Genomic DNA, 57,671 nt, shown 5'->3' on the forward strand with positions numbered 1-57,671 from the left:
CGGCTGGACGAACTCCCACTCTGTATCGGTCAGTTCATGACGACGTATCACTCGACCATGATCCACCACCCAAGATCAATTGAAGACACTGCCTAGCCCGCTACGCGTGCGGCGAGCGCGTCGCCGATCTCGTCGGTGCTGCGCGCGTCCCCGTCGCGGGCCTCCAGGTCGGCGGCGACGGCCTCCTCGATGCGGGCGGCCTGCGCGTCGAAGCCGAGGTGGCGCAGCAGCAGGGAGACGGAGAGGATCGTCGCCGTCGGGTCGGCCTTGCCGGTGCCCGCGATGTCCGGTGCGGAGCCGTGCACCGGCTCGAACATCGAGGGGAACTCGCCGGTCGGGTTGATGTTCCCGGAGGCGGCGAGGCCGATGCCGCCGGTGACGGCCGCGGCGAGGTCGGTGAGGATGTCGCCGAAGAGGTTGTCGGTGACGATGACGTCGAACCGCTCGGGCTGCGTGACGAAGAAGATCGTCGCGGCGTCGACGTGCAGGTAGTCGGTGGTGACCTCGGGGTACTCCTGGCCGACCTTGTCGAAGATGTTCTTCCACATGTGCCCTGCGTAGACCAGGACGTTGTTCTTGTGGACCAGCGTCAGCTTCTTGCGGGGGCGGGAGTTGGCCCGCTCGTACGCGTCCCGCACCACCCGCTCCACGCCGTAGGCGGTGTTGAGGCTGACCTCGGTGGCGACCTCGGCCGGGGTGCCGGTGCGCAGGCTGCCGCCGTTGCCGGTGTACGGGCCTTCGGTGCCCTCGCGGACCACGACGAAGTCGATGTCGGGGCGGCCGGCCAGCGGCGTCGCGGTGTTGGGGAAGAGCTTCGACGGACGCAGGTTCACGAAGTGGTCGAAGGCGAAGCGGAGCTTGAGCAGCAGTCCGCGCTCCAGCACACCGGAGGGTACGGACGGGTCGCCGATCGCGCCGAGGAGGATCGCGTCGTGCTGCTTGAGCGCGTCCAGTTCCTCGTCCGGGAGGGTGTCGCCGGTCGCGTGCCATCGCTTGGCACCAAGGTCGTACTCCTTGGTTTCCAGCTTGACGTCCTGCGGGAGGACCGCGGTCAGGACCTTGAGGCCCTGGGCCACGACTTCCTGGCCGATACCGTCACCGGGGATCACTGCGAGGCGAATGCTGCGAGACATGCCTGGACCCTACTCTCTGTCCCATCCGTTGACATGTGGCGTCCGGCATGCGGACACATGGGAATCCGGTTAACCGCCGTTCACCCCCAGGACCCGCTCCGGACGGCCGGCGCTGGGACCTTTTCGCCATGACTGGAGACCACCGGGCAGCCCCCCTGCCCTCGCACACCCCCCGCGTCGGCATACCGGAGCAGCTCGCGGCCCGGATGAGCATGCCGGAACAGCACGCATACCTCCGTACCAAGCTCACCCGCCGCGGGCTGCTGCGCAGTTCGGCGGCGACCGCGGGGGTCGTCGCCGGTTCCGGGCTGCTGGCCGGATCCGCCCAGGCCGCGCCCTCCCCCACCCTGCTGACCTCGCACGCCGCGAGCCACGTCGACGGTTCGCTGGTCGCGCCGTTCGGCCGGCACCTGGCGTTCGGGGCCGACCCCACGACGCAGATGCGGGTGGGCTGGCAGGTGCCGTTCGCGGTCCGCCGCCCGTACCTGCGGGTCGGCCACAAGCCCTGGGACCTGGGGCGCAAGATCCAGGCCGAGGTGCGCGACCTGCACACCCCGTCGCTGTCGGCGAAGCTGCCCGCCGTCCAGCAGTACTACCTGCACGCGGCGCTCGACGGCCTGCGCCCGGGGACGACGTACTACTACGGCGTCGGCCACGACGGCTTCGACCCGGCCGACCCGCGGCACTTCTCCACCGTCGGCACCTTCCGCACCGCCCCGGCCCGCGCCGAGACCTTCGTCTTCACCGCCTTCGGCGACCAGGGCGTCAGCTACCACGCGCTCGCCAACGACCAGTTGATCCTGGGCCAGAACCCGGCGTTCCACCTGCACGCGGGCGACATCTGCTACGCCGACCCGGACGGCCAGGGCTCCGAGCACGACACCTACGACGCGCGGGTGTGGGACCAGTTCCTGGCGCAGACCGAGTCGGTGGCCAAGTCCGTGCCGTGGATGGTGACGACCGGCAACCACGACATGGAAGCCTGGTACTCCCCCCACGGCTACGGCGGCCAGAACGCCCGCTGGACCCTGCCGGGCAACGGCCCCGACGCCCAACACGCGCCCGGCGTCTACTCGTTCACCTACGGCAACACCGCGGTCGTCGCGCTGGACGCCAACGACGTCTCGTACGAGATCCCCGCCAACCAGGGCTACACCGACGGCAAGCAGACCCGCTGGCTGGACCGCCGCCTCGGCGAACTGCGCGCCGCCGACGGCATCGACTTCATCGTCGTCTTCTTCCACTACTGCGCCTTCTCCACCACCAACTCGCACGCGTCGGACGGCGGGGTGCGCGACGCCTGGCTGCCGCTCTTCGAGAAGCACCAGGTGGACCTCGTCGTCAACGGCCACAACCACGTCTACGAGCGGACCGACGCACTCAAGGGCGGCCGGGTGTCCAAGCGGGTACCGGTCGGCGAGCGGGTCGACGCCACCCGCGACGGCATCGTCTACGTCACCGCGGGCGGCGCGGGCCGTGCCCTCTACGACTTCCCGGTGCCCGACAGCTACGAGGGCCACGTGAAGGATCTCGACTCGGTGGACACCTACCACTGGACGAAGGACCGGACGAAGGCCAAGGACACCGTGGAGTGGTCGCGGGTGCGCTACACCGGCTTCTCCTTCATCGCCGTCGAGGTCTCGCCCGGCCACCGTCCGACGATGAAGGTCACCGCGCTCGCCGAAACCGGCGAGCGCATCGACCACTTCGAGGTGACCCGGTAGCGCGCTGGCCTCAGCTCCAGGGGAGGATCACGGCCCGGCCGTTGATCCTCCCCGCGTGCAGCCGCTCGTAGGCCAGCGGCGCTTCGTCGATGCCGTACGTCTCGACGTGCACATCGACCGCACCGGCCCGCGCCAGGGCCAGCACCTCGCCCAGCTCGGTGCGGCTGCCCCAGTACGGCGAGCAGACCGCGACCTCGTGCGCCAGGGCGCCGAAGCCCACCGGCAGGGCGCCGCCGCCGAGCCCGACGATGGTCACGTCCGCCTCGGCGGCGGCCATCGCCCCGGCGGTGGCGACCGTCGGCGGGGCACCCACGAAGTCCAGGACCAGCTGCGCGCCGAGGCCGCCGGTCAGCTCGCGGACCGCCGCCGCGGCACCCGCGTCGGAGAGCACCGCGTCGTGCGCGCCCACCTCGCGGGCCAGCGCCAGCTTCTCCTCGGTGACGTCCAGCGCGATGACCCGGACCGCGGTCATGGCGCGCAGCAGCTGGATCGCGACGTGGCCGAGCCCGCCGGTGCCGATGACGACGGCCGTGGCGCCCGGCACCAGCTTGGGCAGCGAGCGCTTGATGGCGTGATACGGCGTCAGACCCGCGTCGGTCAGCGGCACCGCGGCCACCGGGTCGAGCCCGCCGAGCGGCACCAGATGCCGCGGGTCGTCGACGACCATGTACTGGGCCATCGCGCCGGGCGCGCCCAGTCCTGGCGGGAAGATGCCCAGGTCGGCGGCGCGCCGGCAGTAGTTCTCCTTGCCCTCGGCGCAGGCCGGGCAGGTGCCGCAGCCCCACGGCCCGTAGACCGCGACCGCGTCGCCGACGGTCAGTCCCGTGACCCCCGCGCCGAGCGCCGCGACGGTTCCGACGCCTTCGTGGCCGAGGGTGAGCGGCAGCGGGAAGCGCAGCGCGTCGGCCGGCATGCTCATCACGGCGATGTCGGAGTGGCACACCCCGGCCGCCGTCATCCGGAGCAGCACCTGTCCAGGACCGGCTTCGGGCTCGGGGACGGTGACGACCTGCGGGGCGGCGCCGATCTCGCGGTACTGGACTGCCTTCATGGGTGTGCTCTTTTCTCGATGCCCCGAGTGGTGGTGTGGTGACGGGTCAGCGGGCGGCGTAGCCACCATCGACGAGGTGGTAACTGCCGTTGATGAACGACGCGCGGTCGGACAGCAGGAACGCGGTCAGCTCGGCGACCTCGTCGGCGGTGCCGAGCCGGCCCGCCGGGTGCAGCGCGACGAGCTGCGCGCGGTGCTCAGGGTCGGCGTCGCGCAGCAGCGGGGTGTCGATGAAGCCCGGCCCCGCCGCGTTGATCCGGATGCCCTGGTCCGCGTATTCGAGTGCGGCCGTCTTGGTCAGGCCGACCACACCGTGCTTCGCGGCGACGTACGCGGGCGATCCGGCGAAGCCGTTGGTGCCCAGGATCGACGCCATGTTGACGATGGCGCCGCCGCCCGCGGCGGCCATCACCGGCAGTTCGTGGCGCAGCGAGTGGAAGACGCCGTTGAGGTTGGTGTCGATGACGCGGCGGAAGGCGTCCGGGTCGTACGCACCGGTGGCTGCCACCGGACCGCTGATCCCCGCGTTGTTGACGGCCAGATCGAGGCTGCCGTAGGTGTCGGTGGTGAAGCGGACGGCGCGGGCGACGGATTCCGCGTCGGTGACGTCCACCGCGACGGCCGCGGCGCGGGCACCGTCGGCGGCCAGTTCACCGGCGGCGGCGCGGGCGCCCGCTTCGTTGAAGTCCGCCAGGACGACGGCGGCGCCGCCGCGCACCAGCCGGCGGGCGACGGCCAGGCCGATACCGGAGGCACCGCCGGTGACCAGTGCGACCCGTCCGGCGAACTCGTCCGCGACGACGGCGGGGGCGGGGGTGGAGCTGTGGTCGTGCGACATACGTACTCAGATCCCTCGAGGCGATACGGGAGCCTGATCGGGCGGCTCCCCGGGGTGCGCCGCGGGTGCGGCGGACGGTGACGCGTCGGCCAGCGCGGCGAAGGCGCGCTCGACGAGGCCGGGCAGGGCGGCGAGTTGACCGCCCCTGACCCAGGCGTGCTGCGCGGCGACGAGGGCACCGGCCCCGGCTCCGACGAGCACGGCGGGGCGCAGGTCCACCGTGGGATCCACGCCCAGCCGGCCGGCCAGGATGCGGACCGATTCCTCCTGCGCGGCGACGCGGGTGTGCTGGAGCGCGGCGTACAGCGTCGGCTCGCGCTCGGCGAGCGTCAGCAGGTCGAAGACGTGCGGCCGGCGGTGCCAGGCGGGCTCGTCCTCGTCGGTGAGCCAGTCCAGTACGGCGGCGCGGTAGGCGACCAGCGGTGGCTCGGCGGCCGGGCGGGCGCGCAGCGCGTCGTTGATCCGCTCGGCGTCGGCGCGGATGCAGTCGGCGACGGCCTCTTCCTTGCCGGTGAAATACCGGCTGAAGGTCCGCCGCGCGACATCGGCGCGCTCGGCGATGTCCTCGACGCTCACCTCGCGCAGTCCGCGGTCGAGCACCAGCTCAAGGGCGGCCCGCGCGAGGGTGTCGCGGGTACGGCGTGACCTGCGGGCCCGACGGTCGGGCCGCGCTTCGGTTCCGGTGCGTTCCGCGCTCATATCTGCACGGTACACCCACCGTGTCCCAATAGGACACATGTCCCGATGGGACACCCCTCACACAGGGCCACCGCCGGAACGCCCCGCCCCACGGACCCCGCCGCCGCTGCGCGCACGCGGCAGCGGCGGCGGCGGCGGTACGGGCGACAACGGCCCGTTCGGATCAGGGATCAGGGATCAGGGTCAGGGATCAGTGCCCGGTGGACCCGCCGTTGTCCCGGCGGTCAAGGGCCCGCTGGAGCGCGGCAGCGGCGTTCTTGCGGTCGGCTTCATTGGTCCTGCGAGCGGAGTGACGGGTCCTGCGGACGGCAGTCTCGGCCATGATTCACGTCTCCAATGCCAAAGCCCCGAGAAGGAGGATTGCGTCGATCCAGGAACGGCCGGAAGGGGCGGGGGCCTTGTGCCACAGGGGTCACCTGCGCGCGTGCACGGGCCGCATCCACCGTCGCTCGATAGAGCGATACGTTCGGCTCCTACAACGCTAGGACAGTGCAGCCGTGATGTCTGCACAATTACTTGGGCTTCCTACTATCTGAGACGGGTGAACCCTCCACGGCTGCGCGGTGACCGGAGTCCGAGCCTTTAGCGTGGCGGCGTCGCTTGCACACTCCCCGAGGGCTTCCACGCCGAGATCATCGAGGGGTTCATCGAGGTGTCGCCCACCGGTCGCTACGCACATGGCCGGGCCGCCAACCGAGTGCGCTGCGCCTTGGGTGCGTTCCTGGCCGAGCGGGAGCACACCGCCTACCAGGTTGGTCTCCCCCGGGCACGACGCCATCACCCGGGACCGGGTGCGCAAGCGCAGCGCGTATGCCAGGGCCGGTGTCCCCGTATACGTGATCATCGACGACTTCGACGAGCGGGGCACCGTCAGCGTGCTCACCTCCCCCTGCCGGGAGAAGGGCACCGGCGACGGCCCGGCACTCCCCGTCGAGGGGTGCCGGGCCGTCGTACGTCCCGTAACGCCCGACCGCCCCCGGCCGGTCGGGCCAGGGGCGGTCGGTGCGGTGGATACCGCGGGCGCCGGTGCGCGGGGGGAGGTCACGGCCGGCGCCCGCCGGGGCGTGCGGATGGGCACGTCCCGGCGTCGGGGGTGGGTCAGCCCATGTGCGGGTAGCGGTAGTCCGTCGGGGCGACCATCGTCTCCTTGATGGCGCGCGGGGACATCCAGCGCAGCAGGTTGAACTTCGAGCCCGCCTTGTCGTTGGTGCCCGAGGCCCGGCCGCCGCCGAAGGGCTGCTGGCCGACGATGGAGCCGGTCGGCCGGTCGTTGACGTAGAAGTTGCCGGCCGCGAAGCGGAGCTTCTCGGAGACCTCGGCGACGACCTGCCGGTCCTTGGCGAGGACGGCGCCGGTCAGCGCGTAGGCCGACGCGGACTCCATCTGCTCGACGGTCTTGTCGAAGTCGGCGTCCTCGTAGACGTGGACGGCGATGATCGGGCCGAAGTACTCGGTCTTGAAGACCTCGTTCTCCGGGTCCGAGCAGGCGATGACGGTCGGGCGGACGAAGTAGCCCACCGAGTCGTCGTAGGTGCCGCCGGCCACGATCTCGCAGGTCGGGTCGGCCTTGGCGCGGTCGATGGCGGCCTTGTTCTTGGCGAACGAGCGGTCGTCGATGACGGCGCCGATGAAGTGCGACAGGTCGGTGACGTCACCCATCGTCAGGCCGTCGACCTCGGCGGCCAGCTCGTCCTTGAAGCCGTTCTCCCAGGTGGAGCGGGCGACGTAGGCGCGGGACGCGGCGGAGCACTTCTGGCCCTGGTACTCGAAGGCGCCACGGGTGATGGCGGTCTTCAGGATCGCCGGGTCGGCGGTCGGGTGGGCGACGATGAAGTCCTTGCCGCCGGTCTCGCCGACCAGCCGCGGGTAGGAGCGGTAGCCGGTGATGTTCTCGCCGACGGCCTTCCACAGGTGCTGGAAGGTGGCGGTCGAGCCGGTGAAGTGGATGCCGGCCAGCTCCGGGTGCGGCAGCGCGACCTCGGAGACCGCCTTGCCGTCACCGGTGACGAGGTTGATGACGCCCTTGGGCAGGCCGGCCTCCTCCAGCAGCTCCATCAGCAGGATCGCCGAGTGGGTCTGGGTCGGGGAGGGCTTCCAGACGACCACGTTGCCCATCAGGGCCGGGGCGGTCGGCAGGTTGCCGGCGATGGCGGTGAAGTTGAAGGGCGTGATCGCGTAGACGAAGCCCTCCAGCGGGCGGTGGTCCAGGCGGTTCCAGACACCGTTCGGCTGCATGGGGGGCTGCTCCTGGAGCAGCTCACGCGCGAAGTGCACGTTGAAGCGCCAGAAGTCCACCAGCTCGCAGGGCGCGTCGATCTCGGCCTGCTGGGCGGTCTTGGACTGGCCGAGCATCGTGGAGGCGGCGATGGTCTCGCGCCAGGGGCCCGACAGCAGGTCCGCGGCCTTGAGCAGGATCGCGGCGCGGTCGTCGAAGGACATCGCGCGCCAGGCCGGGGCGGCGGCCAGGGCGGCGTCGACGGCCTCCTGGGCGTCGGCCTTGGTGGCGTTGGCGTAGGTGCCGATCACGGCCTTGTGGTTGTGCGGCTGCACGACGTCGAAGCGCTCGCCGCCGCCCATCCGCTTGACGCCGTTGATGGTCATCGGCAGCTCGACGGGGTTGCCGGCGAGCTCCTTGAGCTTGGTCTCAAGGCGGGCGCGCTCCGGGGAGCCGGGGGCGTAGCCGTGCACCGGCTCGTTGTACGGGGCGGGGACGTGGGTCACAGCGTCCATAGCGGCCGTGTCTCCTTCGATTTCGACGTCGGTTTCACAATGTTCCAGCGGCGCGCCGCTGAGGGTGGGCGGCGCGGGCGCTGCTTTCGGGGAGCTACCCCCCGCCTCAAGCATCCACCCGCGCGGCCCGATCGGGCCATCAGCCCTTGGAGGCGAGCGACCTGAGGAAGAACGCCATGTTCGCGGGGCGCTCGGCGAGGCGCCGCATGAAGTATCCGTACCAGTCGGTGCCGTACGGGATGTAGACGCGCATGCGGTGGCCCTCGGCGACGAGCCGCTGCTGCTCGGCCTCCCGGATGCCGTAGAGCATCTGGAACTCGAAGTCGCCGGGCTTGCGGCCGTTGCGGCGGGCCAGGTCCTGGCCGATGGCGACCATCCGCGGGTCGTGCGAGCCGATCATGGGGTAACCCTCGCCCGCCATGAGGATCTTCAGGCAGCGCACGTAGGCCTTGTCGACCTCGCGCTTGTCCTGGAAGGCGACGGTCGCGGGCTCCTTGTAGGCGCCCTTGACGAGCCGGACGCGGGAGCCTTCACCGGCCAGCGCGTGGCAGTCGTCCTCCGTACGGAAGAGGTAGGACTGGACGACCGCTCCCGTCTGGGGGAACCGCTCGCGCAGGTCGGCGAGGATCGCGAGGGTGGAGTCGACGGTGGTGTGGTCCTCCATGTCGAGGGTCACGGTCGTACCGGCCGCGGCTGCGGCCTCCACCACGGGTGTGACGTTCTTGAGCGCCAGCTCATGGCCGCCGGACAGCGCCTGCCCGAAGGCGGAGAGCTTGACGGACATCTCGGCGCGCTCGCCGAGCCCCTGCGCACCGAGTGCCTCGGTGAGCTGGAGGTAGGCGTCGCGGTTGCGCAGCGCCTCGGCCGGGTCGGTGATGTCCTCGCCGAGGTGGTCGAGGGTGACCTCCATTCCCCGCTCGGCCAGGGACCGTACGACGGCCATCGACTGGTCGAGCCGTTCACCGGCGACGAATCGATCGACCACCGGGCGGGTGATCGGAGCGGCCGCAACGATGCGGCGGATGCTGTCGCTGCGCGCGGCGGCGAGGAGCACAGGACCCAGCATGGGGCACCTCCACGATTCAGGATGACAAATGCCGGGCGGGCGCCGGTGGGGCGGGCGCAACGGCAAGATGAGCCACCTGAAACTTAAGGATCTCGTCACCTTTCAGCCATCGACAGCTGTCACGCCTTGGTGGCCCGTATCTCAGACACTTGTATGAGAATGAAGGGTGACGACAACACCACTGTGGCTGCGGATGATGAAGTGCCGCCAGGGACAGTGGTGGCGTACACAACAGGAAAGGGGACGACCGGCGGATGCGGGGCGACTACCAGCAGCTTGTGGACGAGATCTCAGCGGCGCTCGGAGCGCCTGCGACCTTGGAGGATCGCGACTTCGGGCTGATCGCGTTCGGCGCTCATGAGGGCGACGACGACCTCGTCATGGATCCCGTGCGTACCCGGTCGATCCTCCAACGCCGCTCGTCGTCCGCGGTGAGAGCCTGGTTCGAGGCGTTCGGGATCGCCCGCGCCAAGAGCGCCCTGCGCATCCCTCCGGACCCCGCGGCGGGCGTGTTCAAAGGCCGGATCTGTTTGCCGGTGCGCCACCGCGGCATCGTGCACGGCTATGTGTGGCTGCTGGACGACGGCCACCTCACCCACCTCGAACTCGGCGGTCATGACACGCCCCCCGACCCGCGCATCGAGCAGGCCATGGAGACCGCGGCCCGGATCGGCGCCCTGCTCGCCGACGAGGCGCGGGCCGGCTCCGAACTGGGCGATCTGCTGCGCGAGGTGCTGCTCGCCGGGCCCGCGGGCCGGCCGGCCGCCGCGGTCCTGCTCCGCGACGCGCTGCGCGACACCCTGCGGTTCAGCACGGGCATGCCGCTGACGCTGGTCGCCGTGCTGCCGTGGGACACCCCCGAAACCGACGCGGCGCCGCCGCCGAGCCTGCCGGGACTGCTGGCGGCCTGCGCGCTCCAGCCCGGCGGGGCGACGGGCGGCTCCGGCGAGACCGCCACCGTCCCCGCGCAGGCCGGGGCGTCCGGCACCGGCCCGCCGCGCGCCGCGCCACCGGTCCCCGCGCTGGCCGCCCTGGTACGACTGCGGTCCCCCGGTGCGCTCGGGCCCGCCCACACGGTGGCCGAACATCTGCTGCGGTCCCCGCGCGCGGGCGCCGCCGCCCCGGCCGCCGCAGGCCGCAGGCCGGTCCGCACCTCCCCCGCCGACGGCTCCCAGCTACGGCCCGGCGCGGCCGGAATCGCCTCCGGCACCCAGGAGTTGACCGGGCTTCCGGCGATCTGGCGGGAGGCCCTGGACGCCGCCCGCGCGGCCCGCGCCGAGCCGCGCTTCGGGCCGGTCGCCGAGTGGACGGCGCTGGGCTCGTACCGTCTGCTGACCGCGCTGCCCGCCGGTGTGACCGACGCCGCGGTCCGGCCGCTGCTGGCGCCCGCGCACACCGAACTCGCCCGCACCGTCGAGGCGTTCCTCGACTGCGCGGGCCAGGCGGGCCGCACCGCGCAGGCCCTGGGCATCCACCGCCAGACGCTCTACTACCGCCTGGGCCGGGTGGAGAAACTCACCGGCCTCGACCTCGACGAGGGCGAGGACCGCCTGCTGCTGCACATGTCCCTGAAGGCCGCCCGGCTGTGACGTCCCTCCAGGAAGGCCCCGCCTCAAGCCCCTGGACAGCCGAGGGTCACAAGCGGTCGTGCGTTCCCGGGGAGTTCGGGCCGGGAAGCGTGCGGGTTTTCTCCTTCTGCCCGGCAGGCGCTCGGCAGGTCAGGTCCTTGGCCGGGAGCCTGCCCGTGGTCAGGTAGACCGTGGCGCTCCTGTCCGCGCAGGAGTTGGTGCCGTTGACGATGTGCCCCTCTCCGCCGGCGACGGTGACCATCCGGGATCCGCGCAGGGCCCGGTGCATGGCCCGGCCGCCGGCCGGGGGCGTGGCAGGATCCCACTCGTTCTGCAGGATGAGTGCACGGACCCTGTTGGTCACTGTTGTCCTGGGTTCGCTGCCCGGCTTCCAGAAGGCACACGGCTTGATGTGGGACTCGAAGTCGCCGGACAGCGGATACCGGGCCTTGTCGCGGATCGCGTCGCGGCGGTACTGCTCGGGGTCGCGCGGCCACGACGTGCGGGTGTCGGCGCAGAGGACGGCCCAGGCGCTCGCGGCTTCATTGTCCGGGGGAATGTCACGGGCGGACGCCGGCCGGAGGGGGCTCGGGACCTGCTCGGGCGTGCCGGACGGAGCCGGTTTCCTGCCCTCGGCCGCCTTCTTCAGCTCGGCGACCCATGTGGCGGCCCTCTGAACGCGGGAGAACGTGGCGCGCTGAGCGCGGATGGTGTCACCGGTGAAAAGCGTCCCACCGTGGTCGACGGGTGTGCGGTCGGCCTGGGCGATGAGGTCCCAGAACGTCTTGCGGACCTCGGCCGGGGTACGGCCCAGTGCGTACGTCACGTGTCGCCGGGCCGTCCATTGGGTCCATCGTGTGAAGGCGGGCTCGGCGCTCTCCGCCATCGCCCGGAACATGCCCCGCCCGTACCGCGCGGGGTCGGCCGCACTGTCAAGGACGAACCGGTCGGTTCGCCGGGGGAACATCTGCGTGTAGACGGCGCCGAGGTAGGTGCCGTAGGAGAACCCCAGGTAGGAGATCTTCTTCTCGCCCAGCACGGCACGGATGACGTCCATGTCGCGAGCGGTGTTGCGGGTGGTGAGGTGGCGCAGCCTGTCACCTTCCTCGGCCTGGCACTTGGCGGCCACCGTACGGGCCCACTTCACATCCTTCGCGAAGGTCTCGGCCTTGTACGGGCGCTCCACGTCCTGTTCGCCGGCGGTCAGACCGCAGCTGACGGGCGAGCTCTGCCCGACGCCCCTCGGGTCGAACCCGATGAGGTCGTACTGCCTCTTCACTTCCTCGGGGAACTCCGCTGCCCCACTGACGGGCACATCCAGGCCAGGACCGCCGGGGCCGCCGGGGTTGAGCAGCAGAACGCCGCGACGTTCCTTTGCCCTGCTTGCCTTGAGCCGGGATATCGCGAGGTCCGTCTTCTTGCCTCCGGGATTGCCGTAGTTCAGCGGCACCTTGAGTGTCGCGCACTGATAGGTGGCGGGATTCTTCGCATCGCAGCGCTGCCACCGCGGCGTCTGTTGCGTGTACTGCCGCAGAGGGTCCTTGGCCGCGGAGGCATCGGATCCAGAAAGGGGCATTGCAGGGGTAAGCGTCGAAAGGAAAGTCGCCACGGCGCCGACGACCAGGAGAGAGGCAATTCTTGTGTTCCGCACTGTGTTGCTCGTCCTTGCTGGGAAGAAGTCGCCCCGTCGCCGGTCAATTCCCGGTGAACTGCTGGTGGACGCACTGCTTGTACTGCTGGAAACTGTCGGGCCGATAGCACTCCTGCGTCTTGTTCGCGTACCAGACGAAGAAGACGGCGACCAGGACGGACACCACGATCGCGAGGGCCGACGTCACCACGCCGGTGAGGGCCTTGCCCCGGCCGATACCGGTCCGCCTGGCCGTTGTCAGGGCGACGCTGCCCAGGATCAGTCCGATGCCGCCGAACAGGCCGCCGATGAAGAGGACCGACGTGCTCAAGCCGATGACGCCGAGCACCATGGCGGCCCCGGCCAGACCGTTGGCCGATGCCGTGCGATGCGGCGGCATCTCCATTCCTCGCGTGATTCCTCGCGTGATTCCTTGCGTATTCATCGAACGTCCTCCGGTCAACTGTTCAGGGCACGATCCTGGCTTCCGGCGTCGCGGATGCGCATCGCGGTAAGGCGGGAGAAGGTGCTCCCTCGATCGGGGGAGGCCACCGGTGAACTGCCCGGTCATACTGGGGCGACAATGATCAGGGGACTCCGGCCGCTGCTGCGCGGCTCCACATATTCGGGCATGCTGTTCGCCTATTGCGGCGCGTTGGCGAGCCTTCCACTACTGCCTTTCGCCCTGCTGCCGACACGGGCGTGGCCATCCGCTCCCTATGGAGTGCAGGCCGTCCTGGTCCTCCTGGTCTGGGCCGCACTGATCGGCCTGGTCGGTCTTGCCCGCACCACGCGGCGGGCACTGATCGCGTTCGCCCGCCACCTTCTGAGGGTGCCGTTGCCGGCCCCTGCCGCCGTGCCATCCGGCGCCGACCGCTGGCGGACTCCCCTCTGGCTGCTGCTGCACGTGGCGCTGGGGTGGACGGGGGCGCTGACGAGCGGCGTGCTGGTCCTCATGGGGATCGCCCTCCCCGGGAACTGGCTCGGTGCCGAAGCCGGGCTGAGCCTGTTCGGCCGGTCGCTGCGGTCCGACGGCGGATGGCAGAGCTGGGTGGTGGCGCTCGGCTGCCTGCTGCTCGCGGCGGTCGTGTGCGGGGTGGTGACGAGCGTGCTGCGGTGGCTGGCGCCCAGGCTCCTGGGCCCTTCGTCGGCCGAGCGGCTCGCGCTGATGGCCGAGCGGGAGCAGCGGCTTGCCGAACGCAACAGGCTGGCCCACGAGTTGCACGACTCGATCGGGCACACGCTGACCGCGACCACGATCCAGGCGGCGGTCGCGGGCGAGGTGCTGTCCGCCGACCCTGGGGCGGCGCGGGCCGCGCTGCGCAGCATCGAGGAGTCGGCCAGGGCCGCGCTTGAGGACCTGGATTACGTACTGGGCGTACTGCGCGAGGAGACGGCGGAGACGGCACCGACCCGGACCCTGGCCGACCTGCCCGAGCTGCTCGACCGGTTGCGGCACGCGGGCGCGGTCCTTGAGGTGGAGCTGTCGGGTGAGTTGGCGCAGGTGCAGGGGACGCTCTCCCGGGCCGCGTACCGGATTCTGCAGGAGGGGCTGACGAACGCGCTGCGGCACGGGACGGGCGGTCCGATCGGGGTCCGGGTGGCGGCTCTGCCGGATCGGCTTGAGCTCGGTGTGGTCAATGGGGCGGGCGCCGGCATGCGTACGGGCGCGGGTGTCTTCCGTACGTCCGGACACGGCCTGCCCGGCCTGGCCGAGCGCGTGCGGCTGCTGCACGGTGAGATCGAGGTCGGCCAGGACGGGCCGCGGCACTGGCGGTTGGCGGTCCGGCTGCCGGTACGGGTACCGGCATGACCGGCTCCGACGCGAGTGCGGCCGTCACGACCGGCACCGGGTCCGGGTCCGGCCCTGCCGGTACCCCCGTCACCCTCGTGATCGCGGACGACGACGAGGTGACCCGCAGCGGTCTGCGCACCTTGCTCGCGGCGCAGCCGGGGATCGCGGTCGTCGGGGAGGCCGCCGACGGCGTCGAGGCGGTCGAGCAGGTGCGGCGGCTGCGGCCTGACGTGGTCCTGATGGATGTGCGGATGCCGCGTCGCAACGGGATCGAGGCCACCCGGCACCTCCTTGCCGAGCCGGCCCAACCGTCGAAGGTCGTGGTGATCACCACCTTCGAGAACGACGGCTACGTCACCGCCGCGCTCAGCGCGGGGGCCAGCGGGTTCGTGCTCAAGCGGCTTCCGGTCCGGCAGATCGCCGAGGCGGTACGTGTGGTGGCGGCGGGGGAGGCGATCCTCTTCCCGGCGGCCCTGCGCCGGATGGTCGCCGCCCGCCCGCTGGGCTCCGCCGAGGCGTTGCCGAAGGCGGCGCTGACGGAGCGGGAGGAGGAGGTGCTGCGGCTGATGGCCACCGGCCTGTCCAACCCGGAGATCGCGCAGTCGCTGATGGTGAGCCTGGAGACGGTGAAGACGCACGTCGGGAACGTGCTGACCAAGCTCGGTGCGCAGAACCGTACCCACGCGGTGGTGATCGCGTACGAATCAGGTCTGGTGGTGCCGGGGTTCACCGGCTGACGCACGACACGGCCCGCGCGAGCACCACCGACTCGGGTACAACTCCCCCGGCCGCTGAACTCCCCTCGCCCCGCGGCCCGTTGAAGGCCACGGCTCAGGCCGCGGCTTGACGGTCACGACCACGACACCCGGCGCGGCAGGACCCGCAAGGGCCCGGCCTCCGCGAGCGGGCGGGAGGCCGGGCCGGTCGCAGTGCGGGGCGGGCGCCGACGGCCCGGGGCGGGCGGCGGCCGGCCGGATCAAGGGCCTCCGCCGCTCCCCCGGAGGCGGCGGTCACCGGCGCCGGTCAGGACCCGGGCCCTTCCGCTCGCCCTTACGGGCCGTCGTACCGTCGTCGAACTCCAGCTGCTCCTTGCGGATCTCGATGTTGACCTCCTTCTGCTCCGTGACCCGCTCGGTCTCCAGCCGCACCCGTTCCACCGGCACGGTCTTCTTGCTGACCACGGCCTGTTCCTCGTGCAGAACGACCTCGACCTCGCCGTCACTGATGCGCGGCGGGGTCCGGCCGCTCATCCGCTCGTCGTCGGTGATCCGCTCGCGGACCATCCGCACCTCTTCGTGGCTGACCGGAACCGTGCGGTGCACGTCCTCGGTGACCACGCGCTTGCGCAGGTGGGCACGGCCGCTCTCGCGCTCCTCGGTGCCGATCTGCATCTGCTCCTCGGAGAGCACGATCTCGGGGACCTGTTCCCTGGCCCCCTTGGTGCCCGTGCGCTCGTCGTCGCCCCGGCCGCGTGACATCGCCATCCCGCCGGCCCCCGCCCCGGCCAGCGGCCGGTCGGTGCGTTCCTTGTGGAGCGATCCGGCGCCCTCGGCCATCGCCCGGTCACGGTCGCCGGCCGGCGTACGGGACCGCCGCGCGTCGCCTCCGGTGCCGGCCGCGGCCATCCCCGCGGCGCCGCCGGCCGCCATGCCGGTACCCGTCATCCCGGCGTTGCCGGTACCCGCCGGGCTGCCGGTGTCGGCGCCCTGCACGGTGCCGGCCGCCGGGTTACCCGGCCGGTTCAGCCCGTAGTGGCGGTACAGCTCCTCCTCCTCGGACGGATCGAGATGCCCGTCGGCATCGATCCGCGGTGCCTCCTTGATCGTTTCCTTGGTGTGCGGAACGTGCAGTTCGTCGTCCACCCGCCGCGCCCCGGCAAGCGGTACGAAGGTCTCCTTCATCCCGAAGAGGCCGGTCCGCACGGTGATCCACTCGGGAATGTTGGTGGCGTCGTCACGGTAGACCTGCTGGACCGAGCCCACCTTGGCGCCCTCCGAATCGACCACGTTCAGACCGGTCAGATCCTGCGGGGTGTCACCCAGGGGTGCATTCATGGCGTCTTCTCCTTCCGCCCGCGCCGGCAGGGCACGCGCAGTTCCCATTGCGCGTCGCGAACACGCACGCAGCGAGTCGGGAGCGAAGGAAATCAGCGGCTCCGACGGGCCCCGGACGGTATTGACGGCGCTCGGCCCCTCCCCACCCACTACGCCATTCGGGTGAAGGGTGCGGAGATCTCCGGGGGCGGCCTGTCACCCGGCCGGGTGCGGGCCATTCGTCTGGCTCTCGCGGCACCGCGCGCACCCGCAGTGCACGGCAACGGGCCCGGACACCGCGAGGCGGTGTCCGGGCCCGTGTGAGCTGCGGAAAGCCGGTGGATCAGTCGGCGAGATTGACCGCGCGCACCGAGGTCGCGCCGATCTCGTCGGAGATCTCGGCGAGCACACCGGCCGGGATGGTGTCGTCGACGGTCAGCGCAACCAGGGCCTCGCCGCCCACGTCGGCCCGCGAGACCTGCATGCCGCCGATGTTGATGCCCGCCTCGCCCAGGATCCTGCCGACGGTGCCGACGACTCCGGGACGGTCGCCGTAGCGCAGGAACGCCATGTGGTCGGCGAGCGCCAGGTCGATGGAGTGCTCCCCGACCGCGACGATCTTCTGGGCGTTCTTGTTGCCCGACAGGGTGCCGGAGATCGAGACCTCCTCGCCGTCGGCGAGGGTGCCGCGCACCGTCACGACGTTGCGGTGCTCGGCCGACTCGCTGCTGGTCGTCAGCCGGACCTCGACGCCGCGCTCCTGCGCGAACAGCGGCGCGTTGACGTAGGACACCGTCTCGGCGACGACGTCCTCGAACACGCCCTTGAGCGCGGAGAGTTCCAGCACCTTGACGTCGTGCTGGGTGATCTCGCCGTACACCTCGACGTCGAGACGCAGCGCGACCTCACCGGCCAGCGCGGTGAAGATCCGGCCCAGGCGCTCGGCCAGCGGCAGCCCCGGCTTGACGTCCTCGGCGATCACACCGCCCTGGACGTTGACCGCGTCCGGCACCAGCTCGCCGGCCAGCGCGAGCCGCACCGACCTGGCGACCGCGATGCCGGCCTTCTCCTGCGCCTCGCCCGTCGACGCGCCGAGGTGCGGGGTGGCCACGACCTGGTCGAACTCGAACAGCGGCGAGTCGGTGCACGGCTCGGACGCGTAGACGTCGAGGCCCGCGCCTGCCACCCGGCCCTCCTTGAGCGCGCTGGCCAGCGCGACCTCGTCGACGATCCCGCCGCGGGCGGCGTTGACGATCCGGACCGACGGCTTCACCTTGTGCAGCGCGTCGTCGCCGATCAGGCCGACCGTCTCGGGCGTCTTGGGCAGGTGCACGGTGATGAAGTCGGAGACCGCGAGCAGCTCGTCGAGGGTGAGGAGCTTGACCCCCATCTGCGCGGCGCGGGCCGGCTGGACGTAGGGGTCGTAGGCGACGACCTTCATGCCGAAGGCCGACATCCGCTGCGCGACCAGGACGCCGATCCGGCCGAGGCCGACCACGCCGAGGGTCTTCTCGCTCAGCTCGACACCGGTGTACTTGCTCCGCTTCCACTCGCCGTTCTTGAGGGCGGTGTTGGCCTGCGGGATGTTGCGGGCCGTGGCGACCAGCAGGCCGCAGGCCAGTTCGGCAGCGGTGACGATGTTGGAGGTCGGGGCGTTGACGACCATCACACCCGCCTTGGTGGCGGCGGAGACGTCGACGTTGTCCAGGCCCACGCCGGCGCGGGCGACGACCTTCAGCTTCTTCGCGGCGGCAATCGCTTCGGCGTCGATCTTCGTGGCGCTGCGCACGAGGACGGCGTCCACCTCGGCGATGACGGGGAGCAGTTCGGCGCGGTCCGCGCCGTTGCAGTGCCGGATCTCGAAGTCGGGGCCGAGGGCGTCGACGGTGGCGGGCGAGAGTTCTTCGGCGATCAGTACGACAGGTTTCGAGCTCACGTGGTCTTCAGTCCTCACTAGTCCTTCGCGGACGACCGTCCCGACGGCCGAAGGCGGTGAAGGGGGCAGCCGCGTGGAAGACGCACGACGCTGTGAGCCTGACGCGCTTGTGCCTGGCAGTGTAGTGGCGGCCCTGGGCATCGCTGTGCCGAAGCGTAAGGATCACCCGTGCGTGGTTCTACGCGGTGGACAAGGCGACGCCGCCGTATCGGTGGACGGGGCCGCGGCCGGACGGACGAAAGGGCCGCGGACAGTGCCGCGGCCCTCGTCCGACGGGTGTTACGCCTCGTCGTCGACCCAGCTCATCAGCTTGCGCAGCTGCTTGCCCGTGGTCTCCAGGAGGTGGTTCTCGTCGGCCTTCTTGTACTCGTTGTACTTCGGCAGACCGGCGTTGTACTCCGCCATCCAGTTGTTGGCGAAGGTGCCGTCCTGGATCTCGGCGAGCACCTTCTTCATCTCGGCCTTGGTGTTCTCGTTCACGATCCGCGGGCCGGTGACGTAGTCGCCCCACTCGGCGGTCTCGGAGATCGACCAGCGCATCTTCTCCAGGCCGCCCTCATACATGAGGTCCACGATCAGCTTCAGCTCGTGCAGGCACTCGAAGTACGCGATCTCGGGCTGGTAGCCCGCCTCGACCAGCGTCTCGAAACCGGCCTTGACCAGCGCCGACGCGCCGCCGCACAGCACGGCCTGCTCGCCGAAGAGGTCGGTCTCGGTCTCCTCGGTGAAGGTCGTCTTGATGACGCCGGCGCGGGTGCCGCCGATGCCCTTGGCGTACGCGAGCGCCAGCGCGAAGGCACTGCCGGAGGCGTCCTGCTCGACGGCCGCGATGCAGGGCACGCCGCGGCCTTCCTCGTACTGACGGCGCACCAGGTGGCCGGGGCCCTTGGGGGCGACCATGCAGACGTCGACGCCCTCGGGGGCCTTGATGAAGCCGTAACGGATGTTCAGGCCGTGGCCGAAGAACAGCGCGTCACCGTCCTTGAGGTTGTCCTTGATGGACTCCTCGTAGACCTTCGCCTGGATCGGGTCCGGCACCAGGATCATGATGACGTCGGCCTCGGCCGCCGCCTCGGCGGGCGTGACCACCCGCAGGCCCTGCTCCTCGGCCTTCGCCTTGGACTTGGAACCCTCGTGCAGACCGACGCGCACGTCGACACCAGAGTCACGCAGGGACAGCGCGTGGGCATGGCCCTGGCTTCCGTACCCGATGACCGCGACCTTGCGGTTCTGGATGATGGACAGGTCGGCATCGTCGTCGTAGAACAGCTCGGCCACTTCGGGTATCTCCTTGGATCTAGCTGGTTGCCCACACAGTACGTCGGGCGGGGTGGGGAAGGTTCGCGGGTCTCGCCATGCGAGCGGCGAGGGCGGCGCCGTGCCGCTCGGGGCGCGGCGCCGTGCGGTCCGCCGGGGACCGCGGGGGTCAGGCCGTACGGTCCAGCGCACGCAGCGAGCGGTCCGTGATGGACCGGGCGCCACGCCCTATGGCGATGGTGCCGGACTGCACCAGCTCCTTGATGCCGAACGGCTCCAGCATCTTGAGCATCGCCTCCAGCTTGTCGCTGGATCCGGTGGCCTCGACGGTGACCGCCTCCGGGGAGACGTCGACGGTCTTGGCACGGAAGAGCTGGACGATCTCGACGATCTGCGAGCGGGTCTCGTTGTCCGCGCGGACCTTGACGAGGACCAGCTCCCGCTGGATCGCGTGCCCCTGCTCCAGCTCGACGATCTTCAGCACGTTGACGAGCTTGTTGAGCTGCTTGGTGACCTGTTCGAGCGGCAGCGATTCGACGCTGACCACGATAGTGATGCGGGAGATGTCGGGGTGTTCGGTGACACCGACCGCGAGCGAGTCGATGTTGAAGCCGCGCCGGGAGAACAGGGCGGCGATCCGCGCCAGGATGCCGGGGGTGTTCTCCACCAGGACGGAGAGCGTGTGCTTGGACATGGTCGGTCTTCTCTCTTCTTCCGTGCGTCCGTGACGTCCTGGGCTCAGTCGTCGTCGTGGTCGCCGAAGTCGGGACGCACGCCCCGGGCGGCCATGACCTCGTCGTTGGAGGTGCCGGCGGCCACCATCGGCCAGACCTGGGCGTCCTCGTGGACGATGAAGTCGACCACCACCGGGCGGTCGTTGATGGCGTTGGCCTTGGCGATGACGGCGTCCAGCTCGGCCGGGTCCTCGCAGCGCAGTGCGACGCAGCCCATCGCCTCGGACAGCTTCACGAAGTCGGGGATGCGGGTGCCGCGGGGCTTCTCGCCGCCCGCCTCCTCGCCGGGGCCGCTGTGCAGCACGGTGTTGGAGTAACGCTGGTTGTAGAAGAGCGTCTGCCACTGGCGGACCATGCCCAGCGCGCCGTTGTTGATGATCGCGACCTTGATCGGGATGTTGTTCAGCGCGCAGGTGACCAGCTCCTGATTGGTCATCTGGAAGCAGCCGTCGCCGTCGATCGCCCACACCGTACGGTCCGGCTTCCCCGCCTTGGCGCCCATCGCCGCCGGGACGGCGTAGCCCATCGTGCCCGCGCCGCCGGAGTTGAGCCACGTCGAGGGCTGCTCGTAGTCGATGAAGTGGGCGGCCCACATCTGGTGCTGGCCCACACCGGCCGCGTAAATGGTGCCTTCGGGGGCCAGCTTGCCGAGCCGCTCGATGACCTGCTGCGGCGAGAGGCTGCCGTCGTCGGGCAGGTCGTAGCCCAACGGGTAGGTCTCGCGCCAGCGGTTGAGGTCCTTCCACCAGGCGCGGTAGTCGCCCTTGTGGCCTGCGTCGTGCTCCGCCTGGACCGCGACGATCAGGTCGGCGATGACCTCACGGGCGTCACCGACGATCGGCACGTCCGCCATCCGGTTCTTGCCGATCTCCGCCGGGTCGATGTCCGCGTGCACGACCTTGGCGTACGGGGCGAAGGAGTCCAGCTTGCCGGTGACGCGGTCGTCGAAGCGGGCGCCGAGGGTGATCAGCAGGTCCGACTTCTGGAGGGCGGTGACGGCGGTGACCGCGCCGTGCATGCCGGGCATGCCGACGTGCTGGGGGTGGTTGTCGGGGAAGGAGCCGAGCGCCATCAAGGTGGTGGTGACGGGCGCGCCGGTCAGCTCGGCGAGCACCTTCAGCTCGGCGGTGGCACCGGACTTCATGACCCCGCCGCCGACGTACAGCACCGGCCGCTTGGACTCCACGATCAGCCGGGCGGCCTCCCGGATCTGCTTGGCGTGCGGCTTGGTCACCGGGCGGTAGCCGGGCAGTTCGGTGTGCGGCGGCCAGCTGAAGGTGGTCTTCGACTGGAGGGCGTCCTTGGCGATGTCGACCAGGACAGGACCCGGGCGGCCCGTGGACGCGATGTGGAACGCCTCCGCGATCGTCCGCGGGATCTCCAGCGGGTCGGTCACCAGGAAGTTGTGCTTGGTGATCGGCATCGTGATGCCGCAGATGTCCGCCTCCTGGAAGGCGTCCGTGCCGATGGCGGCCGAGGCGACCTGCCCGGTGATGGCGACCAGCGGGACGGAGTCCATGTGCGCGTCGGCGATCGGCGTGACGAGATTGGTGGCACCCGGCCCCGAGGTCGCCATGCACACCCCGACCTTGCCGGTGGCCTGCGCGTACCCGGTGGCCGCGTGCCCCGCACCCTGCTCGTGGCGCACCAGGACGTGCCGGACCTTCGAGGAATCCATCATCGGGTCGTACGCCGGAAGGATCGCACCGCCGGGAATGCCGAACACGGTGTCGGCCCCGACCTCCTCGAGCGAACGAATGAGGGACTGCGCACCCGTGACGTGCTCGACGGCGGCGGTCGGCTGCGATCCGCCGGAGTGACGGGTCCGCGGCTGCGGATGGTGGGCCCCCGGGGCGGCCTGCTCGGTCATCTGCGTCTCTTCTCGAAGCTGAGGGTTTTGGCGGGATTTGTGAGGTTGCGGTGCAACAAAAAACCCCTCGTGCCAGGAGGCAAGCGAGGGGAGCGCGTCGGGTGCGTTCAAGTGGGCTTCTTCGATGCCCAGCTTCAGCCGACGCGCTTTCCAAGTACGAGAATTCGGGTGCGCATGGCACTGACCCTCCCCCCGGCGCCACATGAGTGTCAAGTGGGTGGGACGGAGGTCTCACTATTTGGGCGCAGCGGGGGATGGACCAGGGCATCGGGGCCGGCCACACCGCCGTGCCGCACCGGCAGCCGGCTGCCCGAGAGCACCACGGCACGCCCCTCTCCCGACAGGGCCGGCAACGGGTAGGAGTCACGCGTCAGGGCCCGCCGCAGCCGGTGCTCGTCGAGCGGCCCGGAGAAGGCCACGCCCTGGCCGTGCGTGCAGCCCATGGCGCGCAGCGCGAGGACCTGTTCGGGCAGGTCGACGCCGTCGGCGACCGACTGCATCCCGAGATCGGACGCGATCCGCAGCAGGCCGGAAGTGATCTTGTGCAGCCGGGCGGATTCGACTACGCCGTCGACGAGGCCGCGGTCCAGGCGGAGCACGTCGATGGGCAGCCGGCGCAGGGCGCTGATGGCGGCGTACCCGCTCCCGAAGCCGTCGAGCGCGATCCGTACGCCGGCCCGCCGCAGGGCGACCAGGCGGCGCTCCAGTTCGTCGAGCGGGATCCTCGGGTCGCTGTCGGACAGCTCCAGGACGAGGGCGCCCGAGGGCAGTGCATGCCGGGCGAGCAGGGACTCGATGCTCTTGGGCGGCAGCGCGCGGTCCAGCAGACGGCGGGCGGAGAGACGGACCGCGACCGGGACCTGATGGCCGGCGCGGTGCCTGGCCGCGGCCTGCTCGACGGCCGCTTCGAGCTGCCAGCGGCACAGCTCGGCGGTGCGGTCCCCTTCCTCGGCGGTCCGGCCGCGGTCGCCGACCCGCAGGAATTCGGCCGGGGTGAACAGGATGCCCTGGACGGAGCGCCATCGGGTGTGCGCGGCGACGGCGGTGACCCGGCCGGTGGCCAGCTCGACCACGGGCTGGTGCAGCAGCGTGAACTCGCCTTCGTGCAGCGCGGTGCGGAGCTTGGTGGCGAGTTCGGCGCGGCGGGCCACCTCGGCCTGCATCTGCGGCGCGTACAGCTCGACCCGGCCCTTGCCCGCCTGCTTGGCGCGGTACATGGCGAGGTCGGCGTTGCGCATCAGCCCGGCCGGGGTGACGCCGGGCTCGGCGAAGGCCACGCCGATGCTCGCGGCGACCCTGACGTCCCGGCCGTCGATGCGGTAGGGCTCGGAGAGCTTGATGCGCAGCCGGTCGGCGATCTCGTGGATCCGGAACTCGCGGGCCGACGGGTCGCAGGTGCCGTCGCCCGTGATCAGCGCGGCGAATTCGTCGCCCCCGAGCCTGGCCGCTATGTCTCCGGCACGCACCGAATCGCCGAGGCGCTTGGCCGCCTGGATCAGCAGCTCGTCGCCGGCCTGGTGCCCGATGGTGTCGTTGACCTGCTTGAAACCGTCGAGGTCGATGTAGAGCACGGCGGTGTCGTGGTCGCCGGCCCGGCGGCCGGTGAGCGCCTTGCTGACGCGTTCGGTGAACAGGGCGCGGTTGGGCAGGTCCGTGAGCGCGTCGTGCGAGGCGTTGTGCTGAAGCTGGGCCTGGAGGCGGACGCGCTCGGTGACGTCACGGGAGTTGAAGATCAGGCCGCCGTGGTGGCGGTTGACCGTGGACTCGACGTTCAGCCAGCCGTCGCCTCCGGAGCGCCGGGCACCGGCACGGAAACGGCACTCGATACGGGTGGTGGGCTCGACGTCCGGTGGGGCGGCGAGGAATCTGCGGACCTCGTGGACGACGCGCCCCAGATCCTCGGGGTGGATCAGGGAGGCGAGTTCGGAGCCGACCAGTTCCTCCGCGTCGCGGCCGTAGACCCCGGCCGCCGCCGGGCTGACGTAGCGCAGCACGCCGGTGGGCGCGGCGATCATGATGACGTCGCTCGACCCCTGGACCAGGGAGCGGAAGTGGTTCTCCTTCTGGGCCAGTTCCTGGGTCAGCGTGAGGTTGTCGAGCAGCATGATGCCCTGGCGCACGACCAGGGCGAGCACGACCGTGCAGCCGGTGAAGAGCACGACGTGGTCGAGGCGGTGGCCGTCCAGGACGTTGGTGAGGATGCCCAGGGTGCACACGCCGGCGGCGAGATACGGGGCCAGCGCGGCCAGCGAGCCCGCGATCGGGCGGCCTGCGGGGGTCTGGGGCCTGCGGGCCTGGCAGGTGGCGCGGTCCTCGCCGCCGAGGTCGCCGGGCGCGCGCCGGATGACCCAGGGCGCGTAGGCGAGGAGTATCGACCCGGCGAACCAGCCGGCGTCCAGGATCTGGCCCGAGCGGTAGTGCTCGCGCAGCAGCGGCGAGGTGAAGAGGGCGTCGCACAGCACCGTCAACGCCAGGGCGGCGATGGCGGTGTTGACGGCCGAGCGGTGCACGGACGCCCGCCGGAAGTGCAGTGCGAGCACCATGCTGACCAGCACGATGTCCAGCAGCGGGTAGGCCAGCGCCAGCGCGCACTGGGCGACGCTGCGGCCCGGGAAGTGGGCGGTGTGCGCGAGGGCCAGGCTCCAGGACAGGGTGAGCAGCGAGCCGCCGATCAGCCAGGCGTCCAGGGCGAGACAGATCCAGCCGGCTTTGGTCACCGGCCGTTTGGCGAGGACCAGGAGGCCGATGATCGCGGGCGGGGCGAACAGCAGGAAGCAGAAGTCCGCCAGGGAGGGGCTGGGGACCGCGGTCCCCTGCACGACTTCGTACCAGCCCCATACGCCGTTGCCGAAGGCGGCCATCCCCGAGGAGCCGGCGAAGAGTACCCATGCGGGGCGGAGGCGGGTGTCGCGCTTGCGGGCGTACAGGCCGCAGGAGACGGCCGCCACCAGCGCGGCGAAGCTGAGGCCGAAGTCACCCATGAACTTGGCGACTTGGGGAGATCCCCAGCCGAGGGCGGCGCCCACGGCGTAACCGCCGCAGATCCCCGCGAGTGCGATCTGCGGCACCAGGCTCGGCGGTCCGCCCGCCTGGACCGGCGGCCGGGAGAGCACCGCGCCCGGGGCGCTCACCGGGCCCTCCCGTGCACGCCGGCGTGGTGGCGACGTGGTCGGCACATCGGGGGCTGTCGCCATATCCCCCTCGGTGCTCGTGGATCGCGCGTCTCGCGATTCGTCCATCGGCCGTACATCGCCGTCGCCCCCCTCGAGTTCCGGATCCTTCGCGGGCGCCGCCGGCTCTGCGACGCCGTCCACGACCGGGACGATACACCAGAACGGTCACTCAGGGACATAGCACTTCTACGGAGCGTGACGATGACGGCGTTTGTGCACACTCCGTGCATTCGTACGGACCCGTAGCGCTACGCGCAAGCATTCCGGTCGGATGTAGCGACCACGTTCCGTATCGGCTCCCCGGCGGCGAAAAGCCGCAACTGGTCCCGCAGAAGGCGCTTCGCGCGGGGCAGGAAGGCAGAGCTGGGGCCCCCGACGTGTGGAGTGATGAGCACGCCGGGAGCGTGCCACAGAGGGTGTCCGGCGGGCAGGGGTTCCGGATCGGTGACGTCGAGCGCCGCGCGCAGCCGTCCCGAGGTCAGCTCGGCGAGCAACGCGTCCGTGTCGACGACCCGGCCGCGTGCGATGTTCACCAGCAGTGCGCCGTCCTTCATGCGCGCCAGGAAATCACGTCCGACCAGGCCACGGGTCTCGTCGGTGAGCGGAGTGGCCAGCACCACCACATCGGCGTCGGGCAGGAGGGCGGACAGGGCGGACAGTGGATGCACTGGACCGCGCACGGTCTCACGGGCGGTGCGCGCGATGCGCGTGACCCGCGCGCACTCGAAGGGAGTGAGCCGGTCTTCGATGGCACTGCCGATCGACCCATACCCCACAATGAGGACGGACTTGTCGGCGAGCGCGGGCCGGAACGCCGGCTGCCACTCCCCCGCGTCCTGGGCGCGCACGAAGCCGGGCATGCCGCGCAGTGCCGCCAGGATGAGGGTCAGGGCCAGCTCCGCTGTGCTGGCGTCGTGCAGTCCGCGGGCGTTGCACAGCTGGACGCCGGGCGGCAGTTGGGACAGCGCGGGCAGCATGTGCTCGACCCCCGCGGTCAGGGTCTGCACCACACGGAGCCCGGTCATCAGCGGCAGTGGCCGCAGTGACGGTTCTGCGCCCTTCATATAGGGGACGGCGTAGAACGCGCACCGGGCGGGATCGGCCGGGTAGTCGGGGCCGGCGTCCCAGTGGACGTAGTGCAGTCCTTCGGGAAGGCCCTCGATCTCGTCGGGCGGGATCGGAAGCCATACGTCCATCGCGTCGGTGCGCGGGTCTGCGGTTGCCATGGCCCGAGGCTATGCGAAGAGACGTTCACTTCAGACGTTAGTTTGGTCTGGCCCTTGACCGGGGGCGAGGGGACGGAGGCACGACCAGGTGGAGCGCAGGACAATCGGTGCGGCGGCGCTCGAAGTGGGCGCAATCGGGCTCGGCTGCATGCCGATGAACTGGGGGTACACCGAGTCGCAGCGGAGCTTGGACGGCTCGTTGCGGGCCGTGCACGCCGCGCTCGACCGGGGGTGCAGCCTGCTGGACACCGCCGACATGTACGGGCCGTTCACCAACGAGCTGCTGGTGGGCCGGGCGCTCAAGGAACGGCGGGCGGACGCCTTCGTCTCGACCAAGTGCGGGCTGCTGGCCGGCGAGCAGCACATCGTGGCCAACGGCAGGCCCGGCTATGTGAAACGGGCCTGTGACGCCTCGCTGCGCCGGCTGCGGACCGACCGGATCGATCTCTACCAGCTGCACCGCGCCGATCCCGAGGTCCCGATAGAGGAGACCTGGGGCGCGATGGCGGAACTGGTGGCCGCCGGCAAGGTGCGCTCGCTGGGGCTGTGCGCCGTGGGCGCCCGCGCGCTGCGGCCGACCCGCGCCGACCGGCAGGCGGCGGGCGCCGGGCGGCGCTTCCGGTCGCGGACGCACGACGGGACGCTGCGCCAACTGGAGCGCATCCAGCAGGTCTTCCCGGTCAGCAGCGTGCAGGCGGAGCTGTCGGTGTGGTCGCCCGATGCGCTGGAGGAGCTGCTGCCGTGGTGCGAGTCGCGCGGTGTCGGATTCCTGGCGGCGATGCCGCTGGGCAACGGCTACCTGACCGGCACCCTCACCCCGGGGCAGGGCTTCGAGCCGGAGGATCTGCGGGCCAGGCACCCGCGGTTCACCGCCGAGATGATGGCGGCGAACCAGCCGGTGGTGGCCGGGCTGCGCCGGGTGGGCGCGCGTCACGGCGCGACGCCAGGACAGGTCGCGCTGGCGTGGGTGCTGGCGCAGGGGCGGCACGTGGTGCCGGTGCCGGGGACGAAGAAGGAGCGCTGGGCCGCGCAGAACGCCAAGGCCGCCGACCTGGTACTGGACCGCGCCGACCTGGCGGAGATCGCCTCACTGCCGCCGGCCCGTGGGTCGTGGTACTGACCCGGGGGCCTGTCCGACGAGTGTCCGCGGCGACACCGCCCCCGCCGGCCCGCGGCGCCCGGCGTCGGCGTGCGCGATGTGGTGTCCTTGTCCCGCTCCGCCGACGAGAGGACCCTGCCGTGCAACACCGTTCCCTGACCGTCGTGTTGGCCGCGGCTTCGCTGCTGCTGGCGGCGGGCTGCTCCGCCGGCGGCGCGCAGCCAGGCAAGGACGGCCCTTCTCCCGGCGCGAAGGGCTCCGCGCGTCCGGGCCCGTCGTCGTCCGCGCCGCCCGCCAAGGGGTCGGTACGGGTGATTGGCACTTTGGCCACCGGCCTCGACTCGCCCTGGGGCGTGGCCCTGCTGCCGGGCGGCGACCTGCTGGTCGGCTCCCGGGACACCGGGAAGATCTACCGGATCGCCGCTGACGACGGCAGGAAGACCGTACTGGGCTCGGTCCCGGGCGTGTCACCGGGCGGCGAAGGGGGCCTGCTGGGGCTCGCGGTGTCCGCCACGTTCGGCGTCGACCACCAGGTCTACGCGTATTTCACCACCGAGTCCGACAACCGCATCGCCCGGATGATCTACGACGCCAAGCGGCCAGCGGGCGACCAACTGGGCGCGCCCGACACCGTCTTGCGGGGCATCCCCAAGGGCCACATCCACAACGGCGGCCGGATCGCGTTCGGCCCGGACAAGATGCTCTACGCCGGTACCGGCGAGACCGGCGACAAGGGGCTCGCCCAGGACAAGGAGTCACTGGCCGGCAAGATCCTGCGGATGACGCCGGACGGCGAGCCCGTGCACGGCAACCCCGAGGCGGATTCGGTGGTGTACGACTACGGTCACCGCAATGTCCAGGGCCTCGCCTGGGACGGCCACGACCGGCTGTGGGCCTCGGAGTTCGGGCAGGACACCTGGGACGAGCTGAACCTCATCGGGTCGGGCCGCAACTACGGCTGGCCGGAGCGGGAGGGGAAGGCCGAGGGCGGTGCGGGCGGCTCCGGTTTCACGGATCCGGTCGCGCAATGGAAGCCGTCGGACGCCTCGCCCAGCGGCATCGCGTACGCCAAGGGCTCGATCTGGATGGCGGGGCTGCGCGGCGAGCGGCTGTGGCGGATCCCGCTGGACGGGACGAAGCCGGTGGCGGCGCCGCGGGCCTTCCTGAAGGGCACGTACGGGCGGCTGCGGACCGTCGTGGCCGCGGAGGACGGGTCGTTGTGGCTGGTCACGGGCAACACCGACGGGCGGGGCGAGCCGCACAAGGGCGACGACCGGATTCTGCACCTGAAGGTGACCTGAGCCCTTCGGAGGGAGGGCCGGGGCCGCCGCGGACACGGCCGAGGCCCGCCGGGCGGGCCGGCGGGCCTTGGCTGCGGAGCGGTTGACGGGGCCTGCGGTCCTCAGGACCCCGGCGCTGCGGGGGCCTTGGGGAGGCTGGGCAGGCTCGCCAGGACGTCGAAGTACATCCCGGCGGAGATGAGGATGCCCAGGACGCCGAGTGCCAGGCCGCCCCAGGCGACGGCACGCATCCAGGCGGCGCGCGGGCGGTTGAGCAGCACGGCGCCGCCGATGATCACGGCGAGCAGCGCGAACAGGCCGTTGACCAGGGCAGTGGTGTGCCAGGGCGCACCGTAGACGGTGGCGATCTGGTCGGTGGCCCTGCCCGACTGGAGCTTGATCTGGCCGAGCAGGGTCTGCCGTTCGGCCAGCAGTGTGCCGAGCCAGGTGCCGGTGACGGATGCGAGGCCGAGCCCGGCGGCGACGACCGCGCCCGCGCCGAACCCGACACCGGCGGTGGGCTTCACCGGGGCGGTGTCGTCAAGGGTGTCCTCGTCGTCGTGCGCGGTCACGTCCGCACTGTCGTCGAGGACGTCGAGGTCGCTGTCCTCGTCGTGTCCGGCCGCTGCGGTGGGCTCCTCTGCCCGCTTCTCGGTGGCGGCGCCGGTGTCCGGCTCTGCGGTGGTCTTCCCCTCCGCGTCCGTGGCGGCCTCGGCCGGCACGGACGGGTCGTCGGTTCGCGTTGCGGCGCGCTCGTCGGTCGTCCTGGTCGTTCCCATGTGCGCGACCGTAGGGGTCGCGTCTGAGAGTCGGATGAGAGAGGGGCGGGCGCGGGGGCGCGTGGCGGCGGCGGGCGGCGGGCGCGCGCCGGCCGGCCGCCGTCCCGCCGCTGGTCAGCCGCGCGCCCGCCCGGTTCAGCCGGTGACCGACTCCTTGCCGTTCTCGATGTGTCCCATGAGGCGGCGGCGGAAGGGGGTGTCTTCGGCGACGGTGAGGGCGAGGTCGTACCAGCCGTGCGCGTCCGCCGCCGGGTGCGCGACGGTGCGGGTGCCGCCGGCCTTCACCTTCAGGGTGCGCGGCGCGGCGTCCCCGTAGGCGAGCGGGGCGAGGGTGACGGTGAGGTCGGCCGCGCCGCCGTTGACGAAGGTCAGGTGGATCTCCCTGCGGTCCGCGTCGATGCGGGTACGGACCTGGGCACCGGCCGCCGCGCCCGTGCCGTGGCCGGCGAACTCCCGCCGGAAGCCGTTCGGCCCGGTGACGGTGAAACGGTACGCCCCGTCCTTGACCGGCACGTCCCAGCTCCCGGTGCCGGTCACGTCGCGGTGCTGCGGCGCCTCGTACTCCCCGGCGTACGGGTGGAGCGCGAAGTGGGCGGAGGCGGTGCCGCCGTTGCGCACCGCCATCCGGAAAAGGCCGGCGCCCGCGTCGAGGCCGCCGTCGGCGTCCGGCTGGTAGGGCAGCGGCCTGGCCGGGCGGTTGCCGTGCTCCTGCTGGGGCAGCGCCTGGTCGGCCGGCGGGCGCGGCGCCCAGCGGCCACTGAACGGCGGGATCGCGCCAGGCCGTTCCACCGACGGCTGCCGGCGCCCGCGCGAGAAGTCGAACGCGCCGGTGAGGTCGCCGCAGACGGTCCGCCGCCAGGCGCTGATGTTGGGCTCCCGCACCCCCGTCCACCGTTCCAGGAAGCGGGTGATCGAGGTGTGGTCGAAGACCTGCGAGCAGGCGTAACCGCCAACCGTCCAGGGCGAGATGACGATCATCGGCACCCGCATGCCCAGGCCCGTCGGCTTCCCGTCCCAGAACTCGCCGTCGGTCCCGGCGGGCGGCACCGGCGGCGGTACGTGGTCGAAGAAGCCGTCGTTCTCGTCGTAGGTGAGGAACAGCGCGGTGTGCCGCCAGACGTCCGGGTTCTTTCCGAGTGCGTCCAGCACCTTGTAGACGATGGTGGCGCTCTCGACGGGCGAGGAGGAGCCGGGGTGTTCGGAGTCGGCGGCCGACGGCACGATGTACGACACCTCGGGCAGCTTGCCGCTCGCCACGTCGGCGGCGAAGGCGGTGGCCGTGGTGTCGGGCTCGCCGCGCCGCAGCGCCCGCTCGAACAGGCTGCGGTCCGCGCGCCCGAGCGCCTTGACGCCGTCCTCCAGCAGTCCCAGCAGCCGGGTGCGTTCGTCCGCCGCGGCGCCCGCGACCTTTCCGTAGAAGGCGGTCATGTTCGACACGCCGCCGACCTTCGCCAGCGCCTTCTTCGCGACCGCCTTGAAGCTGGCGTAGAATTCCAGGTTGTTGTCGGTGAAGTTGTCCCACTCCTGGTAGACCCGCCAGCTGTGGCCTGCCTTCTCCAGCCGCTCGGGGTAGGTCGTCCAGGTGTAGCCGGTGTGGGTGTCCTCCTCGTACGCGTCGTTGCCGACCGCGCGCTTGCCGGTGCCGGGTTCGAAGCCGGTCCAGCCGCTGACCAGGTGGTTGCGGTTGGGGCTCGTCGAGGAGTGGATCGACGAGTGGTAGGCGTCGCAGACGGTGAAGGTGTCGGCGAGTTCGTAGTGCAGGGGGACGTCCTGCCGGTCGTAGTGGGCCATGGTGGCGGCGGTCTTGGCGGTGACCCAGTTGTTCATCCAGCCGCCGTTCCACGCCTTGGATCCGCCGTCCCATTCGTGGTTGAGCGCCCCTATGTACTGGAGGTCCTTGTTCTGTGCGGCGGCGGCCGTGCGGACCGGGAACGGCAGGACGGTGCCGATCCCCAGCGCCCCTGGCTGCTCGTAGACGGTGCGCCCGCCGGGCAGTTCGACGGCGTTGCGGTCGGCGTAGCCGCGTACCCCGCGCAGCATGCCGAAGTAGTGGTCGAAGGAACGGTTCTCCTGCATCAGCACGACGACGTGCCTGATGTCACGCATGTCGCCCGCGCCGCGAGCGGGCCGTGCCGCGTCGGCGGCCAGCGCCTCCTGAAGCGACGGCGGCAGCAGCGATCCGGCGACCGCCGCCCCCGCTGCGGCGGCGCCAACTCCCAGTACCCGCCTGCGAGATACCTCCGATGTCACGCCCGACCTCCCAGTCGACAGTCAATGGTCTTCGGTCAGCCCATTGAGATGGTGCGACGGGGACGGTAGTGGACGGCTGTGACGGGCGATAGGTATCGAGGTGACAACTTTGGGAACACGTGACCGGGCCGGAGGCCACCGGGCGGCGGGAACCGCCGACGGGGTGCCGTGCGCGGCACGCCCTGCCGACGGTCCTCCACCCCCGGCAGGGCGGGTCAGCCCGCCCGCAACGCCGGTGCCAGCTCCCGCAGTTGCTCAAGACCCAGGCCATCGGCGGCGATCGGCTGGACGGACACGTGGTCGGCGCCCGCGTCGTGGTGCTCCTGGACGCGGCGCCGGATCGCGTCCACGTCGCCCCAGGCCACGATCGCGTCCACCAGCCGGTCGCTGCCGCCGTCCGCGAAGTCCTCGTCCCCGAACCCGAACCGGCGCAGATTGCCGGTGTAGTTCGGCAGCTCCAGGTAGAACCGCGTGTGGTGGGCGCGGGCCAGCGAACGGGCCTTCTCCGGGTCGGTCTCCAGGAGTACGGCCTGTTCGGGGGCGAGCAGCGGACCCGCGCCGAGGACCTCACGGGCGCGGGCGGTGTGTTCCGTGGTCACGAAGTACGGGTGGGCGCCGGCCGCCCGCGCCGCCGCCAGCTCCAGCATCTTCGGGCCGAGCGCGGCCAGCACCCGGGCCGGGGCCGGATCCACGGCCGGGCCGGCGTACGGAGCGGCGTCCATCGCGTCGAGGTACGCGCGGACGGCCGCGAGCGGCTTGGCGTAGGTGTGCCCCCGCTGGTCGACCAGCGGCGCGTGGCTCGCGCCCAGACCGAGCAGGAAGCGCCCGTCGTACGCCGCGGCCAAGTTGTGCGCGGCGGCGGACGCGGCCGACGCGTCACGGACCCAGATGTTGGCGATGCCGGTGGCGACCGTGATCCGCTCGGTGGCGGACAGCAGCAGCGCGGCCTGGCTGATCGCCTCCGACCCCGGGCCCTCACCGAACCACAGGGCGCCGTAGCCCAGTTGCTCGATCTCGGCGGCGGCCTCCCTGGCCTGTGCCGCCGGGACGCGGCTGAGGCCGCCGTGCCAGACACCGATCCGGCCGATCCGCGAAGCAAGAGCGTGCTGCTGCACCGTTCCTCCACTGTCCGAAGTGTGGTGGCCCCGCCCGCGTCCGCGGCAGGGCCTCTCCCTCCGATCACAGCACGGCCGCCCGCCCCGGGCATTCCCGGCCCGGCCGGTACGGACGGACAGGGCGCGGAAGCGGCCGTCCTCCCGGAGGAGAACGGCCGCTTCCGTGGTGCTTCCCGGCTGTGCTCAGCCTTCCGTCACGCCCAGGCGCTCCAGGATGAGTTCACGGACCCGGGCCGCGTCGGCCTGGCCGCGGGTGGCCTTCATGACCGCGCCGACCAGCGCACCGGCCGCCGCGACCTTGCCGCCGCGGATCTTGTCGGCGATGGCGGCGTTGCCCGCGATGGCCTCGTCGACGGCGGTGCCCAGGGCGCCCTCGTCGGAGACGACCTTCAGACCGCGCTTCTCGACGACGGTGTCCGGGTCGCCCTCGCCGGCCAGCACACCCTCGATGGCCTGGCGGGCCAGCTTGTCGTTGAGGGAGCCATCGGCGACCAGCGCGGCCACCCTGGCGACCTGCACCGGGGTGATCCGCAGGGCGGCGAGGTCCACACCGTCCTCGTTGGCGCGGCGGGCCAGTTCGCCCATCCACCACTTGCGGGCGGATGCGGAGTCCGCGCCCGCCTCGGTCGTGGCGACGATGAGGTCGACCGCACCGGCGTTGAGGATCGACTGCATGTCGTGCTCGGAGACGCCCCACTCCTCGCGCAGGCGGTTGCGGCGCAGTCGCGGCAGCTCAGGCAGCGCGGCCCGCAGTTCCTCGACCCACTCGCGCGAGGGGGCCACCGGCACCAGGTCGGGCTCGGGGAAGTAGCGGTAGTCCTCGGCGTTGTCCTTGATGCGGCCGGCCGTCGTCGAGCCGTCCTCTTCGTGGAAGTGCCGGGTCTCCTGGACGATGGTGCCGCCGGAGGAGAGCACCGCGGCGTGCCGCTGGATCTCGAACCGGGCGGCCCGCTCCACGGAACGCAGCGAGTTGACGTTCTTCGTCTCCGAGCGGGTACCGAGCTTCTCGGTACCGTTCGGGCGCAGCGAGAGGTTCACGTCGCAGCGCATCTGGCCCATCTCCATGCGGGCTTCGGAGACACCCAGCGCCTTGATCAGCTCGCGCAGTTCGGCGACGTACGCCTTGGCGACCTCGGGGGCCCGCTCGCCGGCGCCCTCGATCGGCTTGGTGACGATCTCGATCAGCGGGATGCCGGCGCGGTTGTAGTCCAGGAGGGAGTGCGAGGCGCCGTGGATACGGCCGGTCGCGCCGCCGACGTGGGTGGACTTGCCGGTGTCCTCCTCCATGTGGGCGCGCTCGATCTGCACCCGGAAGACCTCGCCGTCCTCCAGCTGTACGTCGAGGTAGCCGTCGAAGGCGATCGGCTCGTCGTACTGGGAGGTCTGGAAGTTCTTCGGCATGTCCGGATAGAAGTAGTTCTTCCGGGCGAAGCGGCACCATTCGGCGATGGAGCAGTTCAGCGCCAGGCCGATCTTGATGGCCGACTCGACGCCGATCGCGTTGACGACCGGGAGCGAGCCGGGCAGGCCCAGGCAGGTGGGGCAGGTCTGCGCGTTGGCGTCGGCGCCCAGCGTGGTCGCACACCCGCAGAACATCTTGGTCTTGGTGCCGAGCTCGACATGGACCTCCAGGCCCATGACGGGGTCGTACGCCGCAAGAGCGTCCTCGTACGACACCAGGTCAGTGACAGTCACGGTGAAACTTTCCCTCTCAGCCCAGCAGGACGTCGTCGTCGCCCAGGCGCTTCAGTTCGCGGTAGAGGATCGCCAGGCCGGTGACGATCGCCGCGGCGGAGACGCCCGCGTCGATCAGTCGCAGCGTGTCGTTCTCCTGGCGTGCCATCTTCGCCTGCTTGAAGACGCTGAGGGCGCCGAACGCGGTGGTGCCGATCGACAGGTAGACGCCGGACTTGGACTTCTTGAAGTTCTTGGCCTTCTTGGTCATTGCGCTCACAGTGACGGTGCCTCCTCCAGCAGCGGGTGCCCCCACTTTTCCACGAAGGCCGCCTCGACGGCGGACCCGACCTGGTAGAGCCGGTCGTCCTTCATGGCGGGGGCGATGATCTGCAGTCCGACGGGCAGGCCGTCCTCCGGCGCCAGGCCGCAGGGCAGCGACATGGCGGAGTTGCCCGCCAGGTTCGACGGGATCGTGCACAGGTCGGCGAGGTACATCGCCATCGGGTCGTCCGCGCGCTCACCGATCGGGAAGGCGGTGGTGGGCGTCGTCGGCGAGACGATGACGTCGACCGACTCGAAGGACTTCTCGAAGTCCTGCGTGATCAGGGTGCGGACCTTCTGCGCCGAGCCGTAGTAGGCGTCGTAGTAGCCGGAGCTGAGCGCGTAGGTGCCGAGGATGATGCGGCGCTTGACCTCGTCGCCGAAGCCGGCCTCGCGGGTGAGGGCGGTGACGTCCTCGGCGGACTTCGTGCCGTCGTCGCCGACCCGCAGGCCGTAGCGCATGGCGTCGAAGCGGGCGAGGTTGGACGAGCACTCGGACGGCGCGATCAGGTAGTACGCGGAGAGCGCCAGGTCGAAGGACGGGCAGTCCAGCTCGACGATCTCGGCGCCGAGGCTCTTGAGCAGCTCGACGGACTCGTCGAACCGCTGGAGCACGCCCGGCTGGTAGCCGTCACCGCGGAACTGCTTGACGACGCCGACCCGCATCCCGGCGACGGAGCCACCCCGCGCCGCCTCGACGACGGCCGGGACCGGCGCGTCGATGGAGGTCGAGTCCAGCTCGTCGTGACCGGCGATCACCTCGTGCAGCAGCGCCGCATCCAGGACCGTACGGGCGCAGGGCCCGCCCTGATCGAGGGAGGAGGAGAAGGCGACCATGCCGTAGCGGGAGACGCCGCCGTAGGTGGGCTTGACGCCGACCGTGCCGGTGACGGCGGCGGGCTGGCGGATGGAGCCGCCGGTGTCCGTGCCGATGGCGAGCGGCGCCTGGTAGGAGGCGAGGGCCGCGGATGAGCCGCCGCCGGAGCCGCCGGGGATCTTGGTGAGGTCCCAGGGGTTGCCGGTCGGGCCGTAGGCGCTGTTCTCGGTCGACGACCCCATGGCGAACTCGTCCATGTTGGTCTTGCCGAGAATGACGACGTCGGCGGCCTTGAGGCGCTTGGTCAGCGTCGCGTCGTACGGCGGGATCCAGCCTTCGAGGATCTTCGAGCCGACGGTGGTGGGCATGTCCTGCGTCGTGAAGATGTCCTTCAGCGCGAGCGGGACGCCGGCCAGCGGGCCGAGCTTCTCGCCGCGGGCCTTCTTCTCGTCGACGGCACGGGCCTGGGCCAGCGCGCCTTCGCGGTCGACGTGGAGGTAGGCGTTCACCTTCTCGTCGACGGCCTCGATGCGGGCCAGGTGGGCCTCGGTCACCTCGACGGCGGTCAGCTCGCCGGACGCGATCTTCGCCGCGATCTCGGCGGCGGTGAGCTTGATCAGGTCTGCCATGTCGGTCACTCCTCCCCCAGGATCTGCGGCACCTTGAAACGCTGCTGCTCCTGGGCCGGGGCGCCGGAAAGCGCCTGCTCGGGGGTCAGCGACGGACGGACCTCGTCCGCCCGCATGACATTGGTCAGGGGCAGCGGGTGGGAGGTCGGCGGGACGTCTTGGTCGGCGACCTCGGAGACGCGGGCGACCGCGCCAATGATGTCGTCGAGCTGTCCGGCGAAGTGGTCGAGCTCTTCGTCCTTCAGCTCCAGACGTGCCAGCCGGGCGAGGTGAGAGACCTCCTCGCGCGTGATGCCAGGCATGCAGCGATCCTCTGCTGGTTCTCGGAGTCCTACGTGGGTTTGTACGGCCCAATCCTATGGCGTACGCGAAAGGAATCGCGCAGGGCTTTCCCGGGGGCTCCGCGGGCCCGGCGGGAGAGGCCGGGCCCGCCCTGCGGGGCGCCCGGATCCGCCGTGGGCCTCGCGGGCCCGTCAGGGGGTACCGGCGTGCGGTGGTTCCTCACTGACGTCGCCGGCGCCCGGGGGATCTGCGCCGTCACCGCCGGCCACCGGGGTGTCGGCGCCGGGCCCCTGCTGTGCGTCGTCGGACGTCTCCACAAAGCGGGGCGCGGCCTCGGGGGCGCTCGGCGGCCGGGGTGTGCCGGGCGGCGGCTGGGTCCTGGGGGTGCGATCGGAGCGGGGACACGGGACGGCCGGAGGCCGGGTCAGTTCAGGACCTGTCCCGAAGGGCGTTCAGCTGCCTTCTCCGCCGCCAGGGCGGCCGTCTCCGATTCGCGGTGCCAGCCGTGCTCCCCGCGGGCGCGGAGCCAGGCCGTGGTCTCGTCCGGCGGCATCGCTGCCGCCACCAGCCAGCCCTGGACGGCGTCACAGCCCAGGTCGCGCAGCCGCTCCCAGGTCTCGTCGTCCTCGACTCCCTCGGCGACCACCAGCAGGCCGAGGGAGTGGGCGAGGTCGAGGGTGCAGCGGACGATCTCGGCGTCTTCGTTGTCGACCGCGAGGCGGGCCACGAAGGACCGGTCGATCTTCAGCTCGCTGACCGGCAGCCGGCGCAGGTGGACCAGGGAGGAGTAGCCGGTGCCGAAGTCGTCGAGGGACATCTTCACGCCGTGGCCGGTCAGTCCGGCGAGGGTGTCGGCGGCCCGCTGCGGGTCCTCCAGCAGGACGTGCTCGGTTATCTCCAGTTGGAGGGCTCCGGGTGGGACGCGGTGCCTGGCCAAGCGGGCGGCGACGGCGCCGGCGAAGCCCGGGGAGTGGACGTCGCGCGGCGAGACGTTCACCGCGACCGGCACCTCCAGGCCCATGGCGCGCCAGCGTGCCACCTGGGCGAGCGCGGTCTCCAGGACGTACTCGGTCAGGCGGGGCATCAGGCCGGATGACTCGGCGATGGCGATGAACTCGTCCGGTGGCACTCTCCCGCGGTCCGGATGCACCCAGCGCACCAGCGCCTCCAGGCCCGCGACGTGGCCGTCGAAGCCGACCTTGGGCTGGTAGTGCAGTTCGACGTCGCCCGCGTCCAGGGCGCGGCGCAGGTCGCCCAACAGGCCGAGACGGTCGGGGGTGTTGCCGTCCCTCTTGGCTTCGTAGACCTCGACGCCGCTGCGGTCCCGCTTGGCCTGGTACATGGCGACGTCGGCCCGGCGCAGCAGTCCCTCGGCGTCCAGGGCGTGGTCCGGGAAGACGGCGACCCCCGCGCTCGCTTCGAGCACGAGGGTCAGGCCGTCGAGGTCGAGGGGTGACCCCAGGGCGGCGACGAGATTGCGGGCCACCCGCTGGGCGCTGGTGAGCGAGTCGGCGGTGGGCAGCAGCACCGCGAACTCGTCACCGCCGAGCCGGGCGGCCTCCGCGCCCCGGGGCAGGGCGTGCCGGAGGCGGTCGGCGATCTGCAACAGCAGGCGGTCGCCCGCGAGATGGCCCAGGGTGTCGTTGACCGAGCGGAAGCGGTCGAGGTCGATGAGGACCAGCGCGGAGCGGGCGCCGATGCGTTCCGCCTCGTCCAGCGCGGACCAGGTGCGCTCCAGGAGCCACTGGCGGTTGGGGAGTCCGGTCAGCGGGTCGCGCAGCTGCTCCTCGGCGCGGGCGCGGGCGATCCACAGGGTGGAGTCCAGGGCAATGAGCGGAACCGCGAACATCGGCAGCAGCAGCGGCGCGTGGACGGCGGTGACCGCGATCAGCGGGGCGATGCCCACCAGCGCGACGCCGACCAGTACCTGGCGGGTCATGGCGGTGCGGGTGATGGTGGGCAGGCCGCCGTTGCGCGGGAGCACCGAGCACCACAACAGGGCGCGGGTGACGAGGAGATACCCGGCCGCCGCCGCGAGCACCTCCGGGAGCACGCCGAGGTCCCAGGTCTGCGGCTGCCAGGGGTGGCGGACGGTGGGCACCGTGTCGAACGCGGCGAGGCAGAGCGCGGCGGCGGCGATGCCCAGCAGGTCCACCGCGCCGTGCACCACCGCCTGCCGCCAGCGGTGCCGGCGGGCCGCGCCGACGAGGACGACGACGGCGAGGCTCACCAGGACCGCGGGCATCAGGCCGTAGAGGAGTACGACGGCGAGGGCGAGGGCGGCTCCGGAGCCCGTGCCGCCCCACCAGCGGTCCCGGCCGAGGGCGACCAGGTGCCCGACGATGATGCCGGTGAGGACGGCCAGCGACCAGCCGGATGTGCCCGCGGGGAAGAGTGCTTCGCCTTCGCTCAGGGTCCTGATCACCGCGATGACGAGCGCGAGGCCCGCCACGACGACGAAGGCCGCGGGCAGCGCAGGCACGACAACCCGGCGGAGCCGCGACGCCGGAGCGGCGCTGTCGGTCGGTTTCATTCCGATCCCTCTCACAGCCGGCTGTGCCCGCACCACGGCAGGCGCACTCCTCAACAGTAGGCCGCGAAGGGCCACCGCGGGCAGCGATCGGCCGCGGTTGCCCGAATGCGACCTGGCCACCCGGATCTCTCTGCTATGCGCCGAAGGGGTGACATCTCACTCTTCCTCAGGCGGCGTGACCGCTACCGCTCGTGCCGCGTCAGGACCCTGTTCCAGCAGCACCGCGAAGCCGTCGTCGTCGAGTACCGGGACCTTCAGCTGCATGGCCTTGTCGTACTTGGAGCCGGGGTTGTCCCCGACCACCACGAATCCGGTCTTCTTGGAAACGGAACCGGTCACCTTCGCCCCGAGTCTCTGCAGGGCCTCTTTCGCGCCATCTCTGGTGTGTGACTGAAGTGTGCCCGTTACGACGACGGTGACGCCTTCCAGCGGCCTCGGGCCTTCGTCACCGGAGTCCGCCTCCTCCATCCGGACACCGGCGGCCCGCCACTTTTCGATGATCTGCTGGTGCCATTCGTCGGCGAACCACTGCTTGACGGAGGTGGCGATGGTGGCGGCGACGCCGTCCACGGCGGCGAGTTCCTCCTCGCTCGCGTCCCGGATGCGGTCGATCGACCGGAATTCACGGGCCAGTGCCTCGGCGGCCACCGGGCCGACGTGGCGGATCGACAGTCCGGTGATGATCCGGGCCAGCGGGCGTTCCTTGGCCGCCTGGATGTTCTCCAGCATGGCGAGGGCGTTCTTCTTCGGCTCGCCCTTCTGGTTGGCGAAGAAGGTGACGACCTTCTCCTCGCCGGTCTCCGGGTCGCGCTTGGGCAGACCGGAATCCGGGTCCAGGACATGGGACTTGATGGGCAGCAGCTGCTCGATGGAGAGGCCGAAGAGGTCGCCCTCGTCCTTGACCGGCGGTTCGGCGGGCTCCAGCGGCTGGCTGAGCGCGGTGGCGGCGACGTAGCCGAAGTTCTCGATGTCGAGGCACTTGCGGCCGGCGAGGTAGAACAGCCGCTCGCGGATCTGGGCGGGGCAGGAGCGGGCGTTGGGGCACCGCAGGTCGATGTCGCCTTCCTTGGCGGGCTGCAGCGGCGTCCCGCACTCGGGGCAGTCGGCCGGCATCACGAACTCCCGCTCGCTGCCGTCCCGGAGGTCGACGACCGGGCCGAGGATCTCGGGGATGACGTCGCCCGCCTTGCGGATCACGACGGTGTCGCCGATGAGGACGCCCTTGGCCTTGACCACGTCCTGGTTGTGCAGCGTCGCGAACTCGACCTCGGAGCCGGCCACGGTCACCGGCTGCACGACCGCGTACGGCGTGACCCGGCCCGTGCGGCCGACGCCCACCCGGATGTCGACCAGCTCGGTGTTGACCTCTTCGGGCGGGTACTTCCAGGCGATGGCCCAGCGCGGCGCCCGCGAGGTCGAGCCGAGGCGCCCCTGGAGCCGGATCTCGTCGAGCTTGACGACGACGCCGTCGATCTCGTGCTCGACGGCCGTGCGGCGGGTCTCGGCGTCGCCGTAGTGGGCGATGAACTCGCGTACGCCTTGCAGGGAGTCGACGACCTTGTTGTGCCGCGCGGTGGGCAGGCCCCACTCCCGCAGCAGGTCGTAGGCGTGCGACTGGCAGTCGATGTCGAAGCCCTCGCGGGCGCCGATGCCGTGCACCACCATGTGGAGCGGGCGGGTCGCGGTGACCTTGGGGTCCTTCTGGCGGAGCGAACCGGCGGCGGCGTTGCGCGGGTTGGCGAACGGGGGCTTGCCGTCGGCGACCAGCCGGGCGTTCAGTTCGAGGAACTTCTCCATCGGGAAGTACACCTCCCCGCGGACCTCGACCAGCTCCGGGATCCGCTCGCCGGTGAGGCGTTGCGGGATCTCGGCGATGGTGCGGACGTTGGGGGTGATGTCCTCGCCGGTGCGGCCGTCACCGCGGGTGGCGGCGCGGGTCAGCCTGCCCTGTTCGTAGGTGAGGTTGACGGCGAGGCCGTCCACCTTCGGCTCGCACAGGAAGTGGTAGCCGGCCTCCTTCGGCGCGCCGCCCAGCTCCCCGGCGAGCCGCTCGGCCCAGGCCGCCAACTCCTCGTCGTCGAAGGCGTTGTCGAGCGAGAGCATCCGCTCGCGGTGCTCGACCTCGGTGAACTCCGTGGCGTACGCGCCCGCGACCTTCTGGGTCGGCGAATCGGGGGTGCGCAGTTCCGGATGCTCGGACTCCAGGGCCTCCAGGGAGCGGAGCAGCTTGTCGAACTCCGCGTCGCTGACGACCGGAGCGTCCTTCACGTAGTAGCGGAAGCGATGCTCCTCGATCTGCTCAGCGAGCTGCGCGTGCTCCTCCCGCGCCGCCGTGGGCACCTCGGATGCCGTTGCGTGCTGTTCGCCAGCCACCGTCTTGTCCTCCCGTGGTCCTTGAGTGCGGTCACTCAGGGTTGTCTGCGAGCGATGTCGCCGCCCGGACACAGTGCGCAAGCACGGAGCGGGCATAAGCGGGTGAAGCGCCCGCGAGCCCGCACGACGGGGTGACCACCACGGACTCGGCGAGAGTCCCCGGATTCAGCCCCAGCCTGCGCCACAGCGTCCTGACACCCATGACGCTACCGGCAGGGTCTGACAATCGGCCGTCCACACCCGGCACCACACCGGCGAACAGGGCCGTCCCCCCTTCCACGGCCTCGCCGATCGCCTCCTCCTCACGCTCGGTGAGCAGCGAGAAATCGAACGAGACACCCGCGACGCCGGCCCTGCGCAGCAGCCCGAACGGGACCTCGGGCGCGCACGAGTGCACGACGACGGGCCCGCCCTGCGCCACCCCGACGAGGTCGCGCAGGGCCCCCTCGACGACGGCCCGGTCCACGGCACGGTGGGTGCGGTAGCCGCTGGCGGACTTCACCCGGCCCTGGAGCACGGAGGTGAGCGACGGCTCGTCGAGCTGGAGCACGACCCGGGCGCCCGGCACCCGCCGCCGTACGTCCGCGAGATGGCCGCGCAGCCCCTCCGCCAGGGAGGCCGTGAGGTCGCGGCAGGCACCGGGGTCACTGACGGCGGCCTCGCCGTTGCGCAGCTCCAGGGCGCTCGCCAGGGTCCACGGCCCGACCGCGGAGACCTTCAGCGGCCCTTCGTAGCCCTGGGTGAACTCCTCCAGGGCGTCGAGGTCTTCGCCGAGCCAGGCGCGGGCGCGCCGGGTGTCGCGTCCCGGCCGGTCGCTGATCCGCCAGCCGCTGGGCTCCACGTGGGCGTAGAGCTCAACGAGCATTCCGATGGTGCGCCCGATCATGTCGGCGCCGGGGCCGCGGGCCGGCAGTTCCGGCAGGTGGGGGAAGGTCTCCAGGGAACCGGTGACGGTCCTGGCTGCCTCCCGCGCGTCACCGCCCGGCATCGACCCGACCCCGGTCGCCGTCCCGGCACCCCAGGGGCGCCCGTCGTCGTCCGCGGTGCCCGCGCCCTGCCCGTCGTACGTGCTGTTCTCGCTCACCCCGGAAGCGTATGCGGCGGGGCGGGCCCCGGTGTCCGGCGGCCCGCCCGTCGGCGCCCCGGGCGCCCCCGTAGGCGTCAGGCGTCCGCCTGCCGGTCCGTGCCGGCCCGCACCCCCAGCCACCCCACGGCCGCCGCGATCACCAGCGCGACCGCGGTCAGGGCGAAGGCGTACGTGGCGCCCCGGTAGCCGCCGCCCGCCGCGGTGAGCACCGCGCCCATCCCGGCGATCCCGACCAGCGAGCCGACCTGCCGGTTGGCGTTGAGGGTCGCGCTGCCGATGTCGGCGTGCTCGCGTCCGGCCGCCTCCATCAGCACACCGGTCATCGCGGGCGAGGCGACGCCGCTGGCGAAGTTGGTGAGCGCGAGGATCAACGCCAGTGCCCAGTACGGCAGTTCCGGTGTGAGCACCAGGAAGAGCACGGCGTACCCGGCGGCCGAGAAGGCCAGCGAGGCGGCCAGGGCGGCGCGGTTGCCGACCCGCAGCCCGATCCTGGCGTAGAGCACGTTGCCGAACGGGATGACCAGGACGGCGGGCAGCATCTGGAGGCCCGCCGTGACGGGCCCGGCGCCGCGTGCGGTCTGGAGGAAGAGGCCGAGGACGAACAGCACGCCGTAGAAGGCGAAGTTGAAGAGGAAGCCGACCGCGTTGGCGGCCGAGAAGCGGCTGTCGGCGAAGAGCGCGACCGGCAGGACCGGGGTTCTGGCGGCCCGTTCGCGGACGACGAATCCGGCGGCGGCGATGACGGCGACCGCGAAGGCGCCCAGGACCTCGGGGGCGGCCCAGCCCTTGGCGGGCCCCTCGATGAGGCCGAAGCTCAGCGAGGCGAGGGCGAGCAGTCCCAGCAGGTGCCCGGCGCCGCCGAGCGCCGCACGGCGGCCGGGGACCTGTGCCACGATCCGCCGGGTGAGCAGCAGCGCCAGGATGCCGATGGGCAGGTTGACGAGGAAGATGCTGCGCCAGCCGAGCGTGCCCACCAGGAAGCCGCCGATCGACGGGGCGAGTCCGACGGACGTCGAGACGATCGCCGACCAGATGCCGAGCACCTTCGCCCGGCGCGCCGGTTCCGGGAAGGCGTGCATCAGCAGGGACAGCGAGCTGGGCATGAACAGGGCGGCACCCAGGCCCTGGAGGAAGCGGGCCGCCACCAGGACGCCGCCGTCCGGCGCGGCGGCGCCCAGCAGCGAGGCGGCGGTGAACACCGCGAGGCCCGCCAGGTAGATGCGGCGGGCGCCGAACCGCTTGGCCAGCGATCCGGCGAGCAGCAGCAGCGAGGCGAAGGCGAGGACGTAGCCGTCGACGACCCAGGTGAGTCCCGACATGGTCAGGCCGAGCCGGGCGCGCAGGTCGTTCGACGCGACGTTCATGATGCCGGTGTCCAGGCTCGCCATCACGAACCCGAGTGCCAGGACGAGGAGTTGGGCCCAGCCGCCGCCCGTCCGCGCGGGCGCCTGCGGCCCGCTCGCCGCCGCGCCGGTGGCACCCGTCTTTCCGCTCGCCGCCGGTCGCGGCCCCGCCGTTTCAGTGATCATGGATTTAGTTAAAGCTGTAGCCATCCACTCCAGCAATGGTTACAGCTATAACTTTACTCAACGTATACGGAACCGCCCCGCGACCACGTGCCGGAAGACGCGAACGAGGCCCCAGGGACGCACCCCTGAGACCTCGCTCCCGTACGGGACGCCCGTACAGGACGCCCGCTTTCCGCAGGTCAGCCGCCGCTCCGGTCCAGCGCCCGCAGCAGCTGGTCGCGCAGCGCCGAGCGCTCGTCGTGCGACAGGTGGTCGAGCGGCGATGCCTTGCCCATCCGCCGCAGCAGATCCAGCCGCAGCTCCCGGCCCGCCTCGGTCAGCACCAGCTGCTTGGCCCGCCCGTCCAGCGGATGCGGCTGCCGCACGACCATGCCCTGCTTCTCCAGCTTGGAGATGACGTAGGTGACGTTCGGCGGCTCGCAGCACAGCACCCCGGCCAGCTCCCGCGCCGTTCTGGGCTCGCCCAGTTCCTCCAGCGCCTTCGCCTGGGTGGGCGTCAGCTCCAGTTCGGCGATCCGGCTGCGCTGATGGGCGTCCATCCGACGGCTCAGTTCGGTGACGAGTCCCCGGATCTCCCGGAACCCGCACCCCGCCGCCGCGGTCGACTTCGCTTCAGTGGTCACTCGTGCAGCGTACGTCCGCGACGCGGGGAACCGGAGGGTCAGCCGACGGGAAAACGTTCCGCCGCAGCCGGGCGGCTCAGCGCCCCGGCCGCACCGAGAGGTCGTTGATCTCCGCGTCCCGCGGCAGGTCGATGGCCGTGAGGATGGCCGTGGCGACCGACTCCGGGTCGATCCAGCGGGACGGGTCGTAGTCCTTGCCCTCCTGCTGGTGCGTGCTCGCCTGCATCGGCGTGGCCGTGCGCCCCGGGTAGACCGAGGTGACCCGCACGCCGTTCTCGTGCTCCTCGCCGCGCAGCGAGTCGGCCAGCGCCTTGAGCCCGTGCTTGCTCGCCGCGTACGCGCCCCACTGGGGGTTCGCGTGCAGCCCGGCACCGGAGTTGACGAAGACGACGTGCCCCTGGGCGACGCGTACCAGCGGCAGCAGCAGCCGGGTCAGCTCGGCGGGCGAGACGAGGTTGGCGGCGAGCTGCCGCTGCCAGGACGCGGCACCCAGGTCACCGATGGCGCCCAGTTCCAGGACTCCGGCGATGTGCTGGAGCGAGTCGATGCGCTCCGGGAGCGGCTGCTTGCCGAGCGCCCAGGACAGCTTCTCGGGGGTGGCGAGGTCGCCGACGAGCGTGCGGGCACCCGGGTACCGCTCGGCCAGCTCCTTGGCCCGGCCGGCGTCGCGGGCCAGCAGCCACAACTCCTCGCCGCGCTCCAGCAGCCGCCGCGCGACCGCCGCTCCGATGCCCGAACCTGCGCCCGTGATCAAGTGCGTTCCCATGCCACCGATCCTAACGAGCACGTCGGCGGTGCGCAGACGCGCACGGTCCCGGCGGGCGGGCTCACGGTCCCGCGGGCGGCCTCACGGGCGCGGCGGGCGAAGGGGTCAGCCCTGCACGCCCGCCTGCTCCTCCAGGTGGGCGAGCGCGCCGACGCCGTCCTCCGCGAAGAACACCAGGTCCGTGAGCGGAACCGGCAGGAAGCCCTCCGCCTCCATGCGCTGGAACTGCTCCTTCAACCCGTCATAGAAACCCGCGGTGTTGAGCAGCACGACCGGCTTGGTGTGCATCCCGTGCTTGCGCAGCTCCAGGATCTCGGTGGCCTCGTCCAGCGTGCCCGTGCCGCCGACCATGATGACGACGGCGTCGGCGCGCTCCAGCAATTGCGCCTTCCGCTCGGCGAGGTCCTTGGTGACGATCATCTCGTCCGCGCCCGCCCGCACCTTGTGCGCCAGGAACTCCACGGAGATGCCGATCAGCCGCCCGCCCGCGCCCTGCACCCCGTCGGCCATGACCTTCATCAGGCCGGTGTCCGAACCGCCCCACACCAGGGAATGGCCGCCCTTGCCGATCAGCTCGGCGAACTGCCGGGCGGGGGTGACGTACCGGTCGTCGAGGTCGGCGGCGGAGCAGAAGACGCAGATGTTCATGTGCGCCAGCTTACGAGCCGGGTCTCTCGCGCCCCCTGTCGGATGCGCTTTCGCTGCCGCGCCACACGTCGGTGCGCCCCCGTGTGCGCCTGCCCGCAGGCAGTCCGGCGCCGCGACGGTGGTCCTACGGTCGCTGCGGACGGCCGCTGCGGACAACCGTCCCGCAGACACCGGCCGCAGGGACCACCCGGGCACCGTACGGAGGGCCGGGGGGACGTACGGATGCCCGAGGGGGGAGCCGTACGGACCGCCGGGGGGAGCGTACGGCCGCCCGGGACGGCGCCCGTGCGGACCCTCCGGGGGGAAGGTCCGCACGGGCCGTCCGGGAAGCGGCCCTCGCGAGCGGCCCCCCGGGAACGGCGGTGCGGCGGATCTGCGCGAGGAGGCACAGTGATTCATGTCAGCGAGACGTTGATGCTGCAGACGGTCGAGGACTTCCTCACCTCCGACGAAACCGCCCGGCTCATCAAGATCATGGACAGTGAGACCGCCGATTGGCACCCGGTCGGGCAGGCCGAGGTGCTGCCCGCGCCCGGTGCGGCACAGCAGATCCTGGCCGAGGCGACCTACCGTGCGCTGCCCGCGATCCGGCGGGGCACGCCGTCGATCGCCGGGGCGACCCCCTGGAGCTACACCGAACTCACCGCGGGCCAGAGCGTCCCCACCCACCTCGACGGCATCATCAGCCCCCGGACCCCGCCGCGCCGCATCGGGCGGATCGGCGTCGCGGTCGCCGAGGCCGATGCGGGCGGGCGGTTCTACATCGAGACGACGTCCGACCCCGCCCCCTGGACCGGCGCCGTGCTGGGCGAGGCCGACGGCTACCTGCCCGGCACCCCGGTCAGCCGCAGCCTGCCGCACGCGCCGTACCCGCACGCAGCGCAGCCCGCCTGGCTCGCCGGGCCCCGTAAGAGCCGGTGGCTCACCGACGCCGGCGCCGGGGTGGCCGTCGCCTACGGCGCCCAGGTCATCCACGGCGTCACGCCGGTGATCAGCGGACGGCTCCGCAGATTCGTCACCGACCTCGTCGACACCCCGCCGGCCGGCTGACCGCGGGCGCCGCACCGGCCGCCGCGCCGCCCGCCGTACGGGCCCGCGGTCGGCGGTCCGTACGACGGGGCAGGGGCGAGCCCGGCCCGATCCGAACGGAAGGCGGAGGCCGAAGGCGGGCGGCGGGCGGCGGGCGGCGGGCGGCGGGCGGCCCTAGATCAGCCCCTGCGCCAGCATCGCGTCCGCGACCCGCTCGAACCCGGCGATGTTCGCGCCCGCGACGTAGTCGCCCGGCAGCCCGAACCGTTCGGCCGTCTCGTAGCAGGTGTGGTGGATGCCCTGCATGATCGCCGCGAGTTCGCCCTCGGCGCGCTCGAAGGTCCACGACTCGCGCGCGGAGTTCTGCCGCATCTCCAGGGCGCTGGTGGCCACACCGCCCGCGTTGGCCGCCTTGCCGGGGCCGAAGGCCACCCCCGCCTCCTTGAGGAGGGCCACCGCCTCCGGAGTGGTCGGCATGTTCGCCCCCTCGGACACCGCCTTGACGCCGTTGCGGATCAGGATCCGGGCGGCGTCCGCGTCGAGTTCGTTCTGTGTGGCCGACGGCAGCGCCACCTCGCAGGGGACGTCCCACACCCGCCCGCCCTCGACGTACCGGGCCGACGCGCCGCGCCGCGCCACGTACTCGGAGATCCGGCCGCGCTCGACCTCCTTGATCTGCTGGAGCAGCGCAAGGTCGATGCCCTTCTCGTCGACGACATAGCCGCCGGAGTCCGAGCAGGTCAGAACGTTGGCGCCGAGCGCCTGGGCCTTCTCGATGGTGTAGATCGCGACGTTGCCCGAGCCGGAGACGACGACCTGCTGGCCGTCCATTTCCTCACCGCGCTTCTTGAGCATCTCCTCGGTGAAGAGGACGTTGCCGTAGCCGGTGGCCTCGGTGCGGACCTTGGAGCCGCCCCATTCGAGGCCCTTGCCGGTCAGCATCCCGCCTTCCCAGCGGTTGGTGACGCGGCGGTACTGGCCGAAGAGGTAGCCGATCTCCCGGCCGCCGACGCCGATGTCACCGGCCGGCACATCGGTGTGCTCGCCCAGGTGCCGGTACAGCTCGGTCATGAACGACTGGCAGAACCGCATCACTTCGGCGTCCGACCTGCCATGCGGATCGAAGTCGCTGCCGCCCTTGCCGCCTCCGATATTGAGGCCGGTGAGGGAATTCTTGAAGATCTGCTCGAAGCCGAGGAACTTCACGATCCCCAGATTCACGGACGAGTGGAACCGCAGTCCGCCCTTGTACGGGCCGAGCGCGCTGTTGAATTCCACCCGGAAGCCCCGGTTGACGCGGATCGCCCCGGAATCGTCCTGCCAGGGCACCCGGAACATGATCTGCCGTTCCGGCTCACAGATCCGCTCAAGGATTTTCGCCTCGGCGAACTCCGGACGGGCCGCCAGCACAGGGGCCAGCGTCTCCAGCACCTCCAGGGCCGCCTGGTGGAATTCCGGCTCACCGGGATTCCGCCGGACCAGCTCCGCGTGCAGGGATGCCGGTCCGGCCGAATGAACCCCGGCCTTGACCTCGGACTGAACAGTCGACATATCTTCCGATCCCTTTCGTGGCCGACGAAAAGCCTTCTGCGGTTCGGTTCGATTCCTGGCACATTCTCGCCGCAGAGGCCATCGGACGTCCCGTCGCGTCACCGACCCTATTTGCCGGTACCGCGTCATCGGCCGCGGGGGTAGGGAAAAGCCTCAGGCCAGGGTGCCGACGGGCATCCCGGCGACACTTTCCGCGGCGTCCGGCTCCGCCGCTCGCGCCGCGACCTCGGCGCCGACCATCTTCTCCATCGGGTCCGCACAGCTCCCCCCGGCCACCACCATCGCCACCAGGACGGCCACCACCAGGATCACCGTGCCCAGCCAGACCATCGTGTCCACCGGCAGCGTGTACGCGCCGGCTATGCGGGCCGCGCACTCGGCCAGCAGCGCGCTCCCCCAGATCGCCGAGAACCGCCGCTCGGCCCTGCGGAACGGAGCGGACCCGGCGCTCAGCCGGTCCCAGGCCGCGGTGCCCTCAGCGGTCCCCTTCGTCACCCAGGGCTTGAGTCCGGTCGTCATCAGCGGCCTGCCGGTGCGCGCGGAGAGCAGGATCGCGATCCCGACGACGCTGCTCACGCCGCTGTCCTTGGCGAGCATCAGCCGGGCGTCGCCGGTCATCGTGCTCAGCGCGAGACCGGCGGCGTTGACGAGCAGCATCAGCAGCGCCAGGCCGTTGACCCGGCGGCTCCTGACGAGCCCCCAGACCGTCCGCAGCGCGGGCAGCACGCTGCTCCAGCCGAGCGCGGCCACCGTGCCGAGGCCGAATCCGGCGCTGAGCGCGTAGTACGAGCCCAGCGGGATGCCGACGTCCACGAGGAGCGGAAGGAAGCTCTGGAGCAGCGGATTGCTGCGCTCGGCGGTGACGGGCCGGTCCTGCCCCATGGCGTACTCCCCCGGGTCTGGCGCTGAACTGCGCGGTGCCGCCGCTCGGTTGCGGCGTGCCCTCAGCTTCGTCCGGCGCGCGGCCCGTCGGCAGTTCCATCTGTCCTGCCTTTGCCGTGACATTTGTCAGGGCGTGCGGTGAAGTCCTTACGCCCCGGAGGTCAGGCTTCCGCGTGCGCCCTGCGCTCGGTCGTGGCGATGGTCGCCGAGCCGACGACGCGGGTGCCGTCGTAGAGGACGATGGCCTGCCCTGGGGCCACCCCGCGGACCGGTTCGGTGAAGGTCACCCGGAGCGTGGTGCCGTCGACGACCTCCGCCGTCACCTCCGTCTCACCGCCATGGGCGCGGAGCTGCGCGGTGTAGACGGCGGGGCCCGCGGCCGGCGGAAGACCGCACCAGCGGGGGCGGATGGCGGTGAGGGCGGTGACGTCGAGGGAGGCGGCGGGGCCGACGGTGACGGTGTTGTCGACCGGGGAGATGTCCAGGACGTAGCGGGGCTTGCCGTCGGCCGCCGGGGTGCCGATGCGCAGGCCCTTGCGCTGGCCGATGGTGAAGCCGTAGGCGCCGTCGTGGCTGCCGAGGCGGTTGCCCGACTCGTCGACGATGTCGCCCTCCGCAGTGCCGAGACGCTTGGCGAGGAAGCCCTGGGTGTCGCCGTCGGCGATGAAGCAGATGTCGTGGCTGTCCGGCTTCTTGGCGACGAACAGGCCGCGGTGGGCGGCCTCTTCACGGATCTCGGCCTTGGTGGTGAGGGTGTCGCCGAGCGGGAACATGGCGTGCGCGAGCTGCCGGTCGTCCAGGACGCCGAGCACGTACGACTGGTCCTTGGCCATGTCGGAGGCCCGGTGCAGTTCGCGGCTGCCGTCCTCCCGGAGGACGACGGTGGCGTAGTGGCCGGTGCACACCGCGTCGAAGCCGAGGGCGAGTGCCTTGTCGAGCAGCGCGGCGAACTTGATCTTTTCGTTGCAGCGCAGGCACGGGTTCGGGGTGCGGCCCGCTTCGTACTCGGCGATGAAGTCGTCGACGACGTCCTCACGGAAGCGCTCGGCGAGATCCCAGACGTAGAACGGGATGCCGATGACGTCCGCGGCGCGGCGCGCGTCGTGCGAGTCCTCGATCGTGCAGCAGCCGCGGGCGCCGGTACGGAAGGACTTCGGGTTCTCGGAGAGCGCGAGGTGCACGCCGGTCACGTCATGGCCGGCCTCGGCGGCACGGGCGGCGGCGACGGCGGAGTCGACACCGCCGGACATGGCGGCGAGGACACGGAGGCGGCGGGGAGCGTCAGTCATAACCACCCCAGGGTAGACGGAACCGCCGACGGGTCCGAAAGCGTTATCCAGCGCATGGGGAAGAAGGATCGGCCGAAGCCGGGCATCAGCAGGCGTCGGGCGCTGTGGCTCGGTGGCGGCGGTCTCGTGGCCGCCGGGACCGGCGCCTTCGCGGCCCGCGACGAGCTGCGGCGATGGGTGCGGCTGCCGTCGGACGCCGAGCCGCGGACACCGGGCGCCGTCGATCAGCGGGGCGCCCAGTGGGTCGCGGCGGACCCGGCGAACTGGCGGCGGGCCGAGCGGCCGTCCGACTACCGCATAGACCGGGTGGTGATCCACGTCGTCCAGGGCAGCTACGCGACGGCGCTGAAGGTCTTCCAGGACCCGTGGCACGCCGCGGCATCGCACTACGTCGTGCGCAAGGACGGCCACGTCGCGCAGCTGGTGCGGGAGCTGGACGTGGCGTTCCACGCCGGCAATCGCGCGTACAACGAACGCAGCATCGGCATCGAGCACGAGGGGTTCGTCGACCGCCCGGAGTCCTTCACCGACGCCATGTACGCCGCGTCGGCCCGCCTGACGGCCGGGATATGCCGCCGCTACGGCTTCCCCGCTGACCGGAAACACATCATCGGGCACGTGGAGGTGCCGGGCGCCGACCACACCGACCCGGGGCCGCACTGGGACTGGGACCGCTATCTGCGGCTGGTCCGCGCCGAGCTGCGGCGCCCGCCGTCACCGTCACCGTCGTCTTCGCAGGTCAGCGGATAACGGCGAGGACCAGGATCACCACCGCCGCGACGCCGAGCACGCCGGTGCCGGCGCCGAGCAGCAGGGCCTTGCGGCGCTCGCCGCGCAGCAGCTCATCCTCCGGCTTGACCGACATCACGAAGACGCCGCCCTCCTCGGGTGCGCCGATGGCCAGCCGGCCGCCGCCGTCGCCCGCCTCGCCGTGGACGAAGAAGCGGCTGCCGGGGCGGACGATCCACTCCTCGTGCCGGAAGCCGATCGTGCCGTCGCCGCCGAGGTTCAGGCTCAGCGGGCCGATCGACAGGCTGTTGCCGCCCGCGGTGTGCGGGTCGAAGCGGTCGACGGCCTTCTCGGCGCCGACGACGGTGTGCTCGCCCGGCCTGATGACCATCTTGCCGGTGGCGTCCTCGACGAAGAACGCGGTCGACGTGGCGTGCTCGGAGACCACCTCGGTGCGGGTACGGCGCTTGCGGTTGCCGTTGCCGTCCCGGTACGTCTCCTCGTACTTGCGGGTGACCTTGTGGCGGTGCCAGACGCAGTCCAGCCCGGCGATCTGCGAGCGCAGCGCGCCGTCCTTGTGCGCGCGGGCCTGGCCCGCGACCTCGCAGCGGTAGCGGAAGTGCCCCGCGCCCGCGGCGTCGGCAGCCGCCTCGTGCAGGGCCCGCAGGTCGCGCACCGGCAGCGTCTCGGTGCGCTCCATCACCCGCGTACGGGTGCGGGACACCCGGTGGAGAAATCCGCAGAGGGCGGCGGCGGCCAGCGCGATCAGGCCGGCTATCCAGAACACAGCATCTTCCCGTTCGGTTCGGGTGCAGGGCGCTCCCTGGACCGGCCCTAGCTCAGGCCCGCGCTGCGGGCCCGTTCCGCCACCGGTCCGATGGCGTCCGCCAGCGCCGCCACGTCCGCGGCGGTGGAGGTGTGCCCCAGGGAGAAGCGGAGCGTACCGCGGGCCAGCTCCGGGGCCATGCCGGTGGCCAGCAGGACGTGGCTCGGCTGCGCGACGCCCGCCGTGCAGGCGGATCCCGTGGAGCACTCGATGCCCTGGGCGTCCAGGAGGAGGAGCAGGGAGTCGCCCTCGCAACCGGGGAAGGAGAAGTGCGCGTTGGCGGGGAGGCGTCCCGCCGGGTCGGGGTCGCCGCCCAGTACGGCGTCGGGGGCGGCGGCGCGGACGGCCTTGATCAGGTCGTCGCGGAGCGCGCCGATGTCCCGGGCGAAGTCCGCGCGGTGGGCGACGGCGTGCCGCCCGGCGGCGGCGAAGGCGGCGATGGCGGGGGTGTCGAGGGTGCCGGAGCGCACCTGCCGCTCCTGGCCGCCGCCGTGCAGCACCGGGACGGGCGCCCACTCGCGGCCGAGCAGCAGCGCGCCGATGCCGTACGGGCCGCCGATCTTGTGTCCTGAGACGGTCATCGCGGCGAGGCCCGAAGCGGCGAAGTCGACCTCGACCTGGCCGACCGCCTGCACCGCGTCGGCGTGCAGCGGGATCTCGAACTCCCGGGCCACGCGGGCGAGTTCGTGGACCGGCTGGAGGGTGCCGATCTCGTTGTTGGCCCACATGACGGTGGCCAGGGCGACATCGGCGGGGTTGCGGGCGACGGCCTCGCGCAGCGCGTCGGCGTGCACCCGGCCCAGCGCGTCGACCGGCAGCCATTCGACGTCGGCGCCTTCGTGCTCGGCGAGCCACTCCACGGCGTCCAGCACGGCGTGGTGCTCGACGGGGCTGGCGAGGACGCGGGTACGGGCCGGGTCGGCGTCCCTGCGGGACCAGAACAGGCCCTTGACCGCGAGGTTGTCGGCCTCGGTGCCGCCGGCCGTGAAGACGACCTCGCTGGGACGGGCGCCGAGTGAGGCGGCGAGCGACTCGCGTGCCTCCTCGACGGCGCGCCTGGCCCGCCGGCCGGCGGCATGCAGGGAGGACGCGTTGCCGGTGACGGTCAGCTGGGCGGTCATCGCCTGCACCGCTTCCGGGAGCATCGGAGTGGTGGCGGCGTGGTCGAGGTAAACCATGGTGCGACGATTCTACGAGCAGCCGTCGCGGGCCCCGGGGGCGCATGTCCGGCGCGCGGTGGCGCCCCGGCCACCGGCTACCGCCCGAGGCGCCGCGCCACGTCCCTGGCGGCGGCCGTCAGCCCCGCGTCCGACGCGTCCGACGCCGCGAGCTGCGCCGCCACCGCCCGCAGACGTTCCTCTTCGGCGCCCGCCGCCGCGTCCGGGCGGCCGGTGCGGGCGAACGCGGCCAGCCGCGCGGCCAGCCTGGCCTCCGCGGCGGCCAGGACGGCGAGCTGCCTGGCCCTGGCACCGGACACGGACCGGCCCGCGGTGCGCAGCCGCAGCCGGTCACGCAGCACCCGGACGGCGGCGGTCAGATCGCGCAGCGCGGTGCCGGCCCGCGCCTGCTCCGCCGTGCGGGAGGTGCCGACGGGTGCTCCCGGCCTCTCCCGCAGCAGGGCGCGGATCTCGTCGGCGTCCGCCGTCGCGTCGAACTCCTCGTAGACGGCGAGCGCGTCACGCCAGTGGGCCTCCGCGCTCTGCTGGTGGCCCAGGGCGCTCTCGGCCCGCCCCAGCACGGTCAGCGCGTCGGCCCGCCAGCGTTCCCCGCCGGGCGCCATCAGCCGCGCCGCCGCGTCCTGTGCGGCATTCAGCGCGTCGTGCGGCCTGATCACCGCGACCATCGCCTGGGCCATCCGGCTGCGGGCCCTGGCGGCCCAGAGGTCCTGCCCGTCCGCGTCGAACAGCGGCAGCGCTTCGGAGATGCGGCGCAGCGCCTCGCCGCTCCTGCCGTCCGCCGCCAGCGCCTCGGCCAGCGCGTACAGGCCGTGCGCGAGCCGTGGGGTGCGGCCGACGCGCTGGTAGGCGCCGACGCTCCACTCCGCGTAGGGGACGGCGTCGCCGCCCGCGCCGCCGGCCGCCCAGACCCGCGCGAGCGCGGCCAGCACGGTGGCCTCGCCGAGGGTGTCCCGGCGGCTGCGGCAACGCTCCCATGCCGGTGTCAACTGCCGCTCGGCGTCGTCGAACCGGCCTTGGTGCAGCGCGATGAGGCCGTGGGCGAGCGGCGCCCGGAAGCGGGTGAGGGAGTCGTCGGCGGCCCGCCCGGCGCGGTCGGCCCGCCGCACCTCCGTCTCCGCCGCGGCGAACCTGCCCCGCGCGGCGAGCGCCTCGGCGAGCACCAGCCGGGCCCTGCCCTCCGCGCGGTGTTCGCCCTCCAGGGCCGCGCGGTCCGCGACGATGCGCGCGGCGGGCCCGAACTCCGCGCCGTACACGCCGGATTCCGCCGCGGGCTGGGCCACCAGCAGCAGGTCGGCCGCCCTGCGCAGGGCCACATGCGAACGGACGGCAAAGGCGCCTCCTCCGGACGCGGCACCCGCGGCCGACTCGGCCGCCACCTGCCGCACCAGGGCCAGCACCTGCGGCATCTCGTCCGCCCACCCGGCCTGCGACCCGGACCGCTCGCCCGCGGGCGGCCCGCTCTTCCGGGAGCTCCCGGCGAGTTCGTCAGGCAACCGGTCGCCCGGATAGCGGCGCCGGTGGATCTGCTGCCCGGTGACGAGGTACCACTCCAGCAGCCTGGCCAGCCCCGCTTCCCGCGTGGACGCGGACAGTTCACGCAGCGCGAGGTCACGGGCGAGCGGGCGCAGCAGCCCGGCGTGGCGGTAGCGGTCCGGCCCCGACTCCGTCACGAGACCGGCCGCCACCAGCTCGGCAAGCACCGGTGTCAGCCGCGCCACCGGGACGTCCAGCAGCGCCGCCGCCGCGTCCCGGGAGATCGCCTCGCCGTCCGGGACGGCGAGCATCCGGAAGGCGCGCCGCGCGGGCGGCCCCGCGAGGACGCCGTCGACCCACGCGGCGGCGGAGCCGGTGGCCGTGGCGGAACCGGAGCGCGTGGGGAAGAGGGCGTCTGGCCGCTCTCCGTGCCACTCGGCGAGCGGCCGGCCGGACGCCGTGATCCGGTCGGCGGCGGTGCGCAGGGCCGCCGGGAGCCCGGCCGTCGCGGCCACCAGGGCGTCTGCCGCCTCCGGTTCGGCGGCCACCCGCTCCGCGCCGATCAGCGCGCCGAGCAACTCCCGTGCCTCGTCCGTGCGCAGGCCGGTCAGCAGCAGTGCGCCGGGGTCCTGGCGGCGGGTGCCGACGCCCAGGACGGCGCTGCCTGGGCCCGCGGGCAGCAGCTCAGGGGGCACGGCGGCGTCCCCGGACGCCGGGGACACGTCGTCGATCACGAGGAGCAGCCGGCGGCCCTCGGTCCTGGACCGGTAGCGCGCGGCGAGGGGGCCGACGGCGGTGGGCAGACCATCGGCCGACTCGCCGAGCCGGGCCAGCAGCTCGGCCAGGGCGGCGGCCACCGGTTCTTCGGAAGCCGCCCCGCCCGCGCCGCCGGACCGCCGCAGCGACACGAACAGCCGGCCGTCAGGGAAGTGCTCGGCCGCCTCCCGCGCCACCCGCCGGGCGAGCGCCGACTTGCCGACCCCCGGGGGGCCGTACAGGAAAAGGCAGCGCGGCGACCGCGCGCCGCCCTCGCCCCCCGCCCCGTCATCGCCGCCCTGCGTCAGTCCCGCCAGCAACCGGGCGGCCTCCTCGCCACGGCCGATGAACGGTTCGTCGGACGGCACATCGGACGGTTCGCCGGGCGGCACGTCGAACAGCCCGTCGGACGTGGGGAGTTGGGCGTCGGCGGACCGCACAGGCGGCGCGGGCGGCGGTGCCGTCGCGCCCGGCGTCCCGCCCATCCGTTCCAGCACCGGGCTCGCCAGCACCGCGAACGCCCGCGCCGACTCCTTGAGCCGCATCTCGCCCGCCGCGTCCCCCATCAGCACGGGGAAGTCCGGCAGCCGCCCCATGTACGGCTCCAGGGACCTGCCGACCGCCTCGACGACCTCCACGGCCGCCTCCGCCCCGAGGCCGCTGGAGAGCAGGTCCCGTACGCCGGGCCGGAAGTCGTACACGGGCTGCGCGCACCGGCCGCCCGCAGGGCCGGTGCGCAGGGCACGGCCGATGGTCCGGGCGGCGGCGGTCTCCCGGCCGGTCCCGGTGGGTTCCAGCAGGCCGCCAAGGAGTATCTCGGCGACATGGGTGGGCCCCGCGTCGCGCATCGTGGCCGCGCGGACCAGCTGCATCAGCTGCGTGGTCAGCGGCCGGATCGCGGAGAGCCGCACGGCCAGCCGGTACGCCTCGGGCGAGAAGGCGCCCCGGAAGTACGCGACCAGTTCCTCCGCGCTGCCCTTCGGCAGGCGGCGGGGGCTGACCGGCGTCCCGTCCAGCAGCGCCGTGTCGAGCAGCCGCGGGACGCCGGGGCGGGTGAGCAGGCCCGCCCACTGGCGCAGCGCGGAGGCCGTCGGGTGCAGCACAGGCAGCGCGAGCGCGCCGTCCGCCGCCGGGTCGCGCTCGCCGCTGAGCGGGTCGCGGACGGACAGCCGACGGGCCGGGGCGAACGCGCCGGGCGAGAGGAGTTTCCTGGGCACGGCCTCCAGCGCGGTGCCCCGCCACAGCCTGCGGGGCAGCGGGTTGAGTACGGCCAGCGGGCCCGCGCGCCCCCACTCCTCCAGCGCCGCCACCGTCCGCGGGTCGCGCCACCCGTCGCTCGTGCCGTCGGTCAGCAGGAACGTCAGGGTGGCGCCGGGCCGCTGCCCGCGTCCCGGCCCCGCCGGGTTCCGCGGGTCGATGCCGCGCACGTGGACGGCGCGGAAGACGCCGCTGCGGGCGAACAGCGCGCGCAGTTCGGCGGGGAGGGTGTCCCACACCTGGAGGGACGGGGAGGCGTCCACCAGCAGCACAGCCGTCCAGCGCCGCTCCTGCTCCGGGCGGCTGACCACGTCGAGGAAGCCGGTCTCAGCGGTCAGCCGGACGGTGGCCTCGATGTCGGTGACGGTGCGCTGCGGATGGTCCTGGACACGGTGCAGCGGTCGCAGCTCCCGCCCCAACTGCTGGGCGT

General features: G+C 72.1%; 44 protein-coding genes (1 of these 44 running past the window's edge). 8 read left to right on the forward strand and 36 right to left on the reverse strand.

What is annotated here, in order from left to right; all coding sequences use genetic code 11:
* Positions 1–92: 92 nt before the first annotated feature.
* Complete coding sequence (locus tag ACGFNI_RS09705) at positions 93–1,133, reverse strand: 3-isopropylmalate dehydrogenase (RefSeq protein WP_393682216.1); 1,041 nt, start codon at positions 1,131–1,133, stop codon at positions 93–95.
* Between the two features lie 128 nt (positions 1,134–1,261).
* Between ACGFNI_RS09705 and ACGFNI_RS09710 the strand changes: the two genes are divergently transcribed.
* A complete protein-coding gene (locus ACGFNI_RS09710; protein ID WP_393682217.1) occupies positions 1,262–2,857 on the forward strand; it encodes a fibronectin type III domain-containing protein in 1,596 nt (531 codons plus the stop codon).
* A gap of 10 nt (positions 2,858–2,867) precedes the next feature.
* Here ACGFNI_RS09710 and ACGFNI_RS09715 read toward each other — a convergent pair whose 3' ends face one another.
* From ACGFNI_RS09715 to ACGFNI_RS09740, 6 genes are all read right to left on the reverse strand, one after another.
* Positions 2,868–3,908 carry an NAD(P)-dependent alcohol dehydrogenase gene (locus ACGFNI_RS09715; RefSeq protein ID WP_393682219.1) on the reverse strand — a complete coding sequence of 347 codons (1,041 nt, stop codon included), beginning with the start codon at positions 3,906–3,908 and terminating at the stop codon, positions 2,868–2,870.
* A gap of 46 nt (positions 3,909–3,954) precedes the next feature.
* Positions 3,955–4,746 (reverse strand): SDR family NAD(P)-dependent oxidoreductase, encoded by a 792-nt coding sequence (locus ACGFNI_RS09720; protein ID WP_393682220.1) that lies wholly within the window; start codon positions 4,744–4,746, stop codon positions 3,955–3,957.
* A 6-nt stretch (positions 4,747–4,752) separates the two neighbouring features.
* On the reverse strand, positions 4,753–5,445 hold the full coding sequence (locus ACGFNI_RS09725; protein ID WP_393682222.1) for a TetR family transcriptional regulator: 693 nt from the start codon (positions 5,443–5,445) through the stop codon (positions 4,753–4,755).
* A gap of 190 nt (positions 5,446–5,635) precedes the next feature.
* Positions 5,636–5,767, reverse strand: coding sequence for a hypothetical protein (locus ACGFNI_RS09730; protein WP_393682224.1), 132 nt, complete (start codon positions 5,765–5,767; stop codon positions 5,636–5,638).
* 776 nt (positions 5,768–6,543) lie between these two features.
* Positions 6,544–8,175: an L-glutamate gamma-semialdehyde dehydrogenase gene (gene pruA / locus ACGFNI_RS09735; RefSeq protein WP_393682226.1), complete on the reverse strand. Its 1,632-nt coding sequence runs from the start codon at positions 8,173–8,175 to the stop codon at positions 6,544–6,546.
* 139 nt (positions 8,176–8,314) lie between these two features.
* Positions 8,315–9,241 (reverse strand): proline dehydrogenase family protein, encoded by a 927-nt coding sequence (locus ACGFNI_RS09740; protein ID WP_393682228.1) that lies wholly within the window; start codon positions 9,239–9,241, stop codon positions 8,315–8,317.
* 254 nt (positions 9,242–9,495) lie between these two features.
* Between ACGFNI_RS09740 and ACGFNI_RS09745 the strand changes: the two genes are divergently transcribed.
* Entirely contained in the window at positions 9,496–10,830 is a 1,335-nt protein-coding gene (locus ACGFNI_RS09745; RefSeq protein ID WP_393682230.1) for a PucR family transcriptional regulator, read from the forward strand.
* A gap of 46 nt (positions 10,831–10,876) precedes the next feature.
* Here ACGFNI_RS09745 and ACGFNI_RS09750 read toward each other — a convergent pair whose 3' ends face one another.
* Positions 10,877–12,385: an alpha/beta hydrolase gene (locus tag ACGFNI_RS09750; RefSeq protein ID WP_393682232.1), complete on the reverse strand. Its 1,509-nt coding sequence runs from the start codon at positions 12,383–12,385 to the stop codon at positions 10,877–10,879.
* A 118-nt stretch (positions 12,386–12,503) separates the two neighbouring features.
* The gene (locus tag ACGFNI_RS09755) at positions 12,504–12,839 is read right to left on the reverse strand and encodes a DUF4190 domain-containing protein (protein ID WP_393682233.1); all 336 of its coding nucleotides are present in this window, start codon (positions 12,837–12,839) and stop codon (positions 12,504–12,506) included.
* Between the two features lie 183 nt (positions 12,840–13,022).
* Between ACGFNI_RS09755 and ACGFNI_RS09760 the strand changes: the two genes are divergently transcribed.
* Both ACGFNI_RS09760 and ACGFNI_RS09765 read left to right on the forward strand, forming a co-directional pair.
* Positions 13,023–14,252, forward strand: a complete 1,230-nt coding sequence (locus tag ACGFNI_RS09760; protein ID WP_393682235.1) for a sensor histidine kinase — start codon at positions 13,023–13,025, stop codon at positions 14,250–14,252.
* A complete protein-coding gene (locus ACGFNI_RS09765) occupies positions 14,249–14,971 on the forward strand; it encodes a response regulator (RefSeq protein WP_393682237.1) in 723 nt (240 codons plus the stop codon). The genes ACGFNI_RS09760 and ACGFNI_RS09765 overlap by 4 nt, the downstream gene beginning before the upstream one ends.
* A gap of 273 nt (positions 14,972–15,244) precedes the next feature.
* On the opposite strand, the gene ACGFNI_RS09770 is transcribed toward ACGFNI_RS09765, so the two are convergent.
* The 7 genes from ACGFNI_RS09770 to ACGFNI_RS09800 all read right to left on the reverse strand — a co-directional run bounded on the left by ACGFNI_RS09770 (position 15,245) and on the right by ACGFNI_RS09800 (position 26,463).
* Entirely contained in the window at positions 15,245–16,288 is a 1,044-nt protein-coding gene (locus tag ACGFNI_RS09770) for a PRC and DUF2382 domain-containing protein (RefSeq protein WP_393682239.1), read from the reverse strand.
* Positions 16,289–16,610: 322 nt separating this feature from the next.
* Entirely contained in the window at positions 16,611–18,203 is a 1,593-nt protein-coding gene (serA, locus tag ACGFNI_RS09775) for a phosphoglycerate dehydrogenase (RefSeq protein WP_393682241.1), read from the reverse strand.
* A 279-nt stretch (positions 18,204–18,482) separates the two neighbouring features.
* Positions 18,483–19,481 (reverse strand): ketol-acid reductoisomerase, encoded by a 999-nt coding sequence (gene ilvC / locus ACGFNI_RS09780; protein ID WP_393682243.1) that lies wholly within the window; start codon positions 19,479–19,481, stop codon positions 18,483–18,485.
* A 148-nt stretch (positions 19,482–19,629) separates the two neighbouring features.
* Positions 19,630–20,154, reverse strand: a complete 525-nt coding sequence (ilvN, locus tag ACGFNI_RS09785; protein WP_393682245.1) for an acetolactate synthase small subunit — start codon at positions 20,152–20,154, stop codon at positions 19,630–19,632.
* A 44-nt stretch (positions 20,155–20,198) separates the two neighbouring features.
* Complete coding sequence (locus ACGFNI_RS09790) at positions 20,199–22,064, reverse strand: acetolactate synthase large subunit (RefSeq protein WP_393682246.1); 1,866 nt, start codon at positions 22,062–22,064, stop codon at positions 20,199–20,201.
* A gap of 209 nt (positions 22,065–22,273) precedes the next feature.
* Positions 22,274–25,195 (reverse strand): putative bifunctional diguanylate cyclase/phosphodiesterase, encoded by a 2,922-nt coding sequence (locus tag ACGFNI_RS09795; RefSeq protein ID WP_393682247.1) that lies wholly within the window; start codon positions 25,193–25,195, stop codon positions 22,274–22,276.
* A gap of 290 nt (positions 25,196–25,485) precedes the next feature.
* Entirely contained in the window at positions 25,486–26,463 is a 978-nt protein-coding gene (locus ACGFNI_RS09800; protein WP_393682249.1) for a 2-hydroxyacid dehydrogenase, read from the reverse strand.
* Positions 26,464–26,551: 88 nt separating this feature from the next.
* Between ACGFNI_RS09800 and ACGFNI_RS09805 the strand changes: the two genes are divergently transcribed.
* The gene (locus ACGFNI_RS09805; RefSeq protein ID WP_393682250.1) at positions 26,552–27,583 is read left to right on the forward strand and encodes an aldo/keto reductase; all 1,032 of its coding nucleotides are present in this window, start codon (positions 26,552–26,554) and stop codon (positions 27,581–27,583) included.
* A 119-nt stretch (positions 27,584–27,702) separates the two neighbouring features.
* On the forward strand, positions 27,703–28,863 hold the full coding sequence (locus ACGFNI_RS09810; protein ID WP_393682252.1) for a PQQ-dependent sugar dehydrogenase: 1,161 nt from the start codon (positions 27,703–27,705) through the stop codon (positions 28,861–28,863).
* A 101-nt stretch (positions 28,864–28,964) separates the two neighbouring features.
* Here the strand turns inward: ACGFNI_RS09810 and ACGFNI_RS09815 are convergent, their stop codons facing one another.
* The 14 genes from ACGFNI_RS09815 to ACGFNI_RS09880 form a co-directional block, all read right to left on the reverse strand.
* Positions 28,965–29,621, reverse strand: coding sequence for a hypothetical protein (locus ACGFNI_RS09815; protein ID WP_393682254.1), 657 nt, complete (start codon positions 29,619–29,621; stop codon positions 28,965–28,967).
* Positions 29,622–29,756: 135 nt separating this feature from the next.
* Complete coding sequence (locus ACGFNI_RS09820; protein WP_393682256.1) at positions 29,757–31,871, reverse strand: phosphocholine-specific phospholipase C; 2,115 nt, start codon at positions 31,869–31,871, stop codon at positions 29,757–29,759.
* Between the two features lie 215 nt (positions 31,872–32,086).
* Positions 32,087–32,986, reverse strand: coding sequence for a TIGR03620 family F420-dependent LLM class oxidoreductase (locus ACGFNI_RS09825; RefSeq protein ID WP_393682257.1), 900 nt, complete (start codon positions 32,984–32,986; stop codon positions 32,087–32,089).
* Positions 32,987–33,169: 183 nt separating this feature from the next.
* A complete protein-coding gene (gene gatB, locus ACGFNI_RS09830; protein WP_393682259.1) occupies positions 33,170–34,681 on the reverse strand; it encodes an Asp-tRNA(Asn)/Glu-tRNA(Gln) amidotransferase subunit GatB in 1,512 nt (503 codons plus the stop codon).
* Between the two features lie 16 nt (positions 34,682–34,697).
* Positions 34,698–34,931 (reverse strand): hypothetical protein, encoded by a 234-nt coding sequence (locus ACGFNI_RS09835; RefSeq protein WP_393683001.1) that lies wholly within the window; start codon positions 34,929–34,931, stop codon positions 34,698–34,700.
* Between the two features lie 5 nt (positions 34,932–34,936).
* Entirely contained in the window at positions 34,937–36,430 is a 1,494-nt protein-coding gene (gene gatA, locus ACGFNI_RS09840; RefSeq protein WP_393682260.1) for an Asp-tRNA(Asn)/Glu-tRNA(Gln) amidotransferase subunit GatA, read from the reverse strand.
* A 5-nt stretch (positions 36,431–36,435) separates the two neighbouring features.
* Complete coding sequence (gene gatC, locus ACGFNI_RS09845) at positions 36,436–36,732, reverse strand: Asp-tRNA(Asn)/Glu-tRNA(Gln) amidotransferase subunit GatC (RefSeq protein ID WP_345085978.1); 297 nt, start codon at positions 36,730–36,732, stop codon at positions 36,436–36,438.
* Between the two features lie 404 nt (positions 36,733–37,136).
* Positions 37,137–39,245 (reverse strand): putative bifunctional diguanylate cyclase/phosphodiesterase, encoded by a 2,109-nt coding sequence (locus ACGFNI_RS09850; protein ID WP_393682262.1) that lies wholly within the window; start codon positions 39,243–39,245, stop codon positions 37,137–37,139.
* 156 nt (positions 39,246–39,401) lie between these two features.
* On the reverse strand, positions 39,402–41,618 hold the full coding sequence (ligA, locus tag ACGFNI_RS09855) for an NAD-dependent DNA ligase LigA (RefSeq protein WP_393682264.1): 2,217 nt from the start codon (positions 41,616–41,618) through the stop codon (positions 39,402–39,404).
* 31 nt (positions 41,619–41,649) lie between these two features.
* The gene (locus ACGFNI_RS09860) at positions 41,650–42,606 is read right to left on the reverse strand and encodes a methionine synthase (RefSeq protein ID WP_393683002.1); all 957 of its coding nucleotides are present in this window, start codon (positions 42,604–42,606) and stop codon (positions 41,650–41,652) included.
* 173 nt (positions 42,607–42,779) lie between these two features.
* Complete coding sequence (locus tag ACGFNI_RS09865; RefSeq protein WP_393682265.1) at positions 42,780–44,234, reverse strand: MFS transporter; 1,455 nt, start codon at positions 44,232–44,234, stop codon at positions 42,780–42,782.
* A 179-nt stretch (positions 44,235–44,413) separates the two neighbouring features.
* Complete coding sequence (locus ACGFNI_RS09870; protein WP_393682266.1) at positions 44,414–44,857, reverse strand: MarR family winged helix-turn-helix transcriptional regulator; 444 nt, start codon at positions 44,855–44,857, stop codon at positions 44,414–44,416.
* Positions 44,858–44,933: 76 nt separating this feature from the next.
* Complete coding sequence (locus ACGFNI_RS09875) at positions 44,934–45,623, reverse strand: SDR family oxidoreductase (RefSeq protein ID WP_393682267.1); 690 nt, start codon at positions 45,621–45,623, stop codon at positions 44,934–44,936.
* A gap of 105 nt (positions 45,624–45,728) precedes the next feature.
* Positions 45,729–46,271 carry a TIGR00730 family Rossman fold protein gene (locus ACGFNI_RS09880; RefSeq protein WP_393682268.1) on the reverse strand — a complete coding sequence of 181 codons (543 nt, stop codon included), beginning with the start codon at positions 46,269–46,271 and terminating at the stop codon, positions 45,729–45,731.
* A gap of 390 nt (positions 46,272–46,661) precedes the next feature.
* Between ACGFNI_RS09880 and ACGFNI_RS09885 the strand changes: the two genes are divergently transcribed.
* Positions 46,662–47,321 carry a hypothetical protein gene (locus tag ACGFNI_RS09885; RefSeq protein ID WP_393682270.1) on the forward strand — a complete coding sequence of 220 codons (660 nt, stop codon included), beginning with the start codon at positions 46,662–46,664 and terminating at the stop codon, positions 47,319–47,321.
* Positions 47,322–47,474: 153 nt separating this feature from the next.
* Here the strand turns inward: ACGFNI_RS09885 and gdhA are convergent, their stop codons facing one another.
* The 3 genes from gdhA to mnmA all read right to left on the reverse strand — a co-directional run bounded on the left by gdhA (position 47,475) and on the right by mnmA (position 51,022).
* Complete coding sequence (gene gdhA, locus ACGFNI_RS09890; RefSeq protein WP_393682271.1) at positions 47,475–48,851, reverse strand: NADP-specific glutamate dehydrogenase; 1,377 nt, start codon at positions 48,849–48,851, stop codon at positions 47,475–47,477.
* A 153-nt stretch (positions 48,852–49,004) separates the two neighbouring features.
* A complete protein-coding gene (locus tag ACGFNI_RS09895; protein WP_393682273.1) occupies positions 49,005–49,733 on the reverse strand; it encodes a VC0807 family protein in 729 nt (242 codons plus the stop codon).
* 161 nt (positions 49,734–49,894) lie between these two features.
* Entirely contained in the window at positions 49,895–51,022 is a 1,128-nt protein-coding gene (mnmA, locus tag ACGFNI_RS09900; RefSeq protein WP_393682275.1) for a tRNA 2-thiouridine(34) synthase MnmA, read from the reverse strand.
* A gap of 54 nt (positions 51,023–51,076) precedes the next feature.
* On the opposite strand from mnmA, the gene ACGFNI_RS09905 reads away from it, so the two are divergent.
* On the forward strand, positions 51,077–51,772 hold the full coding sequence (locus tag ACGFNI_RS09905; protein ID WP_393682277.1) for an N-acetylmuramoyl-L-alanine amidase: 696 nt from the start codon (positions 51,077–51,079) through the stop codon (positions 51,770–51,772).
* Here ACGFNI_RS09905 and ACGFNI_RS09910 read toward each other — a convergent pair.
* The 3 genes from ACGFNI_RS09910 to ACGFNI_RS09920 form a co-directional block, all read right to left on the reverse strand.
* The gene (locus tag ACGFNI_RS09910; protein WP_393682279.1) at positions 51,762–52,538 is read right to left on the reverse strand and encodes a GIDE domain-containing protein; all 777 of its coding nucleotides are present in this window, start codon (positions 52,536–52,538) and stop codon (positions 51,762–51,764) included. The genes ACGFNI_RS09905 and ACGFNI_RS09910 overlap by 11 nt on opposite strands.
* 47 nt (positions 52,539–52,585) lie before the next feature.
* Positions 52,586–53,755, reverse strand: coding sequence for a cysteine desulfurase family protein (locus ACGFNI_RS09915; RefSeq protein WP_393682281.1), 1,170 nt, complete (start codon positions 53,753–53,755; stop codon positions 52,586–52,588).
* Positions 53,756–53,832: 77 nt separating this feature from the next.
* A protein-coding gene (locus tag ACGFNI_RS09920) for an SAV_2336 N-terminal domain-related protein (RefSeq protein WP_393682282.1) crosses the window boundary here: on the reverse strand, positions 53,833–57,671 show its 3' portion. It continues 562 nt past the right edge of the window; the window shows 3,839 of its 4,401 coding nt (coding positions 563–4,401); the start codon falls outside the window, past its right edge; its stop codon occupies positions 53,833–53,835.

The sequence above is a fragment of the Streptomyces sp. NPDC048644 genome (genome assembly GCF_043199105.1).
GTDB lineage: Bacteria > Actinomycetota > Actinomycetes > Streptomycetales > Streptomycetaceae > Streptomyces.

What these genes read in the sequence shown, in the direction of transcription:
- ACGFNI_RS09800 (WP_393682249.1), bottom strand. Translation starts at nt 26,463, where the DNA reads ATGGCAACCGCAGACCCGCGCACCGACGCGATGGACGTATGGCTTCCG.
- ACGFNI_RS09875 (WP_393682267.1), bottom strand. Translation starts at nt 45,623, where the DNA reads ATGGGAACGCACTTGATCACGGGCGCAGGTTCGGGCATCGGAGCGGCG.
- ACGFNI_RS09765 (WP_393682237.1), top strand. Translation starts at nt 14,249, where the DNA reads ATGACCGGCTCCGACGCGAGTGCGGCCGTCACGACCGGCACCGGGTCC.
- ACGFNI_RS09880 (WP_393682268.1), bottom strand. Translation starts at nt 46,271, where the DNA reads ATGAACATCTGCGTCTTCTGCTCCGCCGCCGACCTCGACGACCGGTAC.
- mnmA (WP_393682275.1), bottom strand. Translation starts at nt 51,022, where the DNA reads ATGACTGACGCTCCCCGCCGCCTCCGTGTCCTCGCCGCCATGTCCGGC.
- ACGFNI_RS09725 (WP_393682222.1), bottom strand. Translation starts at nt 5,445, where the DNA reads ATGAGCGCGGAACGCACCGGAACCGAAGCGCGGCCCGACCGTCGGGCC.
- ACGFNI_RS09740 (WP_393682228.1), bottom strand. Translation starts at nt 9,241, where the DNA reads ATGCTGGGTCCTGTGCTCCTCGCCGCCGCGCGCAGCGACAGCATCCGC.
- ACGFNI_RS09715 (WP_393682219.1), bottom strand. Translation starts at nt 3,908, where the DNA reads ATGAAGGCAGTCCAGTACCGCGAGATCGGCGCCGCCCCGCAGGTCGTC.
- ACGFNI_RS09745 (WP_393682230.1), top strand. Translation starts at nt 9,496, where the DNA reads ATGCGGGGCGACTACCAGCAGCTTGTGGACGAGATCTCAGCGGCGCTC.
- ACGFNI_RS09760 (WP_393682235.1), top strand. Translation starts at nt 13,023, where the DNA reads ATGATCAGGGGACTCCGGCCGCTGCTGCGCGGCTCCACATATTCGGGC.
- ACGFNI_RS09770 (WP_393682239.1), bottom strand. Translation starts at nt 16,288, where the DNA reads ATGAATGCACCCCTGGGTGACACCCCGCAGGATCTGACCGGTCTGAAC.
- ACGFNI_RS09895 (WP_393682273.1), bottom strand. Translation starts at nt 49,733, where the DNA reads ATGGGGCAGGACCGGCCCGTCACCGCCGAGCGCAGCAATCCGCTGCTC.
- ACGFNI_RS09905 (WP_393682277.1), top strand. Translation starts at nt 51,077, where the DNA reads ATGGGGAAGAAGGATCGGCCGAAGCCGGGCATCAGCAGGCGTCGGGCG.
- ACGFNI_RS09850 (WP_393682262.1), bottom strand. Translation starts at nt 39,245, where the DNA reads ATGAAACCGACCGACAGCGCCGCTCCGGCGTCGCGGCTCCGCCGGGTT.
- gatC (WP_345085978.1), bottom strand. Translation starts at nt 36,732, where the DNA reads ATGCCTGGCATCACGCGCGAGGAGGTCTCTCACCTCGCCCGGCTGGCA.
- pruA (WP_393682226.1), bottom strand. Translation starts at nt 8,175, where the DNA reads ATGGACGCTGTGACCCACGTCCCCGCCCCGTACAACGAGCCGGTGCAC.
- ilvN (WP_393682245.1), bottom strand. Translation starts at nt 20,154, where the DNA reads ATGTCCAAGCACACGCTCTCCGTCCTGGTGGAGAACACCCCCGGCATC.
- ACGFNI_RS09755 (WP_393682233.1), bottom strand. Translation starts at nt 12,839, where the DNA reads ATGCCGCCGCATCGCACGGCATCGGCCAACGGTCTGGCCGGGGCCGCC.
- ACGFNI_RS09835 (WP_393683001.1), bottom strand. Translation starts at nt 34,931, where the DNA reads ATGACCAAGAAGGCCAAGAACTTCAAGAAGTCCAAGTCCGGCGTCTAC.
- ACGFNI_RS09790 (WP_393682246.1), bottom strand. Translation starts at nt 22,064, where the DNA reads ATGACCGAGCAGGCCGCCCCGGGGGCCCACCATCCGCAGCCGCGGACC.
- gdhA (WP_393682271.1), bottom strand. Translation starts at nt 48,851, where the DNA reads ATGTCGACTGTTCAGTCCGAGGTCAAGGCCGGGGTTCATTCGGCCGGA.
- ACGFNI_RS09705 (WP_393682216.1), bottom strand. Translation starts at nt 1,133, where the DNA reads ATGTCTCGCAGCATTCGCCTCGCAGTGATCCCCGGTGACGGTATCGGC.
- ACGFNI_RS09720 (WP_393682220.1), bottom strand. Translation starts at nt 4,746, where the DNA reads ATGTCGCACGACCACAGCTCCACCCCCGCCCCCGCCGTCGTCGCGGAC.
- ACGFNI_RS09710 (WP_393682217.1), top strand. Translation starts at nt 1,262, where the DNA reads ATGACTGGAGACCACCGGGCAGCCCCCCTGCCCTCGCACACCCCCCGC.
- ACGFNI_RS09815 (WP_393682254.1), bottom strand. Translation starts at nt 29,621, where the DNA reads ATGGGAACGACCAGGACGACCGACGAGCGCGCCGCAACGCGAACCGAC.
- ACGFNI_RS09860 (WP_393683002.1), bottom strand. Translation starts at nt 42,606, where the DNA reads ATGCCGGGCGGTGACGCGCGGGAGGCAGCCAGGACCGTCACCGGTTCC.
- ACGFNI_RS09865 (WP_393682265.1), bottom strand. Translation starts at nt 44,234, where the DNA reads ATGATCACTGAAACGGCGGGGCCGCGACCGGCGGCGAGCGGAAAGACG.
- ACGFNI_RS09915 (WP_393682281.1), bottom strand. Translation starts at nt 53,755, where the DNA reads ATGGTTTACCTCGACCACGCCGCCACCACTCCGATGCTCCCGGAAGCG.
- ACGFNI_RS09730 (WP_393682224.1), bottom strand. Translation starts at nt 5,767, where the DNA reads ATGGCCGAGACTGCCGTCCGCAGGACCCGTCACTCCGCTCGCAGGACC.
- gatA (WP_393682260.1), bottom strand. Translation starts at nt 36,430, where the DNA reads ATGGCAGACCTGATCAAGCTCACCGCCGCCGAGATCGCGGCGAAGATC.
- ACGFNI_RS09750 (WP_393682232.1), bottom strand. Translation starts at nt 12,385, where the DNA reads ATGCCCCTTTCTGGATCCGATGCCTCCGCGGCCAAGGACCCTCTGCGG.